The organism is Streptomyces poriticola, from assembly GCF_036689765.1.
In the GTDB taxonomy this organism is placed as follows: domain Bacteria; phylum Actinomycetota; class Actinomycetes; order Streptomycetales; family Streptomycetaceae; genus Streptomyces; species Streptomyces poriticola.
In genome coordinates, this window is sequence record NZ_JBAGKH010000021.1 from 55,950 (window position 1) to 111,156 (window position 55,207).

Below are 55,207 nucleotides of genomic sequence, written 5' to 3' on the forward strand. Positions count from 1 at the left end.
TTGTGCTGTCCGGCTTCGGTCCTTGCTGTGTGAACCGTGCCGGGGCGGTGGTCCGCCTAAGCGGCGGAAGAGATATCTGGTGATGGCGCTTCCTTGAGCCGTGGCACCCAGTGTCTGTGTCACGCGGCGTGGTCGCACCGGTTCCGGAGCGTGCCCGTCGGGCCGCTCAGTGTCGGCACAGGCCGTACTGCCCGCGTACGGCATCCACCACACAGTGCGACTTGGGGGGCTCCCGGAAGAATGTCTGTCCCGGACGGGGACACGAGGCACCTCGCCATGGTGGGGTCGGGTGCAGACTTGAGGTTAACACTACCGGATCCAACAAACATTCCCCCTCTCGTAATCCGGCAACCGTGTGTCAGGGCGCCAGCGGCAGGACGCTCGCCCCCTGCAGATCCAGGCTCAGCCGGTTCGCCGCCCAGTCCCGGCCCGCCAGGGCCTCGACCTTGTCGGCGGTGTCCGCGTCGGCCAGGGCCATGACGGTGGGCCCGGCCCCGGAGATCACCGCGGGGACGCCGTCCGCCCGCAGCCGCTCCACCAGCGCCGCGCTCTCCGGCATGGCGGGCGCGCGGTACTCCTGGTGGAGCCGGTCCTCGGTGGCCGGCAGCAGCAGCTCCGGGCGGCGGGTGAGGGCCTCCACGAGCAGCGCGGCGCGGCCGGCGTTGACGGCGGCGTCGACGTGCGGCACGGTGCGCGGCAGCAGGCCACGGGCCGTCTCGGTCAGTACCGGCTTTCCGGGCACGAAAACCACCGGAACGATGGAATCGGCGGGCTCCGTCCTGATCGCCCGCGCGGCACCGCCGTCCATCCAGGACAGGGTGAAGCCGCCGAGCAGACAGGCCGCGACGTTGTCGGGGTGGCCCTCGATCTCGGTGGCCAGGTCGAGCAGCGCGGCGTCGTCCAGGCGGGCCTCGCCGCCTATGGTGACGGCCCGGGCGGCGACGATGCCGGCGCAGATCGCGGCGGAGGAGGAGCCCAGGCCGCGGCCGTGCGGGATGCGGTTGGCGCAGACGATCTCCAGGCCGCGCGGCTGGCCGCCCAGGGCGTCGAACGCGGTGCGCAGGGAGCGGACGAGAAGGTGCTTCTCGTCGCGCGGCAGCGTCTCGCTGCCCTCCCCCGCGATGTCGATGTGCAGCCCGGAGTCGGCCACCCGGACGACCACGTCGTCGTACAGGCCCAGCGCGAGGCCGAGGGCGTCGAAGCCCGGGCCGAGGTTGGCGCTGGTGGCGGGGACGCGCACCCGGACGGCGGCGGCGCGGAACGCTGGACCGGCCATCGCTCGTTGACTCTCCTTGAGCTGCGTGATGGTCGAATGACTTCCGAGGAATATTCGAGGGACATTCGATGACGTACGGGAAACCCGGGGGCCGCCTTCCCTTCCGGACGGGCGACCGCGTCCCGACCGCCGGCCGGCCGCGGAGACGGCGCGGCCGTGCCCTGATGCGGAGGCATATGCGGCGGGCGGGTTCGGTACAGCCTATCGAAGGAAGGTTCAGTGGCGACATAGGGCGCACGGGAGGCGCACGATGCGTGTCGTAAGCCCCCTATGCACCCCCTGTAGGGAACCTCCCCGGGCAAGCGTCCCCTTACGCCTACATACGCCGGGCGGACCGCGCGGACCGGACGGACCGGACGCGCCCGGCGCCGGGCGTCACACCAGGCCGAGCCGCTGCGCCGCCGCGGCGGCGTCCACCGGGACGGTGACCGGCTGCGGTGCGCCGGCGACGGCCCAGTCGGGGTCCTTCAGGCCGTTGCCGGTGACGGTGCACACGATCGTCTGGCCCGGGTCGACCCTGCCCTGCTCGGCGGCCTTCAGCAGACCGGCCACGGACGCGGCGGAGGCGGGCTCCACGAAGACGCCCTCCTGCGAGGCCAACAGCCGGTAGGCGCGCAGGATCTCACGATCCGTCACCTCGTCGATGGAGCCCCCGGACTCGTCGCGCGCGGCCAGGGCGTACGACCAGGAGGCGGGGTTGCCGATCCGGATGGCGGTGGCGATGGTCGACGGGTCCTTGACCACCTCGCCGCGCACGATCGGGGCGCTGCCGGAGGCCTGGAAGCCCCACATGCGGGGCCGCCGCGTCGCCGCACCGTCGGCGGCGTACTCCTGGTAGCCCTTCCAGTACGCGGTGATGTTGCCCGCGTTGCCGACCGGCAGGACATGGATGTCGGGCGCGTCGCCGAGCATGTCGACGATCTCGAAGGCGGCGGTCTTCTGCCCCTCGATACGCACCGGATTGACGGAATTGACCAGCGCCACGGGGTAGTTGTCGCTCAGGGCGCGGGCGAGCGTGAGGCAGTCGTCGAAGTTGCCGTCCACCTGGAGGATCCTGGCGCCGTGCACCAGGGCCTGGCCCATCTTGCCGAGCGCGATCTTGCCCTGGGGCACCAGCACGGCACAGACCATCCCGGCCCGCACCCCGTAGGCGGCGGCGCTCGCGGACGTGTTACCGGTGGAGGCGCAGATGACGGCCTTGGCGCCCTCCTCCTTGGCCTTACTGATGGCCATGGTCATGCCGCGGTCCTTGAAGGACCCGGTGGGGTTCGCGCCTTCCACCTTGAGGTGGACCTCGCAGCCCGTGCGCTCGGAGAGCACCTGCGCGGGCACGAGGGGCGTACCGCCCTCACGGAGCGTCACGACCGGCGTGGTGTCGGAGACCGGCAGCCTGTCCCGGTACTCCTCGATGATTCCGCGCCACTGGTGGGTCATTGCTGGTTACTCTCCTTCAACCCGCATGATGCTGGCGACACCGCGGACGGTGTCGAGCTTGCGCAGCGCCGCGACGGTGCCGCCGAGGGCGGCGTCCGTCGCGCGGTGCGTGACGACGACGAGGGAGGCCTCGCCGTCCTTGCCCTGCTGGCGAACCGTGTCGATCGAGACGCCGTGCTCGGCGAAGACGGTCGCGACCTGGGCGAGCACGCCCGGTTTGTCGGCGACGTCGAGGCTGATGTGGTACCGCGTGACGACCTCGCCCATCGGTGAGACGGGCAGCGCCGCGTACGCCGACTCGCCGGGCCCGCGGGCGCCGCTGAGCCGGTTGCGGCAGACGGCGACCAGGTCACCGAGGACGGCGGAGGCGGTCGGCGAACCGCCGGCGCCGGGACCGTAGAACATCAGCTGACCGGCGGCGTCCGACTCCACGAACACGGCGTTGTAGGCCCCGCGGACGTTCGCCAGCGGGTGGCTGAGCGGGATCATCGCGGGGTGCACCCGCGCGGTGACCGACGCACCGTCCGCGGCCCGCTCACAGATGGCGAGCAGCTTGATGGTGCAGCCCATCTCCCTGGCGGAGGCGAAGTCCGCGGCGGTGACCTCGGTCATGCCCTCGCGGTGGACGTCGTCGAGGCGCACGCGCGTGTGGAAGGCGATCCCGGCGAGGATGGCGGCCTTGGCGGCGGCGTCGAACCCCTCGACGTCGGCGGTCGGGTCGGCCTCGGCGTACCCGAGCGCGGTGGCCTCGTCCAGGGCTTCCTGGTAGCCGGCCCCGGTGGAGTCCATCTTGTCGAGGATGAAGTTGGTGGTCCCGTTGACGATGCCGAGCACCCGGTTGACCTTGTCGCCGGCCAGGGACTCGCGCAGCGGGCGGATCAGCGGGATGGCACCGGCGACGGCGGCCTCGTAGTAGAGGTCCTTGTCGTGCTGCTCGGCCGCGGCGTACAGGGCGGCACCGTCCTGGGCGAGCAGCGCCTTGTTGGCGGAGACCACGGAGGCGCCGTGCTCGAAGGCGGTGGTGATGAGGGTGCGGGCGGGCTCGATCCCGCCGATCACCTCGACCACCACGTCCAGGTCGCCCCGTTTGACCAGCGCGGTCGCGTCGGTGGTGACCAGGGCCGGGTCGATGCCCTCGCGCACCTTGTCGGGTCGGCGTACGGCGACCCCGGCGAGCTCCACCGGGGCGCCGACACGGGCGGCGAGGTCGTCGGCGTGCGTCGTCATGATGCGCGCCACCTCTGAGCCGACCACTCCACAGCCCAGCAGCGCCACCTTCAGCGGACGCGTACGCATCATCCGACCTCGTTTCCTCTCACCGTCTACGGTTGGACCAGTCTCACTCACCGGACGCAATTTTCTGCGTTTGGTCCGGATTGTGAGACGCTTATTTCATTTTCCTGTGGCCGGCGGACCGGAGATCTTCCGGCGGGGGCCGGGGCCCCCGCCGCGGCCGGGCTCCGCCGGGCTCCCCGGCCGCCGACCGGACCGGCGTCCGGCCGGACCGGCGTCCGGCCGGTGAGACCGGCGGGTGGCCGTGGGCCGACGGGCGGGCGGGCCGCCGGGTCGGCTCATCCGACGTCGAGGCGCAGCAGGTCCTCCTCGGTCTCCCGACGGACGATCACGCGCGCCTGGCCGTCCCGCACGGCGACGACCGGCGGGCGCAGAACATGGTTGTAGTTGCTGGCCATGGAGCGGCAGTACGCGCCCGTGGCCGGCACGGCGATGAGGTCGCCGGGCGCCAGGTCGGCCGGCAGGAACGCGTCCTTGACCACGATGTCGCCGCTCTCGCAGTGCTTGCCGACGACCCGGGCGAGCATCGGCCCGGCGTCGGAGGTGCGGGAGACGAGGGCGACGCTGTACTCGGCGTCGTACAGCGCCGTGCGGATGTTGTCGGACATGCCGCCGTCGACGGAGACGTACGTCCGCAGCCCGTCGAGCGGCTTGACCGTGCCGACCTCGTAGAGCGTGAACGCGGTGGGCCCGACGATGGCACGACCCGGCTCGACCGAGATGCGCGGGGTGCGCAGCCTGGCGGACTCACACTCCCGGGTGACGATCTCGCTGAGCGCCTTGGCGATCTCGTGCGGCTCGCGCGGGTCGTCGTCGCTGGTGTACGCGATGCCCAGGCCGCCGCCGAGGTCGATCTCGGGCAGCTCGATCCCGTGCTCGTCCCGGATCTCCTTGAGCAGCCCGACGACGCGGTGCGCGGCGACCTCGAAGCCCGACATGTCGAAGATCTGCGACCCGATGTGGGAGTGGATCCCGACGAGCTCCAGCCCGTCGAGCCGCAGCGCCCGCCGCACGGCCTCCGCGGCCTGCCCCCCGGCCAGCGGGATGCCGAACTTCTGGTCCTCGTGGGCGGTGGCGATGAACTCGTGCGTGTGCGCCTCGACACCGACCGTGATCCGGATCTGGGCGCGCTGGCGCCTGCCCAGGGACTCGGCGATGTGCGCGACGCGGACGATCTCCTGGAAGGAGTCCAGCACGATGCGCCCGACACCGGCGCGCACGGCGCGCTCGATCTCCTCGGCGGACTTGTTGTTGCCGTGGAAGGCGATGCGCTCGGCGGGCATCCCGGCGGAGAGCGCGGTGGCCAGCTCGCCCCCGGAGCACACGTCGAGGTTGAGCCCCTCCTCCTCCAGCCACCGCACCACGGCGCGGGACAGGAACGCCTTGCCGGCGTAGAACACGTCGGCGTCGGCACCGAAGGCGGTGCGCCAGGCCCGCGCGCGGGCCCGGAAGTCGGCCTCGTCGAGGACGTAGGCGGGGGTGCCGTACTCCTCGGCGAGCTCGGTGACGGGTCTGCCGCCGACGGTGACGACACCGTCGGTGTCCCGCTCGACGGTCTGGGCCCAGACCTTCGGGTCCAGGGCGTTGAGATCGGCGGGCGGAGCGGAGTAGTGCCCCTCGGGGAGCACATCGGCGTGACGGGGCCCGGCGGGGTGTGCGGAACGGCTCATGGCTACTTCTGGCTTCCTCGGACGATTCAGAGGTGGTCGGGTGCGTCGATGCCGAGCAGGGACAGGCCGCCGGCGAGCACCACCCCGGCGGCGTCGGCGAGCGCGAGCCGGGCGCGGTGAGCGGCCGAGGGTTTCTCCGCGCCGCGCGGCAGCACGGCCGGCAGGAGGGGCAGCACGGCATCGGCGACGGTGACGAGGTGCCGGGCGAGCCGGTCGGGTGCGCACTGCTCCGCAGCGGCGGCGAGGACGCGGGGGTGGTCGGCGAGGAGGGTGAGGAGGGGGTGGGGATGGTCGGGCCCGTCGGGCCTGCCGGTGACCGGGGCTGCGGGCGCAGTGGACGGCATCGTGAGGGGCCCGGGCTGGGCGGTGAATCCGAGGTCCGCGGCGTTGCGGAGGAGGGCACGGGTGCGGGCGTGGGCGTAGCGGACGCGGAAGAGGGGGTTGCTCTCGCGCTGTGCGAGGTGCTCGTCGCCGATATGGGGCCGGTCGTGGCCGGCGGGGTGGAGCAGGGCCCAGCGTCCGGCGTCCCGGCCGAGGCCGAGCGGGTCGGCGGGTGCGGGGACGGGGCGGATGGCGACCGGGCGGGGGGCGACCGGACGGGGGGCGGGCGGCCCGTGCGACGGCTCGGGGGCGTCGTCGTCGAGGCGGACGCAGGTGGCGGCGCTGGTGCCGGTGACGCCGGTGACGCCCAGGACGGTCTCCCACTCCGGCGGGAGGGCATCGTCGCAGGTGGCGATCACGAGGGTGGTGCCCTGAGAGCGCAGGAGACGGGCGACGCAGTCCATGACGACGACGGCACGGACCTCGCGGGGGGCGTGCAGCCGGACCAGGGCGGCCCCGGCGGAACGGGCGGAGCCGACGGAACGGGCGGAGTCGGCGGAACGGGCGGAGTCGGCGGAGCTGCCGGGACCGTCGGCCACAAGGGCGCCCCCGGAACCCTGACGCCCGTCGGCGAACCCGTACCGGAGGCCGTGCCGCCGCACCTCCCGGACGAGGGCGCCGGGGGCGGTGTCGTCGAGGCTGATGTTGAGGAACCCCGGTCCGGTGACGACGACGTCGGTGATTCCCGGGGCATCGGCGAGGTGGGGCCGGAGGATCCCGGCCACGTCACGGGGCGGCTGCCCGGCCGGGCGGGCGAGCTGGAGCGCGACGTTGGTGGCGTAGTCGCCGCAGCCTCCGGGACCGGGCGCGGTGACCGCGACCCGCTCCGGCACCCGCATGCTGAGCTGCCCGGCTTCCACGGCACGGCGCACGGCGTGCAGCACGGTGCGGGAGAGCTCGACGGGGGTCACGGGACAAGCGTATGGGAGGAGGGGGGTGGGTAGGCGAACGGGTTTGACCGAGGGTCCGGGATGTGGGACGCGGCGACGGGACGGACGGGCGAGGCCACCCGCCGAGCGACCGGCCGGACCGTCGGCCGCCGGGCGGGGCGGGACGGTCGGCCGCCGACCCCCGGCACCGGGACGACGGGGACGGAACCGCCACCCACGGGGCGCATCGCTCCCGGCGTACCGTCCGTACCGTCGGCCACCCTGCGCGGTGGTAGCAGGCAGAGCCGTTCGGCAACCCGGCGCTGCGGTGACAGGCAGACCGTTTCGGCTACCCGGCGCGCTCGGCCGGCGGAGCGCTGCCGCACGCGGAGACCGCCCCGTCGTCCTCCTGCCCTGCCGCCGCCCGCTCGACCAGCCGCCGTACGAGACGGACGAGCTCGGTGGGCTCGAACGGCTTGGGCAGAAACGCGTCGACCCCGGCCTCGACGCCGGCGTCGACCTCGTACTGCGTACAGGCACTGATGACGGCGAGAGGAAGATCACGGGTCCGCGGATCGGCGCGCAGCCGGGCGGCGGTACTGATCCCGTCGAGCCGGGGCATCACCACGTCGAGGGTCACGACATCGGGCCGCACCTGGTGCACGACTTCCAGACACTCGGCACCATCGGCCGCGGTCACCACCTCGAAGCCCTCCAGCTCGAGGTTGACCCTGATCAACTGCCGGATGACCTTGTTGTCGTCGACGACAAGGACCCGGCCCGAGACGCCTGGCACAACTCGAGAGTAGGTCCGGACCGGCCACCGCGTCCGGGATTTCCCCACTTCCACCCCCCTGCGGGGGATGCCCGCCCCCAGTCCCTGACGCCGACCCGCCGGGCACCCCACGGAAACCCGTTCATGACCACCCCGACGAAGCTGGTAGTGTTCTACCCGTCGCCGCGAGCAACACCGCCGCAAACGACACGCCCCCGTAGCTCAGGGGATAGAGCAACGGCCTCCGGAGCCGTGTGCGCAGGTTCGAATCCTGCCGGGGGCACCGGGAATCAAGGCCCTGAACTGCAGAAGCGCAGTTCAGGGCCTTTCTTGTGCATGCCGAAACAGCAACGGCCAAGAAGGCTATGAGCGCTCGTAGCCCACATACTCCGACCTGGGGTTTTCCCACACTGGTCAGCTGGAATCCCTCTCCTCGGTCTGCCAGAGCACGTCTATCAGCAGCGGGTGCCCGTCGAGCGCCGCGTGCACCGCGTCGCGCCGGGCTTGCACACGCTGTCGGGAGCGCACGTCCTGCTACTCCAGATCCTTCGTCTGCGAGGCGGGCAGCAGGACGGGCCTGGCCTTCCGGTGCGCGCGTTCCAGGCTGGGCACCCGACGCAGGACGGGGCGGAGGCACCCCTCGAACCACCCGTCGAGGAGCGAGCGTTCGAGGGGCACGAGTCCGGTGCCGACGCCGTGCGGGCCCATCGCCGTACTGTGCAGGATGCCTGCGGCAACGCCATGCTCAGCGCCACGGCGCTGGCCGCCCCCGGACCCGTCACCGTTCTCACCTCTGCCCCCGAGGATCTCGCCACGCTCTGCCGCGGGCGCGTCCTCTGCCCCCGAGGATCTCGCCACGCTCTGCCGCGGGCGCGTCACCGTCATCAAGATCTGAGGGCGCACCGCTCGCCCGATCAGACACAAGGCCGACACCAGCGTGCAGCCGGGCCGGCCTCGAGCCATCGGCACCCGGAAGCCGGAAACTCGATATGAGGCACACCGCCCCGAGCCAGCAGGACGAGAAGCCGTGAGACCTGCCAGCCGCTCACACTCGCCCGGGGCATCGCGCTCGTGCACTCCATGGAGCCAGGAGCGCACCTGGCGCATTCACCTGCCCACGCGCACCGGAACGCCTCCCCGCCCGATTGAACGGCGCACCATGCACCTCCCCTGCGCGGCGGCGACGGGTGAGCTCCGGTGGGTTGCCGGCCTCGGTACGCACTGAAGAACCCTGAAAGAGCGGGTCAGGTCCGTGGACGTGACCTCGTCGTACTTCCCCGGACAGGCTCGAGGGGCGACGAGGGCTCAGGTCTCCCTCTCCGGCTCGTAGTCGGCTTCGTCCAGTCCGAAGGTCCAGGCGACGCCCTCCCGTGCGGTCCGGGTTCGCGGCGGCACCCGGAGCCAGTAGGTACGGTGGGTGCCGTCGGGCTCCGGGGTGGAGTTGACGACCTCGACCATCACCAGGGGCTCGTCCCCCTCCAGTTCGATCCGCCACAGGACCCCGGCCTCGTCCCGCTGGAGGGGTTCGGCGCCGGACTCCTCCAGGTAGCGGTCGTAGCCGTAGTGCTCCAGCATCACGCGGCGCAGCTCGGCGTTCTCCTCTTCGCGTATCCGCCGCGGGGTCAGTGTGGCGAGCCCGTCGAGGAATGCGGCGGGCACCGGCATGCCGTGCCAGGCATGCAGCGCGAATCCGTCGGGAAAGGCGAGCGCCGGGCCGTCCCCGCGGTGGAGCCGACCCGCCTCGTCCCGGTGCAGTTCCACGGGGCGTTCGGCGACGACCGCGGTCTTCTCGTACGGCCACCACCAGCCCGCGGCGCGGGTGACCACGGCGACCCCGTCGAGTGCCTCCCCGCCGTCCTCGCCGTCGAAGGCCGCCAGCCAGGCCGCGTCGTGCTGCCCCAGGACCGCGTCGAGCAGCACGAGGCGGACGGCCTGCTCACCCTCCGGTAGACCGGTCGAGGTCTCGACGACGCCCCTCCTGATGCGCTCGGCCAGACTGACCGCCCCGTCCCACAGCTGAGCACCCGTCAGGGCCCAGTGCTCGGCCCAGCCGACCGGCCCGAGTCGGCCGGCGACACGCTCCCGTGCCGCCGCCCACGGCCGGGTGCGCACCTCGTCGCGGACGCTGCGGCCGGCCGCGCCCTCCGCCGTGAGCCGGGCTGCCAGTGCCGCGCCCTCGCAGGGCGAGCCCGCCCAGACGATGCGCTCCGGCTCGGGCAGGCCCGCCAGTCGGTAGGCCAGGCGCACGCCGTCCTCGGCCGCAGCGCGGTCCGCCGGGCCGGTCGCGGCCGCGACCTCGCGCCACATCACCGTCGAGTCCGTCTGTGCCGTTTCCGTCGGCGTCGTCATCGTGCCGCTCCCCCGCTGTCTCAGTCCGCCACGACGCGCACCGCGCCGGGCACGTACTCTCGCTGCCGCACCACCCGGTACCAGCCCTTCGGCAGCGGTATCGCCGCGTGCTCCTCGTGCACCACCCGCCCACCGTCCGGGAGATGGAGGTAGGCGGCGCCGAACGGCCCGGCCTCCCGGACCAGGGTCCCCGGCCCCACCACCGCATGGGCGTGGCCGGTGACCTCGCCGAGTGCCAGCACGAGCCGTCCCCGCGCGTCCCGCCGCTGCCCGGGCAGCCGGTCCGTGCCCGGTGGCACGGCCTCTTCAGTCATGGGCACGATCAGGACATCCCCCTGCCGGTACATGCGTGTCTCCCCTCGCCGCCGACGGCCGCTCCGACCGATGTCCACGACGCTACGCCGGGGGTCTGACAACGCCCACCGACGAACGCTGCGGACGGCATCCGCACAGCCCGCGAACGGCGTTGTCAGTGCTGCTTGGTACAACTCTTCGGGCAAGCACAGCGCACCGTGTGCGATCACCCGAGGAGACCAGCCGCATGTCCCACGTCGAGCACCTGAAGGAACTGCACGGCCTGCCGACCTTCGACTTCCCCGGGCCCGGCGCGCGGCATGAGCTGCCGGAGGCAGGCACCGTCGCCTGGCGCCTGGCCGTCGACCCCTACGACGACGACTCGGAGGAGGATTTCGGCGCCCTGTGGGACCGCTTCCTCGACTCGGTCGACCCCGTCGGGGTCCGCGCGGTCATAGTGGGCCAGTGGGGCGAGCCCTACGACAACGACTCCAGCGGCATCGTGCAACGACTCGTGGACGCCCGGGACCGGCTGGGCGCGCTTCGGGCCGTCTTCATCGGCGACCTGGAAATGGAGGAGGCGGAGATCTCCTGGATCGAGCAGTCCGATGTCACGCCGGTCCTGGAGGCCTATCCGCTGCTGGAGGAGTTCGGGATCCGCGGCGGCACCGGACTGCGCTTCCCGGCAGTGCGGCACAAGCACCTGCGCACCCTCTGCTTCGAAGCCGGCGGCCTGCCCGGCGAGGTCGTGCGCGGTGTCGCCGCCAGCGAGCTCCCCGCGCTGAAGTACCTCGAGATGTGGCTCGGCGTGGAGGAGTACGGCGGCGACGCGACCGTCGCCGACCTCGCGCCGGTCCTGTCCGCAGGGCGCTTCCCGGCGCTGCGGCATCTCGGTCTGCGCAACAGTGAGATACAGGACGAGATCGCCGCCGCCGTGGCCGGGGCCCCGGTCGTCGCCCAGCTCAGGTCGCTGGACCTGTCCCTCGGTGTGCTCACGGACGAGGGCGCGACGGCGCTGCTCGGCGGCCAGCCGCTCACCCACCTGACCTGGCTCGATCTCCGCCACAACTTCGTCACGGACCCGGTGTCGCAGCGGGTTCGGGCGGCGCTGGAGCCGTCCGGCGTCGAGGTCGACCTGTCCGAGCCCGGCGAGGCGTGGGAGGACGACGGCGTCGTCCACCGCTTCACCGCCGTCGCGGAGTGAGGCCGCATGACCTTCGCGGATCACTTCGAGACCATTCACGGACCACCCGTCTTCACGCTCCCCGAGCCCGGTGAGGAGGCACATCCGGCGGCCGACGGCGTGGCCTGGCGACTGGACTGCCTCGAGGCCGGGGAGTTGCCGTTCGCCGAGCTGTGGCGAGGCTTCACGGACCGGGTGCCGAGCACGGGCGTACGGGCTCTGGTCCTCGGGCCCTGGTGGGACGGCGAGTACACCGAGCTGCGTCCCGCGCTGGAGCTGATCCTGGCCGACGCCGGCCCCTTCCCCGCTCTGCGTGCCCTGTTCCGCGCCGACGTCACCGGCGAGGAGTGCGAGGTCTCCTGGCTGCAGCTCACCGACGTCACCCCCGTCCTGGAGGCCTTCCTCCTGCTGGAGGAGTTCGGCGTCCGCGGCGATGACTCACCGGGGGTCGGCGAGGAACCCCTGTCGCTGGGCCCGGTACGCCACGACGCGTTGCGCGTGCTGCGGTTCGAGTCCGGTGGCCTGCCCGGTCAGGTGGTGCGGGCTGTCGGCGCGTGCGAACGGCCCGCTCTGGGACATCCGGAACTGTGGCTCGGCGTGTCACGGTACGGCGGCGACGCGTCGGCGGCCGGCCTCGCGCCGGTCCTGTCCGCAGGGCGCTTCCCGGCCCTGCCGCATCTCGGCCTGCAGGACGGCGCGTTGCAGGACGAACTCGCGGCGGCGGTCGCCCCGGCGCCGGTCGTGGCACAGCTGGAGTCGCTGAGCCTGTCCATGGGCACTCTTGCCGACGTCGGCGCCGAGGCGCTGCTCGGCGGCCGGCCGCTGACCCAGCTCAAGCGGCTCGACCTGCACCACCACTTCCTGAGCGACGCCAGGGCCGACCGGCTTCGCACGGCCTTCGGGTCCGCCGGGTCCGAGGTGGACCTGTCGGAGCAGCAGACCCCGCGTCGCAGGCGGGACGAGGAGTGGCGCCATGTCGCCGTCTCCGAGTAGCCGCACTCCGAGTCGCCCCGCCCTCGGCACCGGCCTTCGGTTCACCGTCGTCGGCAATCCGGGGAACCGGCGGACGACGATGTTCGCCGATGCCGTCCGCGCGGCAGGCCACACGGCACCACGCGTGCTCGCCTGGTGCGACGTGCTGCGCGGCGGCTCGTACGCCTTCACGCCCGGTGAGTTCGTACGGATCGACTCCCCCGGCGAGAATGCCGAAGCCGACCGGCTGCTGCGGGGCACCGACGATCCCACCAGGGTGGAGGGAACGGCACTGTGGTACCGCCGCTTCACGACGGCGGTCCGGGAGGTGACGGCTGCGGCCCGCCGTGCGGCTGCGGTGCCGTCCGCCGCCCCGGAAGAGGTCGCAGTGATGTTCGACAAGCGGCGCTGCCATGCCCGGCTGGCCGCCGCGGGCGTCCCGGTGCCCCCGGCTCTGACGGGTCCGCTCGGCGGCTGGGAGGAGCTGAGGGAGCAGCTGAAGGCCGCGCGCATCAAGCGGGCGTTCGTGAAGCCGGCACACGGATCGTCGGCCTCCGGTGTCGTGGCGCTCGCGCTGGCCGGCCCCGGCCGGATCAAGGCGACGACCTCTGTGGAGACGGCCTCCGACGGTCGGCTGTTCAACTCCCTGCGGGTACGCCACTACGTCTCGGAGCCGGAGGTCGCCGCCCTCGTCGACGCGTTGGCCCCGGACGGAATCCACGTCGAGCGGTGGCTGCCCAAGGCTTCCCAGGGTGGCCGCGCCGCCGATCTGCGGGTGGTCGTGGTCGCCGGACGCGCCACGCACGCCGTCGTACGGACCAGCCGGCACCCCATGACGAACCTGCATCTCGGCGGCGCCCGCGGCGACCTGGCCGCGGCACGCGAGGCGATCCGGGCCGCGGGCGGCAGCTTCGACCACGCGCTGGACGCCGCCGAGCGGGCCGCCGCGTGCTTTCCGGGCACGCTGTGCGTCGGCGTGGACATCCTGCCGTCCACCGGGTGGCGCCGCTTCACCGTCGGCGAGGTGAACGCCTTCGGGGATCTGCTGCCCCGCCTGACCGGCCTGCCCGGCAGCGGCGCCGAAGGCCTGGACACCTACGGCGCGCAGGTGGCCGCCGTACCGGCCGCGATGCGGCACACGGAGCACGAGGAGCACCACCATGATGCCACCGGCTGACACCCCGTCGGCGGGCATGCCGCCGATCGACATGAACGAGGTCGTGGGCAGTCACGACCTCCTGCTGGTCACGCTGGACACACTCCGCTACGACGTGGCTCAGGAGCTGGCCGCGGAGGGCCGTATCCCGAACCTGGCCCGGCATCTCCCCGGCGGTGTCTGGGAGCGCCGGCACGCTCCCGGCAGCTTCACCTACGCCTCCCACCAGGCGATGTTCGCGGGCTTCCTGCCGACACCGGCCACGCCGGGTCCGCACCCGCGGCTCTTCGCCGCCCGCTTCGCGGGCAGCGAGACCACCGCGGGCGGCACTTTCGTCTACGACACGCCCGACCTGGTATCCGGCCTGGCCACCGCCGGCTACCGCACTGTCTGCGTCGGCGGCGTGGGCTTCTTCGACAAGCGGGGGCCGTTGGGCTCCGTGCTGCCCGGTCTCTTCCAGGAGAGCCACTGGGAGCCGGAGTTCGGGGTGCCCTCGCCCACGTCCTTCGAGGCGCAGGTGGACTGCGCCGAGAAGGTGGTCGCCGGACTCTCGCGGGAGCAGCGCCTGTTCCTCTTCGTGAACGTGTCGGCCCTGCACCAGCCCAACTGGTTCCATCTGCCCGGTGCCACCCGCGAGTCGGGCGACACACGGGCCACCCACGCCGCGGCCCTGGAGTACGTGGACCGGCACATCGGCCGGCTCTTCCTGGCCGCCGGCAGCCGCCGTCCGTGCTTCGCCATCGTCTGCTCCGACCACGGCACCGCGTACGGCGAGGACGGCCACACGGGCCACCGCATCGGCCATGACGTCGTCTGGACCGTGCCCTACGCCCACTTCTTCCTCGACGAGGCCCGATGACCATCACCGAAACGACCGTCACCGAGACCCAGGCGCCCCTCACCGAGGCCGCGCCCCCGCCCGCCGTGCGCCCGTACCAGCACTACGTCTACGCGTATCCGCACAAGACCGCCTACCGCGCGCTGGCCCGGGAGCAGGCGTCCCTGCACAAGCTGTGGGCCGACGAGCCGAAGAACTCCCTCTCGCTCTACTTCCACATCCCCTTCTGCGAGGTACGCTGCGGCTTCTGCAACCTCTTCACCCGGATCGGGGCACCGGACGGCCTGACCACCGCCTACCTGGACGCGCTGGAGCGCCAGGCGGGCGCGGTGCGCGAGACGCTGGGCGACGGGGCACGGTTCTCGAACGCGGCCTTCGGCGGCGGCACTCCGACGTTCCTCAGGGCCGCCGAGCTGGAGCGGCTGTGTGATCTGGCCGAGCATGGCCTGGGCGCGGATCTGAGGGCGATCCCGCTGTCCGTGGAGGCCTCACCCGCCACGGCGACCGCCGACCGACTGGCCGTGCTGGCCTCGCGGGGCACCACACGGCTGAGCCTGGGTGTGCAGAGCTTCGTCGACACCGAGGCGCGTACTGCCGTCCGCCCCCAGCGCCGGTCGGACGTCGAGGCGGCGCTCGCCCGGATCCGCGACGCCGGTATCCCCGTGCTCAACATCGACCTCATCTACGGCATCGACGGCCAGACCGAGGAGTCCTGGCGCCGTTCGCTCGGCTCCGCGCTCGCCTGGCGGCCCGAGGAACTGTATCTCTATCCGCTCTACGTCCGCCCGCTCACCGGCCTCGGCCGGCACCGCGTCCCGGCCCTCGGCGACGCCGAGTGGGACGAACAGCGGCTGCGGTTGTACCGCTACGGCCGTGACCACCTGCTCGCGCAGGGATACGAGCAGGTGTCGATGCGGATGTTCCGCCGCGCGGACGCGCCGGCCACCGCCGGGGAGGACTATGCGTGCCAGACCGACGGCATGGTCGGCCTGGGCTGCGGCGCCCGCTCATACACCTCCACGCTGCACTACTCCTTCGACTACGCCGTGGACATGCACCGGATACGCGGCATCGTCGACGACTACACGGCCCGTCGGGCCGAGGACTTCCGTCACGCGGACTACGGCTGGCGCATGACCGAGGAAGAGGCCCGGCGCCGGCATCTGCTGCAGTCGTTGCTGCAGGCCGAGGGCATGCCCGTAGCGGACTACCGGTCCCGGTTCGGTACCACACCCGGCGACGATTTCGCCGCCGAACTCGAGCGGTTCGGCGACCGGGGCTGGCTGGACGACTCCGCCGGTCCGGAGCTGCTGCGGCTCTCCCCCGAGGGCCTGGCCCATTCCGATGCGCTGGGCCCTGAGCTGTTCTCCGCCGCCGTGCGGGAGCGCATGGCCGCGTACGAACCGAAGTGAGGGAGCCGACACCGAAGTGAGGGAGCCGACATGGATCTGACGATCCTCTATCGCGGCCCGCTGGCATCGTGCGACTACGACTGCCCGTACTGTCCCTTCGCCAAGCGCCGGGACAGCCGCGCCCAACTGGCCGCGGACCGGGCCGCACTGGAGCGCTTCGCCGACTGGGCTGCCGGTCAGCAGGAAGACCGTCTCTCCCTGCTGTTCACGCCGTGGGGCGAGGGCCTGGTGCGCTCCTGGTACCGGCGCACGCTCGTGGAGCTGAGCCGATTGCCGCACATCCACCGGGTGGCGATCCAGACCAACCTCAGCTGCCGTACGGACTGGCTGGCCGCCGCCGACCGGGACACCCTCGCCCTGTGGTGCACCTTCCACCCCGGCCAGACGCCGTACGACCGCTTCCTGACCAAGTGCCACGACCTGGCCGCACGCGGTGTCCGCCACAGCGTCGGCGTCGTCGGCCTTCCCGAGCATCTGGAGTACGCTCGCCGTCTGCGCGCCCGCCTCCCAGCGCATGTGTACCTGTGGATCAACGCGGCCGAGGGCCATACGTACACCGATGCCGAGGCCGACCAGTGGACCGCCCTCGACCCGCTGTTCCCCTACAGCCGCCGCCCCCACCGCAGCGCGGGCCTGCCCTGCCGGACGGGCGAGTCCGTCATATCCGTGGACGGCGAGGGCACGGTCCGCCGCTGCCACTTCGTCCGGTCGGAACTGGGCAACCTCTACGACGGCTCCTACCGGAGGGCACTGCGCCCCCGCGCCTGCCCGTCGGCTGTCTGCGACTGCCACATCGGCTACGTCCACCTGGAGACCCTGCCGCTGTACGACGTCTTCGCAGGCGGAGTCCTGGAGCGGATCCCCGCCGAGCCATCCCCCGGTCGAGCGCTCGGGCGCACCGCCGGTCCGTGACCCCCTCGAACGTCGTGCGGGGCGCGCGCAGCCGCGAGCCCGGCGTCACACCGGAACAGCTCGCCGCCGACTTCGGCGGCCATCCGTTCACGCTGTCGACGCGGATGCGTCGCGCCGACACCTACGAGGGCGCCACGCCGTGATGTACCCGCTCGTCCGCGAGCCGACCGGATGGCCTGTCAGGTCCGCGGGGAGCACTGGCCCGTCCGGCAGCCTTTCCTCGGCGCCGCGATGGCGCGCCCAGAGCGCGGGCGGCTTGCCGAAGGGGACAGCACGGCGGTGGCGCCCGCGCCGGTGGCCTTGGCCTTGGTCTTGGCCTTGGTCTTGGTCCTGGTGGTGACGATGGAGGTGAGGCCGAGCAGCATCACGCGGAGATGGCCGGAGCCATGCGGAGAAACTCGCTTTCGGGTGCGGTGGCGGGTGGGTAACCTGCGCAGGCCCCGGGTGCTCGCAAGCTTGGGGACATGGACCGACGGTCGCGCTGGCGAGCAATTGCCCTGGCGATTACGCGTAAGCGGGCGATCGCCGGTCCCATCCCGTGCTCTCAGCAGCGCGTTCGCGGGAGATGCGGGCCCTGCGGTTGAACAGCCGACGCCCGGCGCGCGTGCGCGCTTGCCGGTGGCCTTGCGGCGGCAGCTCCTGCTGCGCTCGGGCCGACCCCTGCGGTCGGTGATCGTCGCGAAGCCGAAGCCGTTGCGCTCGGCGGAATCGGGCGACGCGCAGGGCGCGCGGTCAGCAGACTCGCGAGGTGCCGTCCGGGCCGTTCCAGGTCAACCACGTCGCCCGTGGAGTCGGCGGCCATCTCGCCGATCCAGCCCGGCTGAACAGGTCGTCGTTGTCGGGGTTGTTCGCCGAGGTGTCCTTCCCCGGGCAGGATCCGGGGCCGGGCCGCTGCTTCGGTCGGTCGCGGACCGGGCCACGTGCGGAGCGGATCCGGCGGCGCAGTGTTCCCCGGGGTAGGCACTGGGCACCACACTCGCGTTCGCGCCGCAGGTCCTCGACAACGGCGGGGCTCCTGGCGGGGCTCCTGGCGTGCTCCCCGCCCATGCCCGGCACCGGGGCCGCTCCGGGACCGTAGCGGCGTTCACAGGGTCCGTCTGCGCCAGGACGAGGTGGAGCTCAGCCAGGAGGTGACACGGCTGATGTCGGAGGAGGTGACGATGCCGGTCAGGTGGCCCTGGTCGAGTACGAGGGCGCGGTGGGTGGGGCCGGCCTCCAGATCGGGGACGAGGCGGGCCAGGGGGTCGTCGGGGCGGGGGGTGGGCAGGTCGGCGGCCGGGACCATGACCCGGGTGACGGGTGTGGCGGCGCGCTCCTGCTCCGGCACGGCGTCGGCGCCCTTCAGGGTGACCAGGCCGACCGCGATTCCGGAGTCGTCGACGACGGGGAACGCGGAGTGCCGGTAGCGGTAGCGCTGGTCGGCGAGGAACTCACCGACCGTGGTGGTGGCCAGGACGGTCACCGGGTCCGGCGTCATCGCGTCGCGCACCGGGATTCCGCCCAGGAGTTCGCGGAGCCGTGCCTGGCCGCCTTCCATGGTGGCCACCGCGATGATGAACCAGCCGACGATCACCAGCCAGATGCCGCCCAGGGCGGAACCGACGAGGAGGAGGTACAGGCCGACGCCCACCAGGGCCCAGCCGAGGAAGCGTCCTGCGGTCGTGGCCACCGTGGTGGCGCGCAGCGGGCTGCCGGTCCTCCACCACACCACGGCCCGCAGCAGCCGGCCGCCGTCCAGCGGGGCGGCGGGCAGCGCGTTGAAGACGGCGAGCAGGATGTTGATCCCGGCCAGCCAGGCCAGCGCCTGTACCAGTAGCCCGTCCTCGGTGACCGCGGCCAGCAGTACGGCCACACCGAAGAACAGCGCTCCGAGCACCAGGCTGACCAGCGGGCCGACGCCTGCGATCCGCAGTTCCGCTCCCGGGGTCTTGGCCTCGCTCTTGAGGCGGGCGAGTCCGCCGAGCAGCCACAGGGTGATGTCGTCCACGGAGACTCCGTTGCGCCGGGCCACGAGGGCGTGGCTGATCTCGTGCGCCAGCAGCGAGACCAGGAAGACCACCGCGGTCACCGCCGAGGCGAACCAGTACTGCCATACCGGTCGGTCCGGAACGGCCTCCGGGAAGCCGCCCTGTGCCAGGCCCACCAGGATCAGCGCGAAGATGACCAGGACGCTCCAGTGCACACCCACCCGGATACCGGCCAGCCGGCCCAGTGAGAACGTCGCCCGCACGGCAGTCGCCTCCTCCGCGGTCTCGGGCCACCGGTCGCCACCGGGCGTCAGCGGCCACCGGGAGTCAGCGGCCACCGGTCGTCAGCCGCAACCGGTCGCCACCGGCCGTCGGCAACCACCGGTCGTCGACCGCCACCGGTCGTCGACGGGCGGGGCCGAGCCCGCCGTCAGTGCCCGAAGATGTGCCGGCCACGGCGCCGGTGCGACGTCGGTGACGGCGCCGCCCCCGGTTCCTTCGTCGAGGATGCGGCCGACGCGGTCGCCAGGGCCCTGCGTACGCGCCGCCGCTGTTTCAGTCCGGCGGCGACCAGCACCATCCCCAGGCAGAAGATCAGCGTGAGGGCGATGCCGGAGAGAAAGAGCCCGGGCGCACTCAGCGTCGCGATCTGGTTGCCGAAGATCTCCACCGCGAACTCGGGACCGCCCGAGAAGTTCTCCACGACGGCTATGGCCACGAATGCGCCGGTGGCCAGCACCAGCAGCAGTCCCAACACGATCACTGGTCTCACCTCCGCGTCCGGACGGATCCGGACGTGTCCGGACTTTCCGACCGACTACCCGGTGCCGGGCAACCGAAGCCGGCTCCCGGTACCGGGCTCCCGACGGCGGACTCCCGACGGCGGGCTCCCGATGCCGGGGGGTTTGCCTGCCGTCGGAGCGGGCACCCCGGGGCGCATGGGCAGGCGGGACGTCACAGCGTCCGGCACCGGGCTCCGGCGCAGGCCCCGGCTCGTCGCCGTGCTCTTCGCCGCGCTGCTGTGCGCGGCGCTGCCCGCGGGCTGCGCCGTGTACGAGGACCGCGACGACCCGGACGCCGCGCAGACCTCTCCCGGAGCGGTGCGCGAGGTGCCCCTCCGGGTCGTGGAGCAGGGTGACCGGACGCTGGCCTTCGTCCCGGTGACCATCGACGGCGAAGGGCCCTTCAGGTTCGCCCTGGACACCGGTGCCTCCACGAGCGTCGTCGCGGAGGACGTCGCCGACCGGGTCGGTCTGGAGCTGACCGGCGAGCGCCGAGCGGTGAGCGGGATCCTCGAGACGGGGGAGGTCCCTGTCGCCCGGGTGGACCAGTGGGAGGTCGGGAACGTGCCGCTCGACCCGGGCGAGGTCACGGTCATCGATCTGGGGCCGCCCGGAGGAGGAGGCGGCATCGAGGGCCTGCTCGGTTCGGATGTGCTCAGCGACTTCGGCTCGATCACCGTGGACTACGACGACGGCGTCCTGGAGATCCCAGCGCCATGACGACCGCGCATGGCGCCCTGACGACACAGCGGGTGCCGTGACGACACAGCGGGTGCCGTGACGACTCGGCCGGTGCCGTGACGACACACCTGGCGCCGAGACGAGGCACCCGCGGCCTCCTCCGGTCGACACCCGGGCGATGCCGGGTGGATCCTGAGACCGGGGGTGTGCGGGGATCGGTTGCGCGGGATCGCGTGCCGGGTGCAGAGGGACGTCGAGATGGAGTCGAGATGGAATGGTGGATCTGGCTCATCGTCGTTCTGGCCGTGCTCGCGGCCGTCGCCGTCGGCCTCGTGGCGGTTCAGGCGCGGCGCAGGTCCGGTGGTGTGATCGCCCGGGGGCGTCGGCCTCCCGGCGGAGGAGGCTGAGGCCATGACCGGCTACCTGCGGGCCCGGGAGATCGCCAAGCAGCCCGTCGTCACCTTGGCCGGCGACGACATCGGGCAGGTGAAGGACATCGTCTTCGACGCTTCCACGGGCGGCATCCGGTGCTTCACGCTCGCCGGCCGCGGCCTGTTCGCCGGGCCGCTGCACCGCGCCCTGCTGTGGCGCAACGTCCACGCCCTGGGACCGCATGCGGTCATGGTGCGGGACGAGAGCGTGCTGGAGGAGGACGACAGCGCCGCCGGACCGGGCGAGGAAGAGCATCCGGGCGGTGATGTGCTGGGAGTCGCGGTCACCACCCGCAGCGGCGCGCGGCTGGGAACGGTCACCGACGCCGTGATCGCCACCGGCCGGACACCGGTGGTGGCGGGCTACGAGGCCGAGACCGCCGAGCACCGCCGGGTGCTGCTGCCGGTGACCGGTTCCGTCACCGTCTCCAGCGAGCGCGTCCTCGTACCCGATGCCACCGCCGAGCACAGCGCGGGTGACCTGGAGGGGTTCGGCACCGCCCTGGAGAGCCTGCGCGGTCGCCTCGAGTCCGACCCGCAGGAGGACTGAACGATGCTGTTCACCGAGGCCCGGGGCAGGGCCGTCATGGACCTCACCACCGCCGAGACGCTGGGCACGGTGGCCGCCTGCACCGTCGCCCCCTCGCCGGCGCGGGTCGCCGGTCTGCGGCTGAAGACCCGGGGCCGCGGGCACTACACGCTCCCGTGGGACGACGTCGGGTCGTTCGGCCAGGACGAGATCGCCGTCGAGGGCGCCGGCCGGATCCTCGACGAGAAGGACATCGAGCCGGACAGTCCCTCGCACGCGGTGCACGATCCGATCGGCAAGCCCGTGCTGACCGAGGCGGGGCTGAGGAAGGGCACCGTGATCGACGTGGACTTCGACGAGGAGTCGGGGCGTATCACGCGTCTGCTCACCGCCGACGAGCAGTTCTCGGGCGACGAGCTGCTGGGCGTCGGCAGCTACGCGGTCGTCGTCGCCGTCCCGCAGTGACGACGCCCCGCCCGGCAGTGGCGCGGTTCCCGGTCCTGCCGTTCCGGGTCCACCGGAGGCGCTTCGGCGTCACCATGAGGACATGACCGATCCGACGGACAGCACAGACACGGCCGGCACCGCCGCGGACGACTCGGAGCGGGTGGTGAACTCGCAGCAGGCTGCGGCCTGGAACGGCTACGAGGGCCGGCACTGGGCCGGCCACCAGGCCCGTTACGACGCCATCAACGACGGGGCCAACGCTCCGCTCCTCGACGCGGCGGGGCTCGCCCCCACCGACCGCGTCGTCGACATCGGGTGCGGCAACGGTCGCGTCACCCGTCTCGCCGCGGCCCGCGCCGCCTACGCCGTGGGTATCGATCTCTCGGCCCCGATGCTGGAACGGGCCCGGGCGAGCGCCGTCGCCGAGTCCGTCGGCAACGTGGAGTTCGTACGGGGCGACGCCCAGGTGCACGGCTTCCCGGAGGCCGGGTTCGACACCGCCGTGAGCCGCTTCGGCGTCATGTTCTTCGCCGACCCGGTGGAGGGGTTCGGGAACATCGGACGCGCGCTGCGCCCGGGCGGGCGCCTCGCCTTCGTCTGCCCGCAGGACTTCGACCGGACGGACCAGTCGACGATCTTCGCGGCGATCGGGGAGCACGTACGGCTGCCGGATCTGTCACGGGACACCGGACCGGGCCCGCTCACGTTCGCCGAGCCCGGTCACACGCGTCGGGTACTGGCCGACGCGGGCTTCCGGGACGTGACCGTCGAGGGCATGGAGGCACCGCAGTACTGGGGCGAGGACGCCGAGGACGCCGCCGGGTTCCTCTTCGGCCTCGGACCGCTGCGCCACTGGCTGCGCGAGGCGGACGCCGATGCGGCCACTGAGGCGCGGGCCCGGCAGGCCGCGGTGGACGCCTTCCGGCCGTACGAGGAGAAGGAGAGAGACGCAGAGAGGAAGAGGAAGGAGGGGGATGAGGGCGTGCGGTTGATCGGCCGGTACTGGCTCGTCACTGCCGTACGGCCCTGAGGCCGCGGGCCGGGGTGCGGGGGGCGGAACCGATCGCCGTGGCCCCGGGTCGGCCGGTCCGGGGTCCACGGCGAGTGCGGTCGGTGTCGGAGACGGTGGTGTTGGTGTCAGAGAGCGGTGGCGCGGACGCTCGTGCCCGACGCCAGCCCCTCGGTCGATCCGACGGCCACGACCCCGGCGCAGAGGTCGGCGAGCGGCGTCTCGATGAAGAGGCCGCCGGAACCGCCGACCGCGAGGCCGCCGGAGATGGTGTCGAGGTCGGCGTCGGAGATCTCGGCTGCTGCAACCCGGAAGGCGTCGTTCATTGCTCGCGGTTCCCTTCGCATGGACACGGTGGAGTAGCCGATTTCGCCCGGTTCCCGGGACCGGGAATCCTTCCCGGCGGCGTCGGCCACGCGCAGGATGAAAGCACGCGCGCCAGGGCCGGGCCAGCCGTGCGGGGAGCCGGGGGGAACTGATGCCGACGTGCGGGTTCACCGGTGTGACCGCTCGGTGACCGGCCCCGGCGACACATTCACGCGGCTTCACGCGATCCGTCGCTTCGCGGCGGGTGCGGTCCTGGTGATCGGCCGCCGCGCCGGACCGTCGCCTTGCCACGACCGCTTGGTCCGGAAACGTCGACACGGCCGTTCGGCGTCCGCGCGGCCCGCCCGTGGGCGCTGTGCAGGTTTCCCGCAGTTTCGGCACCCGGGCCGGCAGCGGGCCGACCCTGCACCGTTCATTTCGGACATCTCCCCCCTTTGCGGCGCCCTGGCGTGCCTCGCCGGGGCCGTCGGCGAGGCCGTGCGCTGAAGGGCCGGCGGGCCCTTCAGGCGGAATCTGCCCGGGCGGTGATTGATCCGCGCTTCGCGTCCGTACCTCCTGGGGTAGAACCGCTCGCGTCGCCCATGGAGGCCCCATGCCCGTGTCCCGCAACAGGATCGGTGCCCTCGTCCTGTTCGGCGTGATGAGCCTGACCCTCACCGCGCTGGCCTTCCCGGCCATGGTCGGTCTCGAGGACAAACCCGACGACCAGGCACGGGTCGTCGCCGCCACCCAGTGGGGTCCGCTGACGGAGGCCGACCGCGACTTCGTGGTGAAGGTGCGCTCCGCCGGACTCTGGGAGTACCCGCTGGGCGAGCTGGCGATGGCGCGCGGCAGCTCCGCGGAGATGAAGGAGGCCGGCGAGCACCTGGTCGTCGGGCATGCCGGACTCGACGTCATGTGCCGCGACATCGCGCCGAAGCTGGGGATCACACTGCCGAACCGGGCCAGTCCGCAGCAGCGGGAGTTCGTGGAGACGGTGGAGTCCAAGAGCGGCAAGGAGTTCGACGTCACCGCGGTCACCATCATGCGGGTGACCCACGGACAGATCTTCCCGGCCATCGCCAACATCCGCGCCAGTACCAAGAACACCCTGGTGCGCCAGCTCGCCGATCTGGCCAACGACACGGTCCTGGACCACATCACGGTGCTGGAGAAGACCAGCCTGGTCGACTACGACGAGGTCTCCTTCATGCAGACCGCTCCGGCGAAGAACCGGCGGGACTACGTCACCCCGCCGCCGCCGCAGCCCGGGGAGCCGATGGTCGTCCTCACTCCGCGTCCGGACCTGGACGTGAACACCGGCGGGCCCACGCCGCCGCTGCCCTCGGCCACCTCCTCGCCGCCGCCCTCCGCGTCCTCCTCGGCCGGGGCGTCACCCTCGGCGACCCCTTCGGCGCCGGTCGGGTGACCCGGGCGGGGCACGGCCGGCCTGTCAGGCGTCCGGTGGGACCGTGGCCGCAGCCGGCCAGCCCAGCGGGTGCTCGCCGGGGTCGGCCGGCTCCGGGGCGAGGGGCTCGTCGCCGGCCTCGCTGAAGGCGGTGAGCGCCTCGACCAGCGCCGCCCGCTGCGCCGGTGCCAGCCGGGAGACGATCCCCGTGATGTCGGCGCGGCGGCGGGCGGTGACGTTCTCGACGGTGCTGCGGCCCTCGTCGGTGAGGCGCAGCAGGGTCTCGCGGCGGTTGTCGGGGTTGGTCTGCCGGTCGGCGAGTCCGGCGGCGATCAGCCGGTCGACCATGCGCATCGCGGTCGAGGGAGCGACCTGCAGCTGGTCGGCGAGTGTGACCAGTTTGGTGGCGCCCTGCGTCGAGAGCACCACCAGCATCCGGAACTGCGGCAGGGTCACCCGCTCCTCCACAGCCGCCAGGGAGCGGGCGGAGATCGCCACGAGCAGCCGCGAGGCGGTCAGCACCGCACGGGTGACCGCTTCGACATCGTCCCTGGCCTCTTCGGGCTGTGCACGCTCCGGCATGCGTCCCTTTCTACCCCGGCCCCACCGCACCCGTTCCACCCCGGCCCCACGGATGCCCCGATCACCCCGGCCCGCCGCGCCCGTGCCCACGGCCGGTCCCGCGACGCCGGGAACGGCGGACGGGCGGGCGGGCGACGGGGGCGGGCGACCGGGACGGCTATACGACGGTTACCGAGATGCGGCCCAAGGGTGACGTAAAGGGAGCATCGGACCCTCCCATGGACCTTTCGACTGTGCAAGGGTTGGCCGCCAAGGCCCCCGAACCTGGAAGGCGACCATGGCGCGCCCCGACACCGACCACCGCCGCCCCCGGCTTCCCAGCGGGTGGCGGCGCCTCGCCGTACGGCTGCCGATCCTCCTCTTCCGCGCCGGACTCGGGCCGCTGTTCGGCAGGCGCATGCTTCTGCTGCACCACACCGGCCGGGTCTCCGGCCTCGACCGGCGCGTGGTCCTGGAAGTGGTGGCATACGACCCGGAGGCACCCGCCTGGACCGTCGCCTCCGGCTTCGGGCCCAAGGCGGACTGGTACCGGAACCTGCAGGAGCAGCCCAAGACCGTCATCCAGTTCGGCAATCGCCACCACGCGGTCACCGCCCGCTTCCTGCCGGCCGAGCAGGGCGCCGGGATCATGGCGGACTACGCGCGCCGGCACCCCGCCACGGCCCGCCGCCTGTGCTCCTTCATGGGGTTCGAGGCGGACGGCGACGAGGCCGCGTTCCGTGTGGCGGGGCGGGCGATTCCGTTCGTACGGCTCGACGCCGCCGACGAGCCCCGGCGGCCCCGGCCGTGACCGCCGTGACCGCCGCCGGGCGGTGGCGATCTCTTTTTGCACTGTGCAATGATCGAGCGGGGGGCCGGCCTGCGTCCGGGTACCGTTCGGCGCCCAGGAGTGGCACCGGCACGGTGATGCGGCACAGAGCGATACACCGGCCGCCGGCGGGCTCCCCTCCCGCGGAGAGGGCGGAGAGGAAGGGGGGATCGTGAGCGGTTCCGGATCCGGATCCGGCAGCAGCGGACCGCCGGACGAACAGGACGGCACGTCGTCCGTCCCCGACGACGTCTGGCACAAGTTCCTCACGGACAGCGAGCACGCGATACGGTCCTCCGCGCCCCGCGAACCCGCCGCGCGGGAGCGGGCGACGGGCCGCCACCCCGAACCGGCGCCCCCGGATCCGGCCCCCTGGGCGGCCGACCGGAACCGCTCCCCCGGTAGCACCCATAGCACCCACGACACCCATGACGCCTCCGCCGCCGTCGGCGAGTGGTGGCAGCCCGCGGCCCCGTCGACCGGCCCGGCCTGGCGTGAGCTGGACGGTCGCGCCCGGCTCCGGCGCCTCGGCCGACTGGCCGCCACGGCGGCTGCGGTGACCCTCGCCGTGACCGCCTGGTCCCAGCTCACCACCGGCCCCGGCACCCCGGCCGTCGTGCCCGACGGCAGCACCGTGGAGCGGGTGGAGGAGGCCCCCGTCGGCGTACCGACGGCCGCCTCGCCCTCCGCCGGATCGCCCCACGCCGTGACGCCCGCCGCCGTCGTCCCCGGCCCGTCCGCCTCGGTGACCGTGGCCCAGTAGATCCGCCACCTCCAGCGCCTCCAGCACCTCCACCTCCACCTCCACCTCCACCTCCACCTCCACCGCGGGATCCCCTCCCCGCACCGCGAGATCCCCTTCCCAGTGCCCCGCACGCACCGTCCGCTCCGACCCCTTGGCGTACGACTGAACATGCGTTTAAGATGCTGTACATGCGTTCAATCCCTGAGGAGCGGAGGGACCGGACCACCCGGGCCCTGATCCGCGACGAGGCGCTGCGGCTGTTCGCCGGGCACGGCCCGGAGTCGGTGACCGTGCGGCAGATCGCCGCCGCCGCCGGCGTCTCGCCGGGGCTCGTGGTGCACCACTTCGGCTCCAAGGACGGACTACGCCTGGAGGTCGACCGGCACGTCCTCGCGGTGTTCGAGGCGATGCTCGGCGAGCTGACCGGCGAGGGCGGCCGGGAGCTGCTCGATCCGGGCGCCGGGACGGCGTCACTGAGCGCGGCGTTCGCCCGTCATCTCCCGCCCGACTCGCCGCTGCCCGGCTATCTGCGCCGCCTGCTGCTGTCCGACACCGACGCCGGCCGGCAGCTGTTCCGCCGGCTGTTCGAGCTGAGCCGGGCGGCGCTGCAGGAGCTGGCGGCGGCCGGAATGGCCGCCGAGGGCCGGGATCCGGCGGTCCGCGCCGCGGTGCTGCTCGCCGCCGACCTGTCCGTGTTCCTGCTCCGCGACCGCCTCGACGAGGTGCTGGGCACCGACCCGCTGTCGGCCGACGGCATGGCGCGCTGGGCTCCGGAGCTGCTCAGCATCTACACCGGCGGACTGAACGCGTCCCCACAAGGAGAGGTGCCCCGGGAAGGCTGAGGCGCCCGCAGGCCAAGGGAGACGGAGACTTCGCATGCCGAGTACGCCGAGTACGCCGAGTTCGCCAAGTACGCCGAGTACGCCGAGTACGTCCAGCACCCCGACGGAATCCGCCGCGCCCGTCCTCCTCGCCCGCGACCTGCACAAGTCCTACGGCAGACACCGCGTGCTGCGCGGCGCCGACCTCACCGTCCGCCCCGGGCAGCTGGTCGGCGTCGTCGGTGAGAACGGCGCCGGCAAGTCCACCCTGCTCAAGGCGCTGGCCGGCACCCTTCCCCCGGACCGCGGGGAGGTGACGCTCTCCGGGACCCTGGGCCACTGCCCGCAGGAACCCGTCCTCGGCAGCAGCCTCACCGTCGCCCAGCACCTGGACTACTTCGCCGCCGCCCACCGCCTCCCCGACCTCGACCGCGGCCGGGAACTCGTCCGCCGGCTCGGCTACGAGCGGTACGCCGGGAAAGTCGCCGGAGAGCTGTCCGGCGGGACCCGGCAGAAGCTGAACCTCACCCTCGCCCTCCTCCACGACCCCGACGTCCTGCTGCTGGACGAGCCCTACCAGGGCTTCGACTGGGAGACCTACCTGTGCTTCTGGGATCTCGTGGAGGATCTGCGCACCCGCGGCAGGGCCGTCGTGGTCATCACGCACCTGGTCTTCGAACAGGACCGCTTCGACGTCCTGGCCGATCTGAGCGAGGGCCGGCTCACCCCTCGCGCCGCGGCCGGAGAGGAGCAGCAGCGTGTCCACGTCTGACGCCTCCGCCCCGCGGCCCCGCTACGGGCAGTTCCCGACCGCACTGCGCTTCTCCGTGCGCGACCAGACCCGCAACCGGCTCGCCGGGCTGCTGCTCGTGCTGTTCGTGCCCGCCTGGTACCTGGTGATGGACGCGCTGGCGTCGGGCGAGGTGCTGGACTTCCGGCTGTACGCCACCGGCGAGGTGCTGCACGTCGACGGCGCGCACCTCACCCTCGTCACGGCGGGACTCAACTCGGTGACGATGATCGCCGGCTTCGTGGTCTTCGACGCGGTGCGCAAGGCGCTCGCGTTCGACCGGCGGCTGGTGTTCGCCGGGTACCGGCAGGCCACGCTGATCGGTGCCAGGACCCTCGCCGTCGCCATGGTCGCCGGCGCGATCGCCCTCTACACCGCGCTCGCGGTGCTGTTCTTCTGGCGCCCGACGGCGGGCGGCTGGTTCGCGGTGCTCGCCGGGTTCGCGGTCGTCGCGCTCACCTACGGGGCGCTCGGGCTGCTCCTCGGCGTGCTGGTCAAGCGGGACCTGGAGGGGTTCTTCCTGATCATCATGGGCGGGCTGATGGACACCTTCCTGCAGAACCCGCTGGGCAATCCGCTGGCCAACAAGCCGGTGCTGCAGTGGTTCCCGTCCTTCGGGCCGATGCAGTTCGCGGCCGGCGGCGCGTTCGGGGACACCGCACTGTGGGGGCATCTCGCGCTCGGTCTGGCCTGGGCGGCCGGATTCAGCGTGGTGGGGCTGCTGATCTTCCGGGCGAGGACCCGGGACCGGCGGCGCCGTGGGCGGTCCGCCGGCTGAGGGCCGGGTCAGGCGCTGCGCCTGCGGGACGCGGTCTTCTTGGCCGGGGTCTTGGCCGGCGCCTTGGCCGGGGTCTTGGCCGATGCCCTGGCCGGCGTCTTGGCCGAGCTGCGGGCCGATGCCTTGGCCGGTGTCTTCTTGTCGGTCCCCGTCGCCTTCCTGGCGGCCGCCTTGCCGGCGGACTCGCCCGACTTCGCCGTCGACTTCTTCGCGCCGGAGGCCCGGGACGCGGCGGACGACGCCTTGGGCGCGGTCTTCTTGCCCGCCGTCTTCCTCGCGGTGGACGTCGACTTCTTCCCGGCCGGCTCCTTGGGCGTCCTCTTGTGCCGCGGCAGGGCTCTGACCTCGGCTGCCTCCGCCGCCTCCGCCGCCTCCGGTTCCGCGCCGCGCGACTCGCGGGCCGCTCGGACGCTGCTCTCCAGGGCCGCCATCAGGTCCAGCACCTTGCCCGAGGCGGCCGGCTCGGGGGCCTCCGGCGGGGCCTCGCCTGCCGCCTTCGCGGCGATGACCTCCTCCAGCGCCTCGCGGTACTCGTCGTGCAGGTCCGCCAGGTCGATCTCGCCGAGGGTGTCCATCAGGGCGTCCGCGAGGTCCAGTTCCTGGTCGCGGACGCTGACGTCGGCGTCGGGGGCGACCCCTTCCGGGGCGCGGACCTCGTCCGGCCACAGCAGCCCGTGCATGGCGATGGCGTCGCCGACCACCCGCAGCATGCCGAGGCGCTCGCGCCCGCGCAGGGCGAACTTGGCGATGGCGACCCGGTTGCTGCGCTTGAGGGCCTCGCGCAGCAGTGTGTACGGCTTGGCGGCGGGCGCGCCGCTCGCGGCGAGGTAGTACGCGGAGCCCATCTGGAGCGGATCGATGCGGTCGGCCGGGACGAAGGCCACGATGTCGATGGTCCGCGCGGTCGGGATCGGCAGATGGGCCAGATCCTCGTCGGTGATCGGGACGATGGTGCCGTCGGCGTCCTCGTACCCCTTGCCGATCTCCGACTGGGTGACCTCGCGGTCCTCCAGCTCGCAGACCTTGCGGTAGCGGATCCGGCCGCCGTCCTCGGTGTGGATCTGGCGGAAGGCGATCGAGTGGCTCTCGGTCGCGTTCACCAGCTTGATCGGGATGCTGACCAGGCCGAACGAGATGGCGCCGTTCCAGATGGATCGCACGTGCAGCACCTTTCCGGTCGGGCGAACGGTTCATCACGACTGTCGCGAATACTGCTGTGAGCACGGTTTGCGGTGATTCGTGAGACTCTCATCGTATGGCGCCCATCACGGAGGTGGAGGGCCGGCGGGTGGCCCTGAGCAACCTGGAGAAGGTGCTGTATCCCGCGACCGGTTTCACCAAGGCCGAGGTGCTGCACTACTACGCGACGGTCGCCGGTGTCCTGCTGCCGCATCTGCGGGACCGGCCGGTGTCGTTCCTGCGGTACCCGGACGGCCCCGATGGTCAGGTGTTCTTCACCAAGAACGTGCCGCCGGGTACGCCCGAGTGGGTCACCACGGCCGAGGTGCCGCGGTCGGACGGCCCGGCCCGGATGGTGCTGGTGCAGGACCTGCCGAGCCTCATGTGGGCGGCGAACCTGGTGACCGAGTTCCACACCCCCCAGTGGGTCGCCCCGGCGCCCGCCGAGGCGGACCGGTTGGTGTTCGACCTGGACCCGGGGCCGCCGGCCACGGTCGTCCAGTGCTGCGAGGTGGCCCTGTGGCTGCGCGAACGGCTGGCGGCGGACGGGATCGGGGCGTGCGCGAAGACGTCCGGGGCGAAGGGGCTGCATCTGCTGGCCGGGGTGCGGGGGGCGTCGTCGGAGCGGGTGTCGGAGTATGCGAAGACGCTGGCGGTGGAGGCGGAGCGGGCCCTGCCGCGGCTGGTGGTGCACCGGATGACGCGGAGCCTGCGGCCGGGCAAGGTGTTCGTCGACTGGAGCCAGAACGCGGCCCGCAAGACCACGGCCACCCCGTACACGCTGCGGGCCCGGCCGGAACCGGCCGTGTCGGCGCCGGTGACCTGGGAGGAGGTGGCGGACTGCGGCTCGCCGGAGCAGCTGGTGTTCCGCGCCGGGGACCTGGCGCCGCGCCTGACGGACTACGGCGACCTGCTGTCCGCGCTGTTCGACGGGGACGCGGCGGGGCGGCTGCCTCCGGCCTGAGGCTTCCGCACCCCCGTCCGGGGTGCCCGGCTCAGACCCGCAGCCAGGTGTTCCGGTCGCGGGCCATCGCGTGCAGGGCCTCCACGTCCGCCGGTTTCAGGACCCCGCCCAGCCGGGCCAGGGCGGCGTCCAGCTCGGCGTCGGTGAGGACGCGGACCTCGCGCGGCGGAACGGTGACCGCCATCTCCGCCGGGCCGACCAGGGCCAGCACGGGGCGGACCTCGGCGGTGAGGGCGTAGGAGGCGCGATCGGCGTCGGACCGGACCCGGCGCAGCAGCGGCTGCGGTGCGCGGCGGCCCAGCGCGACCTGCGGATCGCCGATCCGGACGCGCTGCCTGCGGGCGTAGAGGGCGTGCACGGCGAACAGGCCGCCGGGCCCGATGGCCAGGTGGTGGATGCGGTCGCCGCCGGGCAGTGGGATCGAGTGCAGCGCGTGCCAGCCGGCGCCGTCGAGCCGGTCGAGGGCCTGGCCCGCCTGCCGCTCGGCGGCGAGCGCCCGGCGCCGCGGGTCGGGGCGGAGGCGGTGCGCCGGGCCCGGGTCACGGTCCAGGGCGATCAGATGCGCCTCGCCGGGCCGGTTGGGGGCCAGGTCGTCGTCGGGGCGGAGGGTGAGCCGGGCCAGCTCGGCCGGGGTGGGGACGGGGGGCGGGCCGACCGTGACAGGGCCGGTGAGGAAGGGGTCCAGGGCGTGCAGCACATCGTCGCGGTGGCCGTCGCCGATCAGGTTGACCCGGCCGGACTCCCGGTCGTACCAGGCGATGTTCCGGCCGTCGGCGAGGCAGACGTACAGCCGTTCCTGGCCGTACCTCCAGGTCGGTATGACGCGCAGTCCGCTCATGCACCATCACCCCACGACCATGGGAACAGGCGGGGTGCTGCCGGGGCAAGAACCGGGCTACCTTTGAGAGGAGTTGGGAGGGCACGACGGGAGGGCGCCGTTGCGTACCTGCGGGAGGCAGTCCGATGTGCCGGCTCCGGGCAGTCCGTGGAGCGAGATCGTGCCCGGACTGTGGATGGGCGGGCACGAGTTCCGCAGACGGTCCGGCCAGGTGGAGTACGCGGTGGTGCGGGACGAGTTCGATCTCGTCCAGACCCTGCTGCGGCTGCCCGGGCACGGCCCGGAGTCCGGTGTGGAGCACCATGTGTGGCCGATCCCCGACGGGCCGCTGGACGGGACCCAGCTCTCCGGGGTGATCCGGCTGGCGGAGGCGGCGGGTGAGGCGCTGGAAGCGGGCCGCAAGGTGCTCGTGCGCTGTTACCACGGGTACAACCGCTCCGGTCTCGTGGTCGGGCACACCCTGGTCCGCCGGGGCGGTACGGCCGAGGAGGCGATCCGGCTGATCCGGTCCCGGCGCTCGCCGTGGGCGCTGCACAACGACCTGTTCGTGGAGTACCTGCGGGCCGGGCTGCCGACGGTGCGGATACTGGAGGAGCTGGCCGAGTAGCCGCGCGGGCGCACGCACGGGCGGCGGGCGCAGCTCACGCGTGCACTCGGTCACGGGGCACCCGCGCACAAAAAGGACGTCCGTGCGAATAAGGTGTACCGGGCCGTCCACGATCCACGAACCCCAGGAGTGCCGTGCCCACCAGCCGCCGCAGGCGTGCCGCCCTCCGCCTCGCCGCCGTCGCCCTGCTGCCGGCGGCCGTGGCGGGCTGCGGCGACGCCGGGGAGCTGCTCGGTGCGGGCGCGACGCCGACCGCGACCAGCCCGGCCCGGCTCTGGCCGGATCTGCCGGTGGCGTCCAGCCCGGCCTGGGACTTCGACGAGGCGGAGACGGAGACGGTGGAGGGCGTCGCGGTGCCGGACGACGACGTCCGAGAGGCCGACCCGGCGGCGATCGTGCGCGCCGAGATCGCGGCCCACCCCGACGACTACACCGGGAACGAGGCGCCGTACCGGGCGACGGCCGCCCGGATGGCCGACTGCGACGACGGCAGCGGCGGCCATGACGACGGCGACGGCGACGGCGACGGCGACCAGGGCGGGTGCCCGCTTCTCAAGCCCTACTACCGGGACCTGACCGGCGACGGGCGGCCCGATCTGACCCTGGGCTTCCGGCTGCCGCCCACCAATCAGACGGCCGTCCGCGTCTACACCGTCATCGATCACCGGCTGGTGCAGGTGATGTCGAACAACGACGCGGTCAGCGGGGTGGAGCTGGCCGGGCGGTCGGTGATCATCCGCTCGCCGTCCGAGGTGGCGGGCTACGAGTACCGCCTGCAGTGGACCTGGGACGCCGACGAGCGCGCCATGCTGCTCACGCACGACGAGATGCTCCGCACCGACGACCGCGAGCGCGCCGGCCACACCCGCCAGGCCGAGCCCTCCCCCACCGCGAGCCCCAGCCCCGCGCCCACCTCCGCGAGCCCCCGGTGAGGGCCCGATGAGGTTCGCGCTGCCCCGGTGGTCCGGGACGCTGGCCGTGAAGGCGGCCGTCTTCATCACCGTGATGTGCTGTGCGCTCGCCGCGCTGCTCGGTGTGCTGGTGCATGTATCGGTGACCCGGCAGACGGTCGACCAGGCCCGGGACCGCGCGCTGTCCCGGCTGGCGGAGGCGACGGCGGCGTACCAGGCCGGGGAGACGCTCGCGCCGTGGGCCGGGGTGGACCCGCCGGGGCTGCCCGCGCCGCTGCGGGAGCTGGCCGTGGACGGGCGGCGCGGGACGATGCTCGCCGATCACCGCGGGCGGCCGACGATGTGGGCGGCGGGGCCCGCCGACGGCGGCCGGGCGCTCGCGGTCGAGGTGGACCACTCGCAGAGCCGCAACACCATCGACGGTCTGGACCGGGCGATCGTCTGGTCGTCGGCGCTGGCCATCGGGGCGACGCTGCTGGTCGGCGCGTTCGCGGTGACCCGGGTGACGCGGCGGCTGCATGCGACCGCCCAGGTGGCCCGGCGGATCAGCGGCGGCGATCTGGACGCCCGGGTGGACGATCCGCGGACCCGGGACCCGGGGCGTCCGCAGGACGAGGTGGCCGCGGTGGCCGCCGCGCTGGACTCGATGGCGGCCTCGCTGCAGGGCAAGCTGCTGGCCGAGCAGCGGTTCACCGCGGATGTGGCGCACGAGCTGCGCACCCCGCTGACCGGGCTGCACGCGGCGGCCGAGCTGCTGGCGCCGGGCCGCCCGACGGAGCTGGTCCGGGACCGGGTGGCGGCACTGCGCACGCTCACCGAGGACCTGCTGGAGATCTCACGGCTGGACGCCGGGCGGGAACGGCTGGAGACCGACAGCGAGGAGCTCGGCGCGCTGGCCCGGCGGGTGGTGCGGGCCTCCGGCACCGACACCCGGGTGGAGGTGGTCCGGGACGCGCGGGTGGAGACCGACCGGCGGCGGCTGGAGCGGGTGCTGGGCAATCTGGTCGGCAACGCGCACCGGCACGGGCGGGACCCGGTGGTACTGACGGTGGACGGACCCCGGGTCACCGTCCGGGACCACGGGGAGGGCTATCCGGACTACCTGCTCGCGCACGGACCGCAGCGGTTCCGCACGGAGAGCGGTTCGAAGGGGCACGGGCTGGGGCTGACCATCGCGCTGGGCCAGGCGGAGGTGCTCGGGGCGCGGCTGGAGTTCGCCAACGCGCCGGACGGCGGGGCGGTGGCCACGCTGACGCTGCCTCAGCAGCCCTGACCGGCCGCTGGTCCCGATGGCGCAGTGCGACGGGCGCTTCACCGGGTGCGCTCCTAATGTGGCGATCAGTCACCTTTGACGCTCGCTCCTCCTGGAGGTACCCCATGTCCCTGCTCTCCCCGCGTTCCTCCTTCACCCGGCGTCTCGCCATAGCTGCCGTCGCCGGCGCCCTCGCGGGCGCGGTGGCCGTCACGCCCGCCGCCGCGAACGACGACTGGGGCGACGGCCCGGGCGTCAGCAACAGCTCGGGAGGCAACGGTTCCGGCGGGAACGGCCGAGGCGACGACAACGGCTCGGGCGGGAACGGCGGGAACGGCCAAGACGCGCGAGGCGACGACAACGGCTCCGGCGGAAACGGCGGGAACGGCCGGAGGGACGACAACGGCATGGGCGGGAACGGGGGCGAGCAGGGCCGCTACAAGGGCGTCGTCACCGCCCGTTCGCTCGCCCTGCGCAGCAAGCCGACGCGTGGTTCGCACGTCATCCGGTACGCCCACCGGGGCGACGTCGTCCACATCCACTGCAAGATCCCGGGCGACCGGGTGGACGGCAATCCGCTCTGGTACCTGCTGACGGACGGCACCTGGGCCTGGGGCGCCGCCCGCTACATCGACAACATCGGCTCCGCGCCGCGCTGGTGCTGATGCCCGGGGCAGGCACACCACACCAAGTGGGTAAGTTCCGGACATGACGGAGTCCGGAACCGGATTCAGCGTGGCCGCGGCGGACGCTCCCGCCCCCGTGGCCCGCCTCCCCCGGCGCCGCGGCATCGAACTCGCCCTCATCGTCCTGGCCGTCCTGCTCTCGGTGTTCGGCTACTGCAATGTGGGCCTCGCCCAGCACGGCACGGTCCCGCCCGGCGCCGCCGGCTACGGCGCCGGGCTCGGCCTGCTCGCGCTGCTGGCGCATCTCGCCGTCCGGCTGCGCGCCCCGTACGCGGATCCGCTGCTGCTGCCGATCGGGGTGCTGCTCAACGGCCTCGGCCTGGTGCTGATCTACCGGCTCGACCTGGAGACGCCGGGCGAGCGCGGGGCGCTCACCCAGCTGGTCTGGTCGACGCTGGGCATCGCGCTGTTCATCCTGGTGGTCCTGATCCTGCGCGACCACCGGCTCCTGCAGCGCTACACCTACGTCTGCGTCGCCGCCGCGCTGATCCTGCTCACCCTGCCCATCCTGTTCCCTGCGGTGAACGGCGCCCGCATCTGGATCCGGATCGCCGGATTCTCCATCCAGCCCGGCGAGTTCGCCAAGGTGCTGCTTGCGGTGTTCTTCGCCGCCTATCTGGCCGCCAACCGCAGTGCGCTGGCCTACGCCGGCCGCCGGGTGTGGCGGCTGCAGCTGCCCACCGGGCGGGTGCTCGGCCCGATCGTCGCGGTGTGGCTGGTCAGCGTCGGAGTCCTGGTCCTGGAGCGGGACCTGGGCACCTCGCTGCTGTTCTTCGGCCTGTTCGTGGTGATGCTCTATGTCGCCACCGGCCGCACCGGCTGGATCGCCCTGGGGCTGCTGCTGGCCGCCCTCGGCGCGGTCGCCGTGGGCTGGCTGGAGCCGCATGTGCACTCCCGGGTGGAGGACTGGCTGCACCCGTTCCGGACGATCGAGGCGGGCCAGGGGCCGAACCAGCTGGCCCAGTCGCTGTTCGCGTTCGCGGCGGGCGGGCTGACCGGCACCGGGCTCGGGCTCGGCCACTCGGTGCTGATCGGCTTCGCCGTGAAGTCGGACTTCGTGCTGGCCACCGCCGGGGAGGAACTGGGCTTCGCCGGGCTGACCGCGATCTTCCTGCTGTACGCGCTGCTGGTGGAGCGCGGCTACCGGGCCGGGCTGGCGCTGCGCGACCCCTTCGGGCGGCTGCTGGCGGTCGGGCTCGCCTCGATCGTGGCGCTCCAGGTGTTCGTGATCGCGGGCGGGGTGACCGGGCTGATCCCGCTGACCGGCATGGCGATGCCGTTCCTCGCCCAGGGCGGTTCCTCCGTCGTCACCAACTGGGCGATCGTGGCGCTGCTGATCCGGGTCAGCGACTCGGCGCGCAGACAGGCGGCCGCCGCATGACCCGGAACATCCGGCACGCCGGGATCTTCTCGCTGCTGCTGCTGGTGGCGCTGATCGTGAACGCCGCCCGGGTGCAGCTGGTCCGCGCCCCGGAGTACGACGCCAACCCGGCCAACCGGCGCCCGGACATCGCCCGCTACCAGCAGCCGCGCGGCGACATCCTGGTCGGCGGCGAGCCGGTCACCGGTTCCCGGGACACCGGCGAGCATCTGCGGTTCGAACGGACCTACCGCGAGGGGCCGATGTACGCGCCGGTGACCGGCTTCGCGTCGCAGGAGTACGGCACGTCGCTGCTGGAGCACGTCGAGGACGGGGTGCTGTCCGGCTCCGATCCGCTGCTGGCGACGCTGCCGCTGTGGAACGACGTGACACGCGCCCGGAACCCGGGCGGCGACGTGGTCACCACCATCGACGCGGCGGCGCAGCGGGCGGCGTACGAGGGGCTCGGCGGCCGCAAGGGTGCGGTGGCCGCGGTCGAGCCGGCGACCGGGCGGATCCTGGCGCTGGTGTCCACGCCGTCGTACGACCCCGGTGAGCTGTCCGGGAACGGCACGGTGGTGGGCCGGACCTGGGACGAGCTGAACGCGCACCCGGACAAGCCGATGCTCAACCGCGCGGTGCGCCGTACCTATCCACCGGGGTCGACGTTCAAGGTGGTCACCGCGGCGGCGGCGCTGGACGCGGGCGTCGTGCGGGACCTGGACGCCCGCACCGACTCCCCCGACCCGTACACCCTGCCGGGCACCCGTACCCGGCTGACCAACGCGTCCCAGGGGTGCGCGGGCGCCTCGCTGAGGGAGGCGTTCGAGTGGTCCTGCAACACGGTTTTCGCCAAGCTCGGCGTCGACGTCGGGGTGACGGACATGGCGGCCACCGCGCGGGCGTTCGGCTTCAACGACGCGGAACTGCGCATTCCGTTCGCGGTGGCGCGCAGCACCTTCGACACCTCGGTGGACCGGGCACAGCTCGCGCTGTCGTCCATCGGGCAGTACAACACCCGGGCCACCCCGCTGCAGATGGCCATGGTGGCGGCGGCGGTGGCGAACGGCGGGCAGGTGCGGACGCCGTACCTGGTGGAGCGGACGACGCGGGCGGGCGGCAGCACGGTGGCGGCGGCCGGGTCGCGGCCGGTGCGCGAGGCGATGCGCCCGGCGACGGCGGCGCGGCTGAAGCGGATGATGACCGACGTGGTGGCCGACGGCACCGGGTCGAAGGCCGCGATTCCCGGAGCCGTGGTCGGCGGCAAGACCGGCACCGCACAGCACGGCGTCGGCAACTCCGGGATGCCCTACGCGTGGTTCGTCTCCTGGGCGCAGGGCGAGCGTGACCTGGAGCCCAGGGTGGCCGTGGCGGTGGTGGTGGAGGACGCGGCGGCGGACCGCGCGGACATCACGGGCGGCGGGCTGGCGGCGCCGATCGCGCGGGCGGTGATGGCGGCGGTGCTCACTGAGTGAGACGGGGGGTGGTCACCCGGCCAGCACCGACCTAGGTTTCAGTCATGACTGATGCCGCCGCATACGAACTCGCCCAGGTCAACATCGCCCGCCTCAAAGCCCCGCTGGACTCCCCGCAGTTGAAGGACTTCGTCGATGGCCTCGACCCGGTGAACGCCGTCGCCGACGCGGCGGACGGGTTCGTCTGGCGACTGGAGGGCGACTCGGGCAACGCGACGGACGTGCCGGTCCTCGGGGACTCCTGGCTGATCGTCAACATGTCCGTGTGGCGGGACGCGAACGCGCTGACGGCGTTCATGTACCAGGGGCAGCACCGGGAACTGATGGCCCGGCGCAGGGAGTGGTTCGAGAAGCTGTCGGAGGCGGTGTCGACCCTGTGGTGGGTGCCGGCCGGCCACCGCCCGACGGTCGCGGAGGCGGAGGCGCGGCTGCTGCATCTGCGGACGCACGGTCCGACGCCGTACGCGTTCACGCTGCGGACGTCGTTCCCTCCGGGCACTTCGGAGCCGGTGCCCGGCGAGGTCCCGGAGGGGTTGGGCTGCTCGGTCTAGCGGCGGCGGTTGATCGCGGTGAGGTCGATGTCGATGAGGAAGGGGACGGTGAGTTTCAGGCGGTTGTGGTAAATGCCGGTCAGGCTGTACGCCTGGCTCGCGGGGTCGACTTCGTAGACATAGACGACCGGAAGACCCTCGTTCTCCTCGACACGCCAGTAGTGCGGGATACCAGCCCGAGCGTACTTCCGCGGCTTCACCTCACGGTCCCGGTCTTCCGAGTCATCGGAGACGACCTCGACGGCGATCACGACGTCCTCCGGTCGATACCAGGTCTGCCGCGGTCCGGTGTCAGCGCCTGCCCGGAATACCAGAACATCGGGCTCCGGGCGATTGCGCTTGTTGAGCTTGATAGTCATCTCCCGGATGACATCCAGGTCGTCCGGCGCCTGGGCCAGCAGCATGTTGTCCAGCAGGCGAATGGCCCGAGCGTGGAAGTTGGTCTGCGGACTCACGAAGACAAGACTCCCGTCGATCAGCTCCGTGTGCGGAGGCAGGTTGGGGAGCCGGTCCAGGTCGTCGGCGGTCCAGCCGCCCTCCGGCGGGCGGGGCCACTCGTAGTCGTCGTCCAGCCCGTAGTCGCGTGCGGCGCTCATGATCGCTCCCATGTGCCGGAGTCTGCCGGGTGCAGCCAGCGTACCGAGGGGCGAACGCCCTTTCACCGCACCACCGGGTGATCACCGGGCGTGCCGTTGACGCACCGGGGCTCTCCTGACACACCGGGTCACTCCTCCGCCCCCGCCGCGATCGCCTCCCCCACCTCCGCCGCCCGCTCCCGCTCCTCCGCCGCGAAGCGCTCGGCGTCCAGCCGCTCGGCGATCTCCTCGTCCTGGGTCATCAGCAGGTCCAGGCTGGAGTCGCCGAGTTCGAGGACGCCCATGTCGACGTAGGCCTCCTGGAGCCGCTTGCCCCACAGGCCGATGTCCTTGACGCAGGGCACGATGCGGCTGAAGAGCAGCTTGCGGAAGAGGGCGAGGAACTGGGACTGCTCGGTGATCTGCTCCGCCTCGGCGCGCGGGATGCCGAAGTTCTCCAGCACCTCGATGCCGCGCAGCCGGTCGCGCATCAGGTAGCAGCCCTCGATGACGAACTCCTCGCGTTCGCGCAGTTCGGCGTCGGTGAGCTGGCGGTAGTAGTCGCGCAGCGCCATCCGGCCGAAGGCGACGTGCCGGGCCTCGTCCTGCATGACGTAGGCGAGGATCTGCTTGGGCAGCGGCTTGTCCGTGGTGTCCCTGATCATGCCGAAGGCGGCGAGGGCGAGGCCCTCGATCAGCACCTGCATCCCGAGGTACGGCATGTCCCAGCGGCTGTCCCGCAGGGTGTCGCCGAGCAGTGCCTGGAGGTTGTCGTTGACCGGGTACAGCATGCCGAGCTTGTCGTGCAGGAAGCGGCCGTATATCTCGGCGTGCCGGGCCTCGTCCATGACCTGCGTCGCCGAGTAGAACTTGGCGTCCAGGTCGGGGACGGACTCCACGATCCGGGCGGCGCACACCATCGCGCCCTGTTCGCCGTGCAGGAACTGGCTGAACTGCCAGGAGGCGGTGTGCAGGCGCAGCTCGCCCTTGTCCCGGTCGGTGAGTCCGTCCCAGTACTTCGTGCCGTAGAGGGACATCGATTCGTCGGGCGTGCCCAGCGGGTCGTGCGGGTCGACCTCCAGGTCCCAGTCGATCCGCGTCGCGCCGTCCCACTGCTTGTCCTTGCCCTTCTGGTAGAGGGCGAGGAGGCGCTCACGCCCGTCGTCGTACTCCCAGCTGAAGCGGGCCTGCCCGGTGGCGGGCACCTGCCAGTGGGAGTCACCCGGATCGGTGGCGTACACATCGAAGCTCGGCATGCCTCGCAGGCTCACACGCGGTAGACGCGGGGTCAACAAGTCGTGCCCAAGGGATTGACGGGCTTGCTGACAAGCAGTCTCATAAGACGGTGAGTGACCGCGGGTGACACGACGAGATGGGACAGCCATGACGACCCTGACGGAAGCCGACGCGCTCGACGGCCTGCGCGACGCGCTCGGCCTGCTCAAGGACCGGGAGCAGGTGGCCGAACGGCTGCTCGACTCTTCCGCCAAGCACTCCTTCGACCCGGACAAGGAGCTGGACTGGGACGCACCGTTCGAGGACGGCAAGTGGTTCTGGCCGCCGGAGCTGGTGTCGCTCTACGACACCCCGGTCTGGCGGCGGATGAGCGAGGAGCAGCGGATCCTGCTCTCCCGGCACGAGGCCGCGGCGCTCGCCTCGCTCGGCATCTGGTTCGAGCTGATCCTGATGCAGCTGCTGGTGCGGCACATCTACGACAAGGCGGCGACGAGCGCCCATGTGCGCTATGCGCTGACGGAGATCGAGGACGAGTGCCGGCACTCGAAGATGTTCGCCCGGGTGATCACCCGCAGCGGCACCCCCTGGTACCCCGTCGGCCCGCTCCACCGGCACCTCGGCCGGCTGTTCAAGACCGTCTCCACCACGCCCGGCTCCTTCACGGCCACGCTGCTGGGCGAGGAGGTGCTGGACTGGATGCAGCGGCTGACCTTCCCCGACGAGCGGGTGCAGCCGCTGATCCGCGGCGTCACCCGCATCCACGTGGTGGAGGAGGCGCGCCATGTCCGGTACGCCCGTGAGGAGCTGCGCCGGCAGATGGTGACGGCGCCGAAGTGGTCGCAGGAGTTCACCCGGATCACCTCCGGCGAGTTCGCCCGGGTCTTCTCCATCGCCTTCATCAACCCCGAGGTCTACACGAACGTGGGACTGGACAAGCGCGAGGCGATGGCACAGGTGAAGGCCAGCGGCCACCGGCGCGAGGTGATGCAGAGCGGCGCGAGGCGGCTGACGGACTTCCTGGACGACATAGGGGTGCTGCGGGGCGTCGGGCGGAAGCTGTGGCGGTCGTCGGGACTGCTGGCATAGACCCGTCCACAGCGGGGGCACTTTCCGGACATCGCCCAGTACACGGCCGTACCCGCAGCCAGAAGCGGAGCGGTTACGCTGCGTTCATGACGCCGCAGGCTCCCACCCCCGCGTACCGACGGCTCAGCGTCGAGGAGCGCCGCAGTCAGCTCCTCGACTCGGCGCTCGCCCTCTTCGCGCACCGTCCACCGGAGGAGGTGTCCCTCGACGACGTGGCGGAACAGGCCGGGGTCTCCCGCCCCCTGGTGTACCGGTACTTCCCGGGCGGCAAGCAGCAGCTGTACGAGGCCGCCCTGCGCTCGGCCGCGGACGAGCTGCGCCTGTGCTTCGACGAGCCCCGGCAGGGCCCCCTGCCGGCCCGGCTGACCCGGGCCCTGGACCGCTACCTCGCCTTCGTCGACGAGCACGACACCGGGTTCAGCGCCCTGCTGCGCGGCGGCAGCGTCGCCGAGACCTCCCGGACCTCGGCCATCGTGGACGGGGTGCGCCGGGCAGCCGCCGAGCACATCATGAGCCACCTGGAGGTGGCCGAGCCCGGCCCCAGGCTGCGGATGACCGTACGGATGTGGATCACCGCGGTGGAGGCGGCCTCGCTGATCTGGCTGGACGAGGACAAGCAGCCGCCCGCCGACGAGCTGCGGGACTGGCTGGTGGAGCAGTTCGTGGCGGTGCTCTCGGTCACCGCGCGCCGCGACAGCCAGACCGAGTCACTGGTGGAGGCGCTCGCCGCGGACCTCTGACCGCGTCCCGGACGTCCGGGTTGGCGGCGGCCGTCCGCGATATCTGACACTGGGGGCGTGAAGAGCGAAGACACCCCCTTCGAGGGCGGGCCGATGGACGGCCGGGTGCTGCCGGTGCTGGTGGGCATGACCGGCCACCCGCCCAAGATCTACCGCATCCCGGTGCCGGACCCGGACGGCGGCCCGCCCACCGTGCTGGTCTACCGGAGGGTGCCCCGCGACCACCGCCGCACGGTCGCCTTCGCCCGCTGGAAGTACGAGTACGCCCCCGGGGGAGCCTCACGCACCCGCCTGCGCTGGCCCTGGTCGAAGCCGGACACGACGCCGGGCGGCAGGCCAGACACCACGCCGGGCGGCAAGGCGGACGACGCGGACGGGTGACCGGGTTGCGCCGAACCGCGCACACCCGGCGAGCGGGCCGCGAGTGACCGTCTGATGCTCGCGGTGCGGAGCGGACGAGCCGCCCCGCACCGGAGGTGATGACGTGTCAGGAAGGCTTCTGCGTCTGGTCTGTACGGCGGCGGTGGCCGCCGGGATCGTCCTCGCACCCGCGCCCGCACCCGTCGCGGCCGACCCGGAACCCGATGCCGGTACCGGTGCCGGTACCGGTGCCACGACCGGACCCGGAACCGGCGATCGGTCCGTCGCCGACCTGCTGACGGACCTTCAGCGGCGGTACCGGGAGGCCGAGAAGGCCACCGAGGCGTACAACTCCACCGAGGAGCGGCTGGCGCAGCAGCGCGCCGAGACCGAGCGGCTCGACGCCGAGCTGGCCCGGACCCGGTTGTCCCTGCAGGACAGCCGCAGCGCGGCGGGCCGGCTGGCCCGGCAGCAGTACCAGGGCCGCAGCGACCTCTCCCCCTATCTGCGGCTGCTGCTGGCCCGCGATCCGCAGCACGCGCTGGACCAGGGCCATGTGATCGGCCGGTTGGCGCGGCAGCGGGCCGGGACGGTGGGCCGGCTGACCGGCAGCGAGCAGCAGGCCGAGGAGCTGGCCCGCAAGGCCCGGGGAGCCCTGGACCGGCAGCTCACCCTCACCGAGCAGCGCCGGAAGGAGCGCGACGACGTGCGCGAGCGGCTCCGCGACGTCGAGGAGCTGCTCGCCTCGCTCGGTCCCGGGGAACTGGCCGCGGTGGCCGCCCTGGAGAAGGACGGGGTCGCCGACGCACAGCAGCGGTTCCTGGCCTCCGGCGCGCTCGGCGAGGACGACGCCAAGCCCTCCGCCGGGGGCGACCGGGCGGTGCGCTTCGCCGTGCAGCAGCTCGGCAAGCCCTACGAGTGGGGCGCGGAAGGGCCCGGCACCTACGACTGCTCCGGGCTGACCTCCGAGGCCTGGGGGCACGCCGGGACCCCGATCCCGCGCACCAGCCAGGAGCAGTGGGCACGGCTGGAGCGGGTGCCCCTCGACGAGCTGCGCCCCGGCGACCTGGTGGTGTACTTCCCGGAGGCCACGCACGTGGCGCTGTACCTGGGACACGGCAGGGTGGTCCAGGCGCCGCGCCCCGGCGCCGCGGTGAAGGTGTCGCCGATCGCGGCCAACCCGGTCCTCGGCGCCGTACGCCCCGATCCCGGCGGGGACCCCCTGCGGTGGTACGTGCCGCCGAGGCTCCCCGAAGGGGCGACGGACGGGTCCGACGAGGGGTACGCCGCCGCCTACGCGCCCGCGGTGCCGGAGACCTCGGCGAGGTAGGCGCCGGTCTTCTCCGGGTCGTAGAAGAAGTTCTCGAAGTCGGCCGGGTCGTCGAAGCCGTTGGCGAACCGGTCGGCGACCGGCTGGAGCCCGCCGGCCGCGCCGATCAGGTTCAGGATGTGCTCCGGCGGCGGGGCGAGCATGGCGTTGGTCCACTTGGTGACGTGCTGGGCCGTCTCCCAGTAGCGGTCGAAGGCCGCCTGCATCCAGGCCTCGTCGAACTCCTTCTCGCCGTGCTCGAGGATCGAGGCGAGGTAGGAGGCGGCGCACTTGGCGGCCGAGTTGGAGCCCTGGCCGGTGATCGGGTCGTTGGCCACGACCACGTCGGCGGCGCCCAGCACCAGGCCGCCGCCGGGGAGACGGCCGACGGGGTTGCGGACGGTGGGGGCGTAGCGGCCGGCGAGGGTGCCGCCGGCGTCGGTCAGTTCGACCTTGGTGGCCCGCGCGTACTCCCAGGGGACGAACTTCTCCATGAGCTCCAGGGTCAGGGAGAGGTGTTCCGCCGGATCCTTGACGTCCTTGAAGACGTCCAGGGGGCCGCCGGGTACGCCCTCCCAGAACAGGATGTCCGCGCGGCCCGAGGTGGTCAGCGTCGGCATGACGAACAGCTCGCCGACGCCGGGCACCAGATTGCAGCGGACCGCGTCGAACTCCGGGTGCTCCGGGCGCGGGCCCAGGCCGTGGACGTAGGCGACGGCGAGGGCGCGCTGCGGTTCGCTGTACGGCGAGCGCGAGGCGTCCCGGCCGAACATCTGCACCAGCTCGCCCTTGCCCGCGGAGACCAGGACCAGGTCGTAGGTGCGGGAGAAGTAGTCGAGGTCGCCGACGGCCGCGCCGTGGATGACCAGCTGGCCGCCGCGCTGGGCGAAGGTCTCCATCCAGCCGGCCATCTTCACCCGCTGGTCCACGGACTGTGCGTACCCGTCGAGCCGGCCCACCCAGTCGATGGCGCGCTGGGTCGGGCCCGGGTCGTGCGAGCCGGGGGCGGCGACCGAGACGCCGAGTCCCTCGATCTTCGGGGCCTGGGACTCCCAGAAGTTCAGCTGCAGGTCGCGCTCGTGCTGCAGGGCGGTGTGGAACATGCACTGCGTCGACATGACCCGGCCGGTGCGGATCTCGTCCGCGGTCCGGTTGGACATCAGGGTGACCTCGTAGCCGTGCGACTGGAGGCCGAGGGCGAGCTGGAGGCCGGACTGGCCGGCCCCCACGACGAGTATCTTCCGCATGCGGGTGCTGACTCCTAGGTCGGGTCTACTCGGGGGTTTCGTCGAGCGCGTGGCCGACGAGAGCCAGGAGGGTCTCGATCACGGAGATCCGGCGGCGCGCATCCATGATCATTACAGGGATGTGCCGCGGGATCGTCAACGCCTCCCGCACATCCTCCGGCTCGAACAGCTCGCTGCCGTCGAAGTGGTTCACCGCCACCACGTACGGCAGTCCGCAGCTCTCGAAGTAGTCCAGTGCCGGGAAGCAGTCCTTCAGCCGGCGGGTGTCGGCCAGGACGACGGCGCCGATCGCGCCGCGCACCAGGTCGTCCCACATGAACCAGAACCGCTGCTGGCCCGGTGTGCCGAACAGGTAGAGCACCAGGTCGTCGTCGAGCGTGAGGCGGCCGAAGTCCATGGCCACGGTGGTGGTGAGCTTGCCCGGAGTGCCGGTGAGGTCGTCGGTCTCCTCGCTCGCCTCGGTCATCAGCGCCTCGGTCTGCAGCGGCGTGATCTCCGAGACGGAGGTGACCAGCGTGGTCTTGCCGACGCCGAAGCCGCCCGCCACCACGATCTTCGTCGCGATCGGGGCGCGGGTGCGGTCCGTCTGCCAGGGCTGTGACGGCTCGTCGGGGTCGACGGTCGGGGTGACGCCGGAGGCGGCGGCGTCAGAGACGACGGAGTCCACTCAGCACCCTTTCCAGCAGAGCGCGGTCCGGACGGCCCGTGCCATGGCCGGTTCCGGTGCCGTATACACGGATCTTTCCCTGGTCCGCGAGGTCGCTGAGGAGCACGCGGACCACACCGAGCGGCATCCTCAGCAGCGCGGCGATCTCGGCCACCGTACGCATGCGGCGGCACAGTTCGACGATGGCCCGCATCTCCGGCATCACCCGGGCCGGCGGGGCGCTCGTCAGTTCCCTGCGCTCCTCGGGGGCGTCGAGCGCGGCGGTGGCCGCCACGAACGTCTCCACCAGGAGCACATGGCCGAAGCGCGTCCGGCCGCCGGTGAGCGAGTACGGGCGGACCCGGGCGGGTTTGCGGTCGGCGCCGCGCACCGGGAGGCTCTTCCTGGAACTGCTGCTCATCGGGTACTCCCCGTGGACTGGGACTCCAGGGACTGGCGGAGCTCGCTGCGGAGTTCCGGGGTCAGCACATGTCCGGCGCGGCCCACGAACAGCGCCATGTGGTAGGCCACGACACTCATGTCGCAGTCCGCGGAGCCGTGCACACCGAGCAGCGAGCCGTCGCTGATCGACATCACGAAGAGGCTGCCCTCGTCCATCGCGACCATGGTGTGTTTCACCGCGCCGGAATCCATCAGCCGGGCGGCGCCGACGGTGAGGCTGCCGATGCCGGAGACGACGGTGGCGAGGTCGGCGGAGGAGCCGCGCGGGCCGGTGGGGCGCTCGCCCCGGGCGCGGCGGGCCGCGTCGTTGCTCCCGGGGTCGGAGGAGAGCAGGAGCAGTCCGTCGGAGGAGACCACCGCGACCGAGAGAATGCCGGGCACCTCCTCGACGAGATTGGTCAGCAGCCAATGGAGATTGCGGGCTTCACTGCTCAGTCCGAAGGTACTGGGCGCGGTCAACTGCTTGCCTCCTCGACAGTGCCCCCCGTGGCTTCTTCGGTTGTCCCTGCTGGTGTCCCTGGTGTCCCTGGTGTCCCTGGTGTCCCTGGTGTCCCTGCCGTGGCGATCTCCGCCTCGACGTCGCGCCGCCCGGCCTCCGCCCCCCGGTGGAAGCCGCCCAGGCGGCGGCGCAGCGCCTCGGCGTCGACCGCGCCCGTACGCGGGCGCGGCGCCGACGCCGGCGTGCTGATCTTCGGGGTCCGCTTGGGCAGCCCCTTGTCGGTGACGGGTTCCTCCGGCTCGTCCGGTACGCGGTCGTGGGTGGGCTCGGTCTCGGACCCGGCTCCCCGTACGGGTGCAGGTGCCGGCTCGGGAGCGGTTACGGGCTCGGCCCGCGGCGCGGGTACCGGATCGGGCCCGGGTGCGGACGCCGGGTCGGGTGCGGGTACGGGTGCGGACACCGGATCGTGCGCGGGCTCGGGCCGGGCCCCCGGCGCGGCTTCGGGCCCGGGTGCGGGTGCGGGTTCCGGCGCCGGTGCGGGTTCCGGTGCGGGAACGGCCTCGGGTGCCGGGGCCTGGGGCCGGACCGGGAGGAGCAGCGCCATAGTGGTCTCGGAATCCGTCTCGTACGGGGTCCCGGGGCCGTCGGAGTCGTCGGGCCGGCTCCGGGACTCCTTGAGCTCCCGGGACTCCAGGGGCTCCCCGGGCCCCTGGGGGCCGGTCGGCTCGGCCCCGGGGCCCGGCTCCGGCGCGGCGTTCGCCGGATGGGCGGACATGCCGTCGGCGTCGGCGGCACCGGTCCCGGCCGAGCCCGCGACCCCGGTCTCCGTCCCGGCGCTGGTCCCGGCGGACGCCGGCTCCGGCTCCGACACGGACTCCTGCACCGGCACGGACTCCTGCTCCGGCACGGACTCCTGCACCGGCACGGACTCCTGCTCCGGCACCGACCGCCGTACCGCCCGCTCCGCCAGCCTCACCAGTGCGTCGCCACCCTCCGAGCGCCCGTGCAGGACGTTGGAGTTGGCCTCGGCGTCGGCGCCCGGCAGCGAGAAGGTGCCGGTGCTCTCGGCATGCGGCGTGGCCGGGGCGACGGCTGCGGGCGGTGCCTCGGCGAGCAGCGAGGCCGGCAGCACCGCGACCGCGGCCACCCCGCCCTGCTTCTGCTCGCGCAGCTGCACCCGTGCACCGTGCCGGTGGGCCAGCCGGGCCACCACGTACAGGCCGAGCCCGAGCCCGTCCTCGCCGTCCCGGTCGTAGGGTGCGTCCGGGTCGACATCGGCGAGACGGGCGTTGAGCCGCTCCAGCCGGTCACCGGCCATGCCGATGCCCTCGTCCTGGACGGAGAGCATCAGCTCGCCGTTCTCCAGCAGCCAGGCGGAGATCTCGACGGGCAGGTCGGGCGGGGAGAACGAGGTGGCGTTCTCCATCAGTTCGGCCAGCAGATGGGAGAGGTCGTCGGCGGCGAAGCCCGCGACGTGGGCGTGCGGCGGCAGCGCGGCGATACGGACGCGCTCGTACCGCTCGATCTCACTGACGGCGGCGCGGACCACGTCGACCAGGGGCACCGGGCCGGCACTGTGCTGGACATGCTCGGCGCCGGCGAGGACCAGGAGGTTCTCGCTGTGCCGGCGCATCACGGTGGCGAAGTGGTCGAGCTTGAACAGCGTGGCGAGCCGCTCCGGGTCCTGCTCGCGATCCTCCAGGCCCTCGATGACGGCGAGCTGCCGCTCGACCAGGCCGAGGGTGCGCAGCGCGAGATTGACGAAGGTGCCGCCGATGCTGTTGCGCAGCACCTTCAGCCGGGCCGCGGAGGCGTCGAGTTCGGTGCGCAGCTCCTCACGGGCGTCGGCCATCTTCTGCCGCTGGGCGACCAGGTGCTTGCGGTCGCCCTCCAGCGTGGTGACCCGCTCGGCGAGGGCCACGGCCTGGGCGTGCAGCGCGTTGACGGAGCGGATGGCGCGGGCGAACTCGTCGTTGCGGCCGGTGAAGGAGACGGGTTCCTCGGCGGCGGGGTTCTCGGCCTCGGCCAGCCGTGCGGAGCCGCGGCGCAGCACCGACAGCGGGCGGGTGAGGGTGCGGGCCATGGCGGTGGCGATGCCGACGGCGAGCAGTATCAGGGCGCCGAGCAGGGCGATGCGGATCTCCAGCGCGGTGACGTCGTCGTCGCGCAGTTGCTCCAGTGCCTTGGTGCGGCGGTCGTAGAGGGCGGACTCGGCGCCGCGCATGGCGTCGATACGGGCGGACAGTGCGGCGTCCAGCTTCTTGACGCTCGTGCCGAGGTCGTCCTCGGAGAGGACGGGCTGGTCGGTGAGGTCGGCGAGGTACGTGTCCGCGGCGTCCACCTCGGGTCCGGCGACCGTGGCGCCGTAGCTGTCCCGCACCTGCCGGGGTGCGCTGTCGCGGAAGTCGGCGAGGGCGGCGTCGGAGCGGACCCGGGCCTGCTGGGCGGCGGCGGTGAGCGCGTCGCGGCGTTCCGTGTCGGCCTCGGACGAGGTGGTGGTCTCGGTCGGCAGTCCGGTGATCGGGTCGATGACGGTCTGCGTGGTGGTGGGCACGTTCAGCGCCGCGAGCAGCAGTCCTCGGGTGGCGGCGGCCTGCTGGACGGCGGTGTCCAGTTCGGCGAGGGCGTGTGCGCCGCCGCCCGCGCGGGGCGGCATCTGCTCGGCCAGCTGTACGGCGAGGGCGTGCAGTCCGGCGACGGCATCGGAGTACGCCCGGTGCGCCTCCAGCGCGGTGCTCTTGCCGGTGAGCGCGGCGCGCCGCAGCGCGGCGATGGAGTCGAGGTCCCCGCGCAGCGCGGCGGGGGTGTCGGTGTCCTCCCGCAGTTCCTCCACCTGCCGGTCCACGCGGGCGCTGTGCTGTTCCGACGGCGCCCTCGACTCGGGTCGGCCGGCCGCGATGTAGGGGGTGACCTCGTCGCGTTCGTCGGCCAGGGAGTGGGCGAGGGTGAGCGCGTCCTGGGTCTGTTCGGCGAGCGTGACCAGGTCCTGGGAGTCGTGCAGCTGTCCGGAGGCGGCGATCACCGACGGGGCGCCGGCCGCGGCGATGGCGGCGGCCACGACGGCGACGGCGACGATGAGGCGGTTGCGCACATGGGTGGGGCGGCCCTTGCCGACCGGGGGTCCGGGAGGTCCGGCGGCGTCGGGGGTGCCGGGGGTCGGCTCGGTGCCCCCCGCGGGGGCCTTCTGCTTGCCTGTGCGACGAGGCCGCGTCTTCTGCACCGGTGCTCGCATTCCTGAACTCGTGTACCCGTGGGACCGGGTGGCGCTCCGTCAACGGACCGGGCGGTGCATGCACCCTCCCCCCGAGCTCTCGGCAGGAGCGGGGCGGCCCCCCACCGGTCCCCGACCCTCCCAGTGCCGGTGGGTGGTGCACGTGCATCACCTGACCCGCCACTCGAAGGAGTGAACATCGGACGGGAGTTGGGGAGCAAGTTCCCGTGGCGCATGCGACAGGTCCGGGCGGCGTGCCGGTTGGACGTCTGCGGCGGGTGGTGCAAGGATTCGCCGCCGCCGCTTCCCGGAGTACTGCAATCTGCCCCAAATCCGGCACCCGACCTGCGGAGTCGAGGGGTTTGTACGATCGTTGCCGGTCGTTTGCGGACCGTGTGAAGGGGTCGTGCAGACTGGCCTGATGCGTACGGAGCTGTTGTCGCGACCGGGTGACCCGGACCGGCCCAACGAGGACTTCGCGAGCGTCGGACTTCCGGCCTCCGGGCAGGGCGGTTCACTCGTCGTGCTCGACGGGGTGACGCCACCGGCGGACGGAACGGGCTGTCTGCATTCCGTTCCCTGGTTCACCGCGCGGCTGGGCGGCGCGCTGACCGAACTGACCGTTTCCCTCCCGGATGTTCCCCTGGCGGAGGCACTTTCCCGCGCCATCGCGCGTACCGCCGAGACCCACAGCGGAACCTGTGACCTTTCTCACTCCCGGACCCCGCAGGCCACCGTCGTCCTGGCGCGCTGGACGCCGAGCGCGGTCGAGTACCTGGTGCTGTCCGACTCGGTGCTGCTGGTGGAGGCCGCCGACGGCACGGTCGGCGCGGTCCTGGACGACCGGCTGGCCCGGCTGCCGCGCTCCGCACTGGCCACGGACGCGCTGATCGACGCCGATCTCCGCAACCGGGAGGGCGGCTTCTTCACCGCCGCCGCCGATCCCGCGGTCGCGGCCCGGGCGGTCACGGGGGTGCTGCCGCGCGGTGAGGTGCGGGCGCTGGCCGCACTGACGGACGGGGCGGCGCGCTGGGTGGAGCGGTTCCGGGAGGGCGACTGGGCCGACTGCCTGGGGCTGGTGCGGAAGGAGGGGGCGCGGGCGCTGGTGGAGCGGGTGCGGGAGCTGGAGCTCGCGGACACGGAGCGGGCGTTCCTGGGGCGGAGCAAGACACACGACGACGCGACGGTGGTGTACGCCGAGCTCTGAGCCGTACGGCCCGGCTCGCTCCGCCGAGCCCTACGGCCCGGCTCACTTCTCCATGCCGAGGTTCAGCTCGTGCAGCAGCCGCGCCAGTTCCGCCACCGCCTTCGGGTCCCAGTCGGCGAGTCGGCGGGCGTAGCGGGCGCGGCGGGCCTCGCGCACCCGGCCGACCCGCTCGCGGCCCTCCGGGGTGAGGGTGATCAGCCAGGCGCGGCCGTCCGCGGGGTCGGGTTCGCGGGCGACCAGGCCGAGGTCCTCCAGGGCGCGCAGCTGGCGGGACATGGTCGCCTTGCCGACCCCGATGTAGCCGGCGAGCTCCGTGGCCCGCTGCGCACCGCACTCCCCCAGCCGGACCAGCAGCCCGTACGCCGACGACTCCAGGTCCGGATGCACCTCCCGGGCCATCTCGCCCTGGTTGGCCCGGGCCCGCCGCAGCAGCACCGTCAGTTCGCGCTCCAGCGCCAGGAACTCGGGCTGGTCCACACCACGTCCGGACCCCCGCCGGGACCCACCTCCGACGGACCCACCCCCGGATTCGGCTCCCGGTCCGCCGTCGATTCCGTCTTCGTGCACGTCAGCCCCTGCCTGAGGTTTTACGGTCCTGAAAGTTTCCGCCGCCCGCCGCCATCGCTGCAGCGTGGCAAGTATTTCGCAGGCTTAGACCAACGGCAGCCTCCGGAACCCTTCCCACCGGGCGTTCTACGTGCGTAGCGTCGATGATGCGCGACCCGACTGGCATGCCCACGCCATCAGATCCCGCGGGCCTCCCCTGCCGGTCGTCACCCCCACCGGGCACCACCGAGCCTTCGGAGGCACGTCATGTCCGTGCGCAGAACCGGATCGCCCCGCAGCCGGCGCCACGCCGCCGCGGGAGTCCTGCTCGCCGCCTCGTCCCTGACCCTCACCGCAATCACCGCACCGTCCGCAGCTGCGGCCGACATCCCGGCCCGCGGCTCGGCCCGCATGGGCACGGGCGTCCTGGCCCACGACGGGCAGCACGGCACCCCCGTCCCCGGCGGCGCCGCCCGGACCGAGGGCGTGGACGTCTCCAGCCACCAGGGCGACGTCGCCTGGACCGGCCTGTGGACCAGCGGGGTGCGGTGGGCCTACGCCAAGGCAACCGAGGGGACGTACTACCGCAACCCCTACTTCGCCCAGCAGTACAACGGCTCGTACAACGTGGGCATGATCCGCGGCGCCTACCACTTCGCCACCCCGGACACCACCAGCGGCGCCGCCCAGGCCCACTACTTCGTCGACCGCGGCGGCGGCTGGTCCGGCGACGGAAAGACCCTGCCCGGCGCCCTGGACATCGAGTGGAACCCGTACGGCGCGGCCTGCTACGGCAGGACGCAGAGCCAGATGGTCTCCTGGATCCGCGACTTCCTGAACACCTACAAGGCCCGCACCGGCCGGGACGCCGTCATCTACACGGCCACGAGCTGGTGGAAGCAGTGCACCGGCAACCACGGCGGTTTCGCGTCCGCCAACCCGCTGTGGATCGCCCGGTACGCCTCCGCGGTGGGCGAACTGCCGGCGGGCTGGCCGTACTACACCATGTGGCAGTACACCTCCTCCGGGCCGATCGTCGGCGACCACAACCGCTTCAACGGAGCCCTCGACCGGGTCCGCGCCCTGGCCCTCGGCTGAGCGGGCCCGCGGCCCTCGGCGGCTTCCCGCCCCGGGGGCGTGCGGCGAGGCCCAGGCCTCCCTCACGGGGCCCGGGCCTCGCCTCTCCCCGGCGGCTCCGTCACGCCGCCGCCGGGACCTGCGGCGCCGCCCCGTTCGTCGCCGGGGACAGCGCCAGCTCCAGGACCTGACGGACGTCGGTCACGGTGTGGACGTCGAGGCTGTCCAGCACCTCGGCCGGGACGTCGTCCAGATCGGGCTCGTTGCGCTTGGGGATGACGACGGTCGTCACGCCCGCGCGGTGGGCGGCGAGCAGCTTCTGCTTCACCCCGCCGATCGGCAGCACCCGCCCGGTCAGCGAGACCTCGCCGGTCATCGCCACGTCCGTGCGCACCAGCCGGCCCGACAGCAGGGAGGCCAGCGCCGTCGTCATGGTGATACCGGCGCTCGGGCCGTCCTTGGGCACCGCGCCCGCCGGGAAGTGGATGTGTACGCCGCGCTCCTTCAGATCGGCGACCGGCAGCTCCAGTTCGGCTCCGCGCGAGCGCAGGAAACTCAGCGCGATCTGCGCCGACTCCTTCATCACGTCACCGAGCTGACCGGTCAGGGTCAGCCCCGCGGCGCCGGTCTCCGGGTCGGCCAGGGACGCCTCCACGTACAGCACGTCGCCGCCGGCCCCGGTCACCGCGAGGCCGGTGGCCACGCCGGGCACGGAGGTGCGCCGCTCGGCCGGGTCCTGGGCGGACTCGGGCACATGGTGCGGCCGGCCGATCAGGGCGCGCAGATCACCGTCGGTGACGGTGAACGGCAGCTCCCGCTCGCCCAGTTCGTGCTGGGCCGCGACCTTGCGCAGCAGCCGCGCGACGGACCGCTCCAGGTTGCGCACGCCCGCCTCGCGGGTGTATTCGCCGGCCAGCCGGCGCAGCGCGCTCTCGTCGATGGTGACCTCGTCGCCGCCGAGTCCCGCCCGCTCCAGCTGCCGGGGCAGCAGATGGTCCCGGGCGATGACGATCTTCTCGTCCTCGGTGTAGCCGTCGAGCCGGACCAGTTCCATGCGGTCCAGCAGGGCCTCCGGGATGGCCTCCAGGACGTTGGCGGTGGCCAGGAAGACCACGTCGGACAGGTCGAGCTCGACCTCGAGGTAGTGGTCCCGGAAGGTGTGGTTCTGCGCGGGGTCGAGGACCTCGAGCAGGGCCGCGGCCGGGTCGCCGCGGAAGTCGGAGCCGACCTTGTCGATCTCGTCCAGCAGCACCACCGGGTTCATCGACCCGGCCTCCTTGACGGCGCGGACGATCCGGCCGGGCAGCGCGCCCACGTAAGTGCGGCGGTGGCCGCGGATCTCGGCCTCGTCGCGGACGCCGCCGAGGGCGACCCGGACGAACTTGCGGCCCATGGCGTGGGCGACCGATTCACCGAGGCTGGTCTTTCCCACTCCGGGCGGGCCCACCAGGGCCAGCACGGCCCCGCCACGCCGCCCGCCGACGACGCCCAGACCCCGGTCGGTGCGCCGCTTGCGCACCGCCAGGTACTCGGTGATGCGCTCCTTGACGTCGTCCAGTCCGGCGTGCTCGGCGTCGAGGACGGCCTTGGCACCCTGGATGTCGTAGGCGTCCTGGGTGCGTTCGTTCCACGGCAGTTCGAGGACGGTGTCGAGCCAGGTGCGGATCCAGGAGCCCTCGGGGGAGGCCTCGCTGGACCGCTCCAGCTTGTCGACCTCCTTGAGGGCGGCCTCGCGCACCTTCCCGGGCAGGTCGGCGGCCTCCACGCGGGCGCGGTAGTCGTCGGACTCCTCGCCGTCCTTCTCGCCGCCGAGCTCGCGCAGCTCCTTGCGCACGGCCTCCAGCTGACGCCGCAGCAGGAACTCCCGCTGCTGCTTGTCGACGCCCTCCTGGACGTCCTTGGCGATGGACTCGGCCACGTCCTGCTCGGCGAGGTGGTCGCGCAGCTGCTGGGTGGCGAGCCTCAGGCGGGCCACCGGGTCGGCGGTCTCCAGCAGCTCGATCTTCTGTTCGGTGGTCAGGAACGGCGAGTATCCGGAGTTGTCGGCGAGCGCGGAGACGTCGTCGATGGCCTGGACCCGGTCGACGACCTGCCAGGCGCCGCGCTTGCGCAGCCAGGAGGTGGCGAGCGCCTTGTACTCCTTGACCAGTTCGCCGATCTGCCCGGGCAGCGGCACGGGGACACTCTCGTCGGCCCGGGTGCCCTCCACCCACAGCGCGGCACCGGGACCGGTGGTGCCCGCGCCGATCCGCACCCGTCCGCGGCCACGGACCAGGGCGCCGGGGTCGCCGTCGGCCAGCCGGCCGACCTGCTCGACGGTGCCCAGCACACCGGTGCGGGCATAT

At 72.8% G+C, this 55,207-nt stretch carries 56 protein-coding genes, 1 tRNA gene and 1 pseudogene (1 of these 58 running past the window's edge); 33 read left to right on the top strand and 25 right to left on the bottom strand.

Features of this window, described 5'->3' with window-relative positions; translation table 11 throughout:
• Positions 1-358 precede the first annotated feature (358 nt).
• The 6 genes from thrB to V5O46_RS22880 all read right to left on the bottom strand — a co-directional run bounded on the left by thrB (position 359) and on the right by V5O46_RS22880 (position 7,719).
• Positions 359-1,276, bottom strand: coding sequence for a homoserine kinase (thrB, locus tag V5O46_RS22855; RefSeq protein ID WP_332886537.1), 918 nt, complete (start codon positions 1,274-1,276; stop codon positions 359-361).
• A gap of 375 nt (positions 1,277-1,651) precedes the next feature.
• Positions 1,652-2,710 carry a threonine synthase gene (gene thrC / locus V5O46_RS22860; RefSeq protein ID WP_332886538.1) on the bottom strand — a complete coding sequence of 353 codons (1,059 nt, stop codon included), beginning with the start codon at positions 2,708-2,710 and terminating at the stop codon, positions 1,652-1,654.
• Between the two features lie 6 nt (positions 2,711-2,716).
• Complete coding sequence (locus V5O46_RS22865; RefSeq protein WP_332886595.1) at positions 2,717-4,006, bottom strand: homoserine dehydrogenase; 1,290 nt, start codon at positions 4,004-4,006, stop codon at positions 2,717-2,719.
• A gap of 275 nt (positions 4,007-4,281) precedes the next feature.
• Complete coding sequence (lysA, locus tag V5O46_RS22870) at positions 4,282-5,673, bottom strand: diaminopimelate decarboxylase (RefSeq protein ID WP_332886539.1); 1,392 nt, start codon at positions 5,671-5,673, stop codon at positions 4,282-4,284.
• A 26-nt stretch (positions 5,674-5,699) separates the two neighbouring features.
• Positions 5,700-6,965 (bottom strand): ArgS-related anticodon-binding protein NrtL, encoded by a 1,266-nt coding sequence (nrtL, locus tag V5O46_RS22875; protein WP_332886540.1) that lies wholly within the window; start codon positions 6,963-6,965, stop codon positions 5,700-5,702.
• Positions 6,966-7,272: 307 nt separating this feature from the next.
• Positions 7,273-7,719, bottom strand: coding sequence for a response regulator (locus tag V5O46_RS22880; RefSeq protein WP_332886541.1), 447 nt, complete (start codon positions 7,717-7,719; stop codon positions 7,273-7,275).
• Positions 7,720-7,909: 190 nt separating this feature from the next.
• Here V5O46_RS22880 and V5O46_RS22885 point away from each other — a divergent pair.
• Positions 7,910-7,981 (top strand) — tRNA-Arg (locus V5O46_RS22885).
• Positions 7,982-8,232: 251 nt separating this feature from the next.
• On the opposite strand, the gene V5O46_RS22890 is transcribed toward V5O46_RS22885, so the two are convergent.
• Positions 8,233-8,406 (bottom strand): pPIWI_RE module domain-containing protein, encoded by a 174-nt coding sequence (locus V5O46_RS22890; RefSeq protein ID WP_332886542.1) that lies wholly within the window; start codon positions 8,404-8,406, stop codon positions 8,233-8,235.
• A 27-nt stretch (positions 8,407-8,433) separates the two neighbouring features.
• Here V5O46_RS22890 and V5O46_RS22895 point away from each other — a divergent pair.
• Positions 8,434-8,532: pseudogene (locus tag V5O46_RS22895) on the top strand (DNA-binding protein); the annotation flags it as partial.
• 471 nt (positions 8,533-9,003) lie between these two features.
• Here V5O46_RS22895 and V5O46_RS22900 read toward each other — a convergent pair.
• On the bottom strand, positions 9,004-10,047 hold the full coding sequence (locus V5O46_RS22900; protein WP_332886543.1) for a DUF6745 domain-containing protein: 1,044 nt from the start codon (positions 10,045-10,047) through the stop codon (positions 9,004-9,006).
• Between the two features lie 20 nt (positions 10,048-10,067).
• Positions 10,068-10,394 carry a hypothetical protein gene (locus tag V5O46_RS22905; protein WP_332886544.1) on the bottom strand — a complete coding sequence of 109 codons (327 nt, stop codon included), beginning with the start codon at positions 10,392-10,394 and terminating at the stop codon, positions 10,068-10,070.
• A gap of 194 nt (positions 10,395-10,588) precedes the next feature.
• Here V5O46_RS22905 and V5O46_RS22910 point away from each other — a divergent pair, with 194 nt between their 5' ends.
• From V5O46_RS22910 to V5O46_RS22940, 7 genes are read left to right on the top strand one after another with little or no spacing between them, the layout of a single operon-like run.
• Entirely contained in the window at positions 10,589-11,545 is a 957-nt protein-coding gene (locus V5O46_RS22910; protein WP_332886545.1) for an STM4015 family protein, read from the top strand.
• A 6-nt stretch (positions 11,546-11,551) separates the two neighbouring features.
• Positions 11,552-12,517: an STM4015 family protein gene (locus V5O46_RS22915; RefSeq protein ID WP_332886546.1), complete on the top strand. Its 966-nt coding sequence runs from the start codon at positions 11,552-11,554 to the stop codon at positions 12,515-12,517.
• Positions 12,498-13,673 (top strand): STM4014 family protein, encoded by a 1,176-nt coding sequence (locus V5O46_RS22920; RefSeq protein WP_332886547.1) that lies wholly within the window; start codon positions 12,498-12,500, stop codon positions 13,671-13,673. Before V5O46_RS22915 ends, V5O46_RS22920 begins: the two co-directional genes overlap by 20 nt.
• A gap of 31 nt (positions 13,674-13,704) precedes the next feature.
• A complete protein-coding gene (locus tag V5O46_RS22925) occupies positions 13,705-14,511 on the top strand; it encodes an STM4013/SEN3800 family hydrolase (protein WP_332886596.1) in 807 nt (268 codons plus the stop codon).
• Positions 14,508-15,902 (top strand): STM4012 family radical SAM protein, encoded by a 1,395-nt coding sequence (locus V5O46_RS22930; protein WP_332886548.1) that lies wholly within the window; start codon positions 14,508-14,510, stop codon positions 15,900-15,902. The genes V5O46_RS22925 and V5O46_RS22930 overlap by 4 nt, the downstream gene beginning before the upstream one ends.
• Positions 15,903-15,932: 30 nt before the next feature.
• A complete protein-coding gene (locus tag V5O46_RS22935; protein WP_332886549.1) occupies positions 15,933-16,814 on the top strand; it encodes an STM4011 family radical SAM protein in 882 nt (293 codons plus the stop codon).
• Entirely contained in the window at positions 16,811-16,957 is a 147-nt protein-coding gene (locus V5O46_RS22940) for a hypothetical protein (protein WP_332886550.1), read from the top strand. Before V5O46_RS22935 ends, V5O46_RS22940 begins: the two co-directional genes overlap by 4 nt.
• A gap of 36 nt (positions 16,958-16,993) precedes the next feature.
• Here the strand turns inward: V5O46_RS22940 and V5O46_RS22945 are convergent, their stop codons facing one another.
• From V5O46_RS22945 to V5O46_RS22955, 3 genes are all read right to left on the bottom strand, one after another.
• Positions 16,994-17,182 (bottom strand): hypothetical protein, encoded by a 189-nt coding sequence (locus V5O46_RS22945; protein ID WP_332886551.1) that lies wholly within the window; start codon positions 17,180-17,182, stop codon positions 16,994-16,996.
• Positions 17,183-17,898: 716 nt separating this feature from the next.
• Positions 17,899-19,044: a site-2 protease family protein gene (locus V5O46_RS22950; protein WP_332886552.1), complete on the bottom strand. Its 1,146-nt coding sequence runs from the start codon at positions 19,042-19,044 to the stop codon at positions 17,899-17,901.
• A gap of 167 nt (positions 19,045-19,211) precedes the next feature.
• A complete protein-coding gene (locus V5O46_RS22955) occupies positions 19,212-19,544 on the bottom strand; it encodes a hypothetical protein (RefSeq protein ID WP_332886553.1) in 333 nt (110 codons plus the stop codon).
• Between the two features lie 175 nt (positions 19,545-19,719).
• Here V5O46_RS22955 and V5O46_RS22960 point away from each other — a divergent pair, with 175 nt between their 5' ends.
• The 4 genes from V5O46_RS22960 (at position 19,720) to V5O46_RS22975 (ending at position 22,681) form a co-directional block, all read left to right on the top strand.
• The gene (locus tag V5O46_RS22960; protein ID WP_332886554.1) at positions 19,720-20,283 is read left to right on the top strand and encodes a retropepsin-like aspartic protease; all 564 of its coding nucleotides are present in this window, start codon (positions 19,720-19,722) and stop codon (positions 20,281-20,283) included.
• A 372-nt stretch (positions 20,284-20,655) separates the two neighbouring features.
• Positions 20,656-21,225, top strand: a complete 570-nt coding sequence (locus tag V5O46_RS22965) for a PRC-barrel domain-containing protein (protein WP_332886555.1) — start codon at positions 20,656-20,658, stop codon at positions 21,223-21,225.
• 3 nt (positions 21,226-21,228) lie between these two features.
• Positions 21,229-21,669 carry a PRC-barrel domain-containing protein gene (locus tag V5O46_RS22970; RefSeq protein WP_332886556.1) on the top strand — a complete coding sequence of 147 codons (441 nt, stop codon included), beginning with the start codon at positions 21,229-21,231 and terminating at the stop codon, positions 21,667-21,669.
• Between the two features lie 82 nt (positions 21,670-21,751).
• Positions 21,752-22,681: a class I SAM-dependent methyltransferase gene (locus V5O46_RS22975; RefSeq protein ID WP_332886557.1), complete on the top strand. Its 930-nt coding sequence runs from the start codon at positions 21,752-21,754 to the stop codon at positions 22,679-22,681.
• A 107-nt stretch (positions 22,682-22,788) separates the two neighbouring features.
• On the opposite strand, the gene V5O46_RS22980 is transcribed toward V5O46_RS22975, so the two are convergent.
• The gene (locus V5O46_RS22980) at positions 22,789-22,986 is read right to left on the bottom strand and encodes a hypothetical protein (protein WP_332886558.1); all 198 of its coding nucleotides are present in this window, start codon (positions 22,984-22,986) and stop codon (positions 22,789-22,791) included.
• A gap of 593 nt (positions 22,987-23,579) precedes the next feature.
• Between V5O46_RS22980 and V5O46_RS22985 the strand changes: the two genes are divergently transcribed.
• Entirely contained in the window at positions 23,580-24,395 is an 816-nt protein-coding gene (locus V5O46_RS22985) for a DUF4142 domain-containing protein (protein WP_332886559.1), read from the top strand.
• Between the two features lie 24 nt (positions 24,396-24,419).
• Here V5O46_RS22985 and V5O46_RS22990 read toward each other — a convergent pair whose 3' ends face one another.
• A complete protein-coding gene (locus tag V5O46_RS22990) occupies positions 24,420-24,956 on the bottom strand; it encodes a MarR family winged helix-turn-helix transcriptional regulator (protein ID WP_332886560.1) in 537 nt (178 codons plus the stop codon).
• 277 nt (positions 24,957-25,233) lie between these two features.
• Between V5O46_RS22990 and V5O46_RS22995 the strand changes: the two genes are divergently transcribed.
• The 5 genes from V5O46_RS22995 (at position 25,234) to V5O46_RS23015 (ending at position 28,898) form a co-directional block, all read left to right on the top strand.
• Positions 25,234-25,746: a nitroreductase family deazaflavin-dependent oxidoreductase gene (locus V5O46_RS22995; RefSeq protein ID WP_332886561.1), complete on the top strand. Its 513-nt coding sequence runs from the start codon at positions 25,234-25,236 to the stop codon at positions 25,744-25,746.
• Positions 25,747-25,936: 190 nt separating this feature from the next.
• Positions 25,937-26,527 carry a hypothetical protein gene (locus tag V5O46_RS23000; protein ID WP_332886562.1) on the top strand — a complete coding sequence of 197 codons (591 nt, stop codon included), beginning with the start codon at positions 25,937-25,939 and terminating at the stop codon, positions 26,525-26,527.
• Positions 26,528-26,697: 170 nt separating this feature from the next.
• Entirely contained in the window at positions 26,698-27,351 is a 654-nt protein-coding gene (locus V5O46_RS23005) for a TetR/AcrR family transcriptional regulator (RefSeq protein ID WP_332886563.1), read from the top strand.
• Between the two features lie 34 nt (positions 27,352-27,385).
• On the top strand, positions 27,386-28,102 hold the full coding sequence (locus V5O46_RS23010) for an ABC transporter ATP-binding protein (protein ID WP_332886564.1): 717 nt from the start codon (positions 27,386-27,388) through the stop codon (positions 28,100-28,102).
• Positions 28,089-28,898 (top strand): hypothetical protein, encoded by an 810-nt coding sequence (locus V5O46_RS23015; RefSeq protein WP_332886565.1) that lies wholly within the window; start codon positions 28,089-28,091, stop codon positions 28,896-28,898. Before V5O46_RS23010 ends, V5O46_RS23015 begins: the two co-directional genes overlap by 14 nt.
• 8 nt (positions 28,899-28,906) lie before the next feature.
• Here the strand turns inward: V5O46_RS23015 and ku are convergent, their stop codons facing one another.
• Positions 28,907-30,058: a non-homologous end joining protein Ku gene (gene ku, locus V5O46_RS23020; RefSeq protein ID WP_332886566.1), complete on the bottom strand. Its 1,152-nt coding sequence runs from the start codon at positions 30,056-30,058 to the stop codon at positions 28,907-28,909.
• Positions 30,059-30,153: 95 nt separating this feature from the next.
• Here ku and ligD point away from each other — a divergent pair, with 95 nt between their 5' ends.
• Positions 30,154-31,041 carry a non-homologous end-joining DNA ligase gene (ligD, locus tag V5O46_RS23025; protein ID WP_332886567.1) on the top strand — a complete coding sequence of 296 codons (888 nt, stop codon included), beginning with the start codon at positions 30,154-30,156 and terminating at the stop codon, positions 31,039-31,041.
• Positions 31,042-31,072: 31 nt separating this feature from the next.
• Here the strand turns inward: ligD and V5O46_RS23030 are convergent, their stop codons facing one another.
• Positions 31,073-31,879: a nuclease-related domain-containing protein gene (locus tag V5O46_RS23030; protein WP_332886568.1), complete on the bottom strand. Its 807-nt coding sequence runs from the start codon at positions 31,877-31,879 to the stop codon at positions 31,073-31,075.
• 100 nt (positions 31,880-31,979) lie between these two features.
• On the opposite strand from V5O46_RS23030, the gene V5O46_RS23035 reads away from it, so the two are divergent.
• The 7 genes from V5O46_RS23035 to V5O46_RS23065 all read left to right on the top strand — a co-directional run bounded on the left by V5O46_RS23035 (position 31,980) and on the right by V5O46_RS23065 (position 38,721).
• The gene (locus V5O46_RS23035; protein WP_332886569.1) at positions 31,980-32,486 is read left to right on the top strand and encodes a protein-tyrosine phosphatase family protein; all 507 of its coding nucleotides are present in this window, start codon (positions 31,980-31,982) and stop codon (positions 32,484-32,486) included.
• A 134-nt stretch (positions 32,487-32,620) separates the two neighbouring features.
• The gene (locus V5O46_RS23040) at positions 32,621-33,418 is read left to right on the top strand and encodes a hypothetical protein (RefSeq protein ID WP_332886570.1); all 798 of its coding nucleotides are present in this window, start codon (positions 32,621-32,623) and stop codon (positions 33,416-33,418) included.
• A 7-nt stretch (positions 33,419-33,425) separates the two neighbouring features.
• Positions 33,426-34,670 (top strand): ATP-binding protein, encoded by a 1,245-nt coding sequence (locus tag V5O46_RS23045; protein ID WP_332886571.1) that lies wholly within the window; start codon positions 33,426-33,428, stop codon positions 34,668-34,670.
• 104 nt (positions 34,671-34,774) lie between these two features.
• Positions 34,775-35,314 (top strand): SH3 domain-containing protein, encoded by a 540-nt coding sequence (locus V5O46_RS23050; RefSeq protein ID WP_332886572.1) that lies wholly within the window; start codon positions 34,775-34,777, stop codon positions 35,312-35,314.
• 43 nt (positions 35,315-35,357) lie between these two features.
• On the top strand, positions 35,358-36,716 hold the full coding sequence (locus tag V5O46_RS23055) for an FtsW/RodA/SpoVE family cell cycle protein (RefSeq protein WP_332886573.1): 1,359 nt from the start codon (positions 35,358-35,360) through the stop codon (positions 36,714-36,716).
• Positions 36,713-38,170, top strand: coding sequence for a penicillin-binding transpeptidase domain-containing protein (locus V5O46_RS23060; protein WP_332886574.1), 1,458 nt, complete (start codon positions 36,713-36,715; stop codon positions 38,168-38,170). The genes V5O46_RS23055 and V5O46_RS23060 overlap by 4 nt, the downstream gene beginning before the upstream one ends.
• A 44-nt stretch (positions 38,171-38,214) precedes the next feature.
• On the top strand, positions 38,215-38,721 hold the full coding sequence (locus V5O46_RS23065; RefSeq protein WP_332886575.1) for a DUF3291 domain-containing protein: 507 nt from the start codon (positions 38,215-38,217) through the stop codon (positions 38,719-38,721).
• Here V5O46_RS23065 and V5O46_RS23070 read toward each other — a convergent pair.
• Positions 38,718-39,317 (bottom strand): Uma2 family endonuclease, encoded by a 600-nt coding sequence (locus V5O46_RS23070; RefSeq protein WP_332886597.1) that lies wholly within the window; start codon positions 39,315-39,317, stop codon positions 38,718-38,720. The two genes, V5O46_RS23065 and V5O46_RS23070, sit on opposite strands and share 4 nt — an antisense overlap.
• Before the next feature lie 128 nt (positions 39,318-39,445).
• Positions 39,446-40,552: a ferritin-like domain-containing protein gene (locus tag V5O46_RS23075; RefSeq protein ID WP_332886576.1), complete on the bottom strand. Its 1,107-nt coding sequence runs from the start codon at positions 40,550-40,552 to the stop codon at positions 39,446-39,448.
• A gap of 127 nt (positions 40,553-40,679) precedes the next feature.
• On the opposite strand from V5O46_RS23075, the gene V5O46_RS23080 reads away from it, so the two are divergent.
• The 4 genes from V5O46_RS23080 to V5O46_RS23095 all read left to right on the top strand — a co-directional run bounded on the left by V5O46_RS23080 (position 40,680) and on the right by V5O46_RS23095 (position 44,048).
• Complete coding sequence (locus V5O46_RS23080) at positions 40,680-41,618, top strand: AurF N-oxygenase family protein (RefSeq protein WP_332886577.1); 939 nt, start codon at positions 40,680-40,682, stop codon at positions 41,616-41,618.
• 86 nt (positions 41,619-41,704) lie between these two features.
• Positions 41,705-42,358: a TetR/AcrR family transcriptional regulator gene (locus tag V5O46_RS23085; RefSeq protein ID WP_332886578.1), complete on the top strand. Its 654-nt coding sequence runs from the start codon at positions 41,705-41,707 to the stop codon at positions 42,356-42,358.
• A 57-nt stretch (positions 42,359-42,415) separates the two neighbouring features.
• Positions 42,416-42,739, top strand: coding sequence for a hypothetical protein (locus V5O46_RS23090; protein ID WP_332886579.1), 324 nt, complete (start codon positions 42,416-42,418; stop codon positions 42,737-42,739).
• Between the two features lie 103 nt (positions 42,740-42,842).
• Complete coding sequence (locus tag V5O46_RS23095) at positions 42,843-44,048, top strand: C40 family peptidase (protein ID WP_332886580.1); 1,206 nt, start codon at positions 42,843-42,845, stop codon at positions 44,046-44,048.
• Here the strand turns inward: V5O46_RS23095 and V5O46_RS23100 are convergent.
• From V5O46_RS23100 to V5O46_RS23120, 5 genes are read right to left on the bottom strand one after another with little or no spacing between them, the layout of a single operon-like run.
• The gene (locus tag V5O46_RS23100) at positions 44,012-45,274 is read right to left on the bottom strand and encodes a styrene monooxygenase/indole monooxygenase family protein (protein ID WP_332886581.1); all 1,263 of its coding nucleotides are present in this window, start codon (positions 45,272-45,274) and stop codon (positions 44,012-44,014) included. The two genes, V5O46_RS23095 and V5O46_RS23100, sit on opposite strands and share 37 nt — an antisense overlap.
• 25 nt (positions 45,275-45,299) lie before the next feature.
• Positions 45,300-45,941 (bottom strand): GTP-binding protein, encoded by a 642-nt coding sequence (locus V5O46_RS23105; protein ID WP_332886582.1) that lies wholly within the window; start codon positions 45,939-45,941, stop codon positions 45,300-45,302.
• Positions 45,922-46,341, bottom strand: a complete 420-nt coding sequence (locus V5O46_RS23110) for a DUF742 domain-containing protein (RefSeq protein ID WP_332886583.1) — start codon at positions 46,339-46,341, stop codon at positions 45,922-45,924. Before V5O46_RS23110 ends, V5O46_RS23105 begins: the two co-directional genes overlap by 20 nt.
• Positions 46,338-46,841, bottom strand: coding sequence for a roadblock/LC7 domain-containing protein (locus tag V5O46_RS23115; protein ID WP_332886584.1), 504 nt, complete (start codon positions 46,839-46,841; stop codon positions 46,338-46,340). Before V5O46_RS23115 ends, V5O46_RS23110 begins: the two co-directional genes overlap by 4 nt.
• On the bottom strand, positions 46,838-50,053 hold the full coding sequence (locus V5O46_RS23120) for a sensor histidine kinase (RefSeq protein WP_332886585.1): 3,216 nt from the start codon (positions 50,051-50,053) through the stop codon (positions 46,838-46,840). Before V5O46_RS23120 ends, V5O46_RS23115 begins: the two co-directional genes overlap by 4 nt.
• A 400-nt stretch (positions 50,054-50,453) precedes the next feature.
• Here V5O46_RS23120 and V5O46_RS23125 point away from each other — a divergent pair, with 400 nt between their 5' ends.
• Positions 50,454-51,239, top strand: a complete 786-nt coding sequence (locus V5O46_RS23125) for a hypothetical protein (protein ID WP_332886586.1) — start codon at positions 50,454-50,456, stop codon at positions 51,237-51,239.
• Between the two features lie 42 nt (positions 51,240-51,281).
• Here V5O46_RS23125 and V5O46_RS23130 read toward each other — a convergent pair whose 3' ends face one another.
• Positions 51,282-51,806, bottom strand: a complete 525-nt coding sequence (locus V5O46_RS23130; RefSeq protein WP_408649038.1) for a MarR family winged helix-turn-helix transcriptional regulator — start codon at positions 51,804-51,806, stop codon at positions 51,282-51,284.
• Between the two features lie 246 nt (positions 51,807-52,052).
• Between V5O46_RS23130 and V5O46_RS23135 the strand changes: the two genes are divergently transcribed.
• Positions 52,053-52,883: a lysozyme gene (locus tag V5O46_RS23135; protein WP_332886588.1), complete on the top strand. Its 831-nt coding sequence runs from the start codon at positions 52,053-52,055 to the stop codon at positions 52,881-52,883.
• 100 nt (positions 52,884-52,983) lie between these two features.
• On the opposite strand, the gene lon is transcribed toward V5O46_RS23135, so the two are convergent.
• Positions 52,984-55,207, bottom strand: the 3' portion of a protein-coding gene (lon, locus tag V5O46_RS23140) for an endopeptidase La (protein ID WP_332886589.1). The gene runs 200 nt beyond the window's last position; the window shows 2,224 of its 2,424 coding nt (coding positions 201-2,424); its start codon lies off the right edge, out of view; its stop codon occupies positions 52,984-52,986.

Coding starts and splice junctions, on each gene's coding strand:
- thrB (WP_332886537.1), bottom strand. CDS start 1,276: ATGGCCGGTCCAGCGTTCCGCGCCGCCGCCGTCCGGGTGCGCGTCCCC.
- thrC (WP_332886538.1), bottom strand. CDS start 2,710: ATGACCCACCAGTGGCGCGGAATCATCGAGGAGTACCGGGACAGGCTG.
- V5O46_RS22865 (WP_332886595.1), bottom strand. CDS start 4,006: ATGCGTACGCGTCCGCTGAAGGTGGCGCTGCTGGGCTGTGGAGTGGTC.
- lysA (WP_332886539.1), bottom strand. CDS start 5,673: ATGAGCCGTTCCGCACACCCCGCCGGGCCCCGTCACGCCGATGTGCTC.
- V5O46_RS22890 (WP_332886542.1), bottom strand. CDS start 8,406: ATGGGCCCGCACGGCGTCGGCACCGGACTCGTGCCCCTCGAACGCTCG.
- V5O46_RS22900 (WP_332886543.1), bottom strand. CDS start 10,047: ATGACGACGCCGACGGAAACGGCACAGACGGACTCGACGGTGATGTGG.
- V5O46_RS22905 (WP_332886544.1), bottom strand. CDS start 10,394: ATGTACCGGCAGGGGGATGTCCTGATCGTGCCCATGACTGAAGAGGCC.
- V5O46_RS22910 (WP_332886545.1), top strand. CDS start 10,589: ATGTCCCACGTCGAGCACCTGAAGGAACTGCACGGCCTGCCGACCTTC.
- V5O46_RS22915 (WP_332886546.1), top strand. CDS start 11,552: ATGACCTTCGCGGATCACTTCGAGACCATTCACGGACCACCCGTCTTC.
- V5O46_RS22920 (WP_332886547.1), top strand. CDS start 12,498: ATGTCGCCGTCTCCGAGTAGCCGCACTCCGAGTCGCCCCGCCCTCGGC.
- V5O46_RS22925 (WP_332886596.1), top strand. CDS start 13,705: ATGAACGAGGTCGTGGGCAGTCACGACCTCCTGCTGGTCACGCTGGAC.
- V5O46_RS22930 (WP_332886548.1), top strand. CDS start 14,508: ATGACCATCACCGAAACGACCGTCACCGAGACCCAGGCGCCCCTCACC.
- V5O46_RS22935 (WP_332886549.1), top strand. CDS start 15,933: ATGGATCTGACGATCCTCTATCGCGGCCCGCTGGCATCGTGCGACTAC.
- V5O46_RS22960 (WP_332886554.1), top strand. CDS start 19,720: ATGGGCAGGCGGGACGTCACAGCGTCCGGCACCGGGCTCCGGCGCAGG.
- V5O46_RS22965 (WP_332886555.1), top strand. CDS start 20,656: ATGACCGGCTACCTGCGGGCCCGGGAGATCGCCAAGCAGCCCGTCGTC.
- V5O46_RS22970 (WP_332886556.1), top strand. CDS start 21,229: ATGCTGTTCACCGAGGCCCGGGGCAGGGCCGTCATGGACCTCACCACC.
- V5O46_RS22975 (WP_332886557.1), top strand. CDS start 21,752: ATGACCGATCCGACGGACAGCACAGACACGGCCGGCACCGCCGCGGAC.
- V5O46_RS22980 (WP_332886558.1), bottom strand. CDS start 22,986: ATGAACGACGCCTTCCGGGTTGCAGCAGCCGAGATCTCCGACGCCGAC.
- V5O46_RS22985 (WP_332886559.1), top strand. CDS start 23,580: ATGCCCGTGTCCCGCAACAGGATCGGTGCCCTCGTCCTGTTCGGCGTG.
- V5O46_RS22990 (WP_332886560.1), bottom strand. CDS start 24,956: ATGCCGGAGCGTGCACAGCCCGAAGAGGCCAGGGACGATGTCGAAGCG.
- V5O46_RS22995 (WP_332886561.1), top strand. CDS start 25,234: ATGGCGCGCCCCGACACCGACCACCGCCGCCCCCGGCTTCCCAGCGGG.
- V5O46_RS23005 (WP_332886563.1), top strand. CDS start 26,698: ATGCGTTCAATCCCTGAGGAGCGGAGGGACCGGACCACCCGGGCCCTG.
- V5O46_RS23010 (WP_332886564.1), top strand. CDS start 27,386: ATGCCGAGTACGCCGAGTACGCCGAGTTCGCCAAGTACGCCGAGTACG.
- ligD (WP_332886567.1), top strand. CDS start 30,154: ATGGCGCCCATCACGGAGGTGGAGGGCCGGCGGGTGGCCCTGAGCAAC.
- V5O46_RS23030 (WP_332886568.1), bottom strand. CDS start 31,879: ATGAGCGGACTGCGCGTCATACCGACCTGGAGGTACGGCCAGGAACGG.
- V5O46_RS23045 (WP_332886571.1), top strand. CDS start 33,426: ATGAGGTTCGCGCTGCCCCGGTGGTCCGGGACGCTGGCCGTGAAGGCG.
- V5O46_RS23050 (WP_332886572.1), top strand. CDS start 34,775: ATGTCCCTGCTCTCCCCGCGTTCCTCCTTCACCCGGCGTCTCGCCATA.
- V5O46_RS23055 (WP_332886573.1), top strand. CDS start 35,358: ATGACGGAGTCCGGAACCGGATTCAGCGTGGCCGCGGCGGACGCTCCC.
- V5O46_RS23060 (WP_332886574.1), top strand. CDS start 36,713: ATGACCCGGAACATCCGGCACGCCGGGATCTTCTCGCTGCTGCTGCTG.
- V5O46_RS23065 (WP_332886575.1), top strand. CDS start 38,215: ATGACTGATGCCGCCGCATACGAACTCGCCCAGGTCAACATCGCCCGC.
- V5O46_RS23070 (WP_332886597.1), bottom strand. CDS start 39,317: ATGAGCGCCGCACGCGACTACGGGCTGGACGACGACTACGAGTGGCCC.
- V5O46_RS23075 (WP_332886576.1), bottom strand. CDS start 40,552: ATGCCGAGCTTCGATGTGTACGCCACCGATCCGGGTGACTCCCACTGG.
- V5O46_RS23080 (WP_332886577.1), top strand. CDS start 40,680: ATGACGACCCTGACGGAAGCCGACGCGCTCGACGGCCTGCGCGACGCG.
- V5O46_RS23085 (WP_332886578.1), top strand. CDS start 41,705: ATGACGCCGCAGGCTCCCACCCCCGCGTACCGACGGCTCAGCGTCGAG.
- V5O46_RS23100 (WP_332886581.1), bottom strand. CDS start 45,274: ATGCGGAAGATACTCGTCGTGGGGGCCGGCCAGTCCGGCCTCCAGCTC.
- V5O46_RS23110 (WP_332886583.1), bottom strand. CDS start 46,341: ATGAGCAGCAGTTCCAGGAAGAGCCTCCCGGTGCGCGGCGCCGACCGC.
- V5O46_RS23120 (WP_332886585.1), bottom strand. CDS start 50,053: ATGCGAGCACCGGTGCAGAAGACGCGGCCTCGTCGCACAGGCAAGCAG.
- V5O46_RS23125 (WP_332886586.1), top strand. CDS start 50,454: ATGCGTACGGAGCTGTTGTCGCGACCGGGTGACCCGGACCGGCCCAAC.
- V5O46_RS23135 (WP_332886588.1), top strand. CDS start 52,053: ATGTCCGTGCGCAGAACCGGATCGCCCCGCAGCCGGCGCCACGCCGCC.